Source organism: Nocardia sp. NPDC087230, from assembly GCF_044744725.1.
Taxonomy (GTDB): Bacteria; Actinomycetota; Actinomycetes; order Mycobacteriales; family Mycobacteriaceae; genus Nocardia; species Nocardia canadensis.
Map to the genome: position 1 here is coordinate 1 of NZ_JBIUYV010000010.1, position 56,467 is coordinate 56,467.

The following is a 56,467-nucleotide window of genomic DNA, read 5'->3' on the forward strand; positions in this document are numbered from 1 at the left end:
GGCCCCCCCCCGGGGGCCGCGGCAAAACGCGAGGATCGCCCCTAACTGGGGGGCCCCGCGGGGGGGGGGGCGGGGGGGGGCGCGCCCCCCGCCCCGCAGCGAACCATGGCCGCCGACGGTGATCGCCGCGGCCGGTGCCAGCGCGACCAGCAGGCTGTCCGGGAAGAAGGGCGGAATCCGTTCGGGCCGTGGCCCGGCACCGGCCGGGGCGCTCGCACTCGCGCCGAGGACCTCGGCGCCGAGGAGCCGGTCACCGTCGCCGATACGGGCGATCAGCCGTGGCCCGTCGGGCAGCTGCACCTCCACGCCGTCGGCGGTGTCGCGCACGGGCAGGCGATGGCGATGGGCGTAACCGGCCACGACCGCTCGCGCGCCGGTGCCCGGCAGCATCCGGGCGGCGGCGCCCACCAGCTCGGCCACCCGTCCCGGGTCCGGTGTCGCGGACGGCACCTGCTCGTCGTCGACGATCAGGTAGGCGTACGCGCGCCCGCCGTGGTTGAACTTGGTCATCCCGCGAGCGCCGAGCGCTCCCAGCGCGATGATCGACAGATGATCGGCGGCCAGCATCGGATCGGGGAAGCCCGAGAGATCCACGACTCCCTCGGCGAATTCGGGAATCCCGTGCCGTAGTCCGAGCTCGCGCACCCGCGTCGACGCCGCGACGCCCGGCAAGCCCTCGAGGGTGGGCTTGGCCCACGCCCACATGAAGGTCAGGTCCTCGGCGTAGGTCCCGATCTCGCCGGACCCGGCGAACTCCCGCTCGCCGATCCAGACCCGACCGGACCGATGGTCCACCCGGGTCGGCCCCGGCCTGATCTGCTCCTGAAATACCGAATACTGCTCGATCGCCCCGCCGAGATAATCCCGCGCCAGCCGCAACAGCGAATCGCTGAACGTGTCCACGCGCTCGAAACTATCAGTCCCGGGCCTGTCCCCTCATGTCGAGCGGTGACCGGTCAATTCTTGTGGCGCAGCGGCTTTCGCCGACCCGGTCGCGTGCCGCGCACACGACCGGGGTCCGGCGAACTCAGCCGCGGATCTTCGCGGTGACCGCGGCGACGGCGTCCTCGGCCGCGATCTCCTCGGCCTCGCCGGTGAACCGGTTGCGCAGCTCGACCTTGCCGTCGGCCCAGCCACGGCCGATCACCAGGATCCAGGGCATGCCGAGCAGTTCGGCGTCCTTGAACTTGACGCCGGGCGAGGCGGTGCGGTCGTCGAAGAGGACCTCGAGGCCCTGCTTGTCCAGCCCGGCCACGACCTGCTCGGCGCCCTCGCGGGCGGCGGCGTCCTTGTTGGCGATCACCACGTGCACGTCGAACGGGGCGACCTCGGCGGGCCAGCGCAGGCCCTTGTCGTCGTGCTGCTGCTCGGCGATCACCGCGACCAGGCGGGACACACCGATGCCGTAGGAGCCCATGGTCAGTCGGACCGGCTTGCCGTTCTCGCCCAGCACGTCGACGTCGAAGGCATCGGTGTACTTGCGGCCGAGCTGGAAGATGTGGCCGATCTCGATGCCGCGGGCCGACACCAGCGGACCGGCGCCGTCGGGCGAGGGATCGCCGTCGCGGACCTCGGCGGCCTCGATGGTGCCGTCAGGGGTGAAGTCACGACCGACGACCAGCCCGACGACGTGCTTGCCCTGCGTGTCGGCGCCGGTGATCCAGGCGGTGCCCTCGACGACGCGCGGGTCGACGAGGTAGCGAACACCGTTGGCCTGCAGCGCCTTCGGGCCGATGTAGCCCTTCACCAGGAAGGGGTTCGCGGCGAAGTCGGCTTCGGTGAGCAACTCCACCTCGGCCGGCTCGACGGAGGCTTCGAGGCGCTTGTCGTCGACCTCGCGGTCACCGGGGACACCGATGCCGAGGATCTCGGTCTTGCCGTCCGGGTGGCGCAGCTTGACCATGACGTTCTTGAGCGTGTCGGCGGCGGTGACGGTGCGGTCGAGCACCTTCGCCTCGTTGGCCCAGTCGACCAGCGTCGCGATGGTGGGGGTGTTCGGGGTGTCGTATTCGACGGCGGCGGGCTGTCCCTCGAGCGGCAGCGGCGCGGGCGCGGGCGTGACCACGGCTTCCACGTTGGCCGCGTAGCCGGACTCGACGCAGCGCACGTAGGTGTCCTCACCGACGGGGCTCGCGGCGAGGAACTCCTCGGAGGCGCTGCCGCCCATCGCGCCGGAGGTGGCGGCCACGATGACGTACTCGACGCCGAGCCGCTCGAAGATGCGCTGGTAGGCCGCGCGGTGGGTGGCGTAGCTGGTGGCCAGGCCCGCGTCGTCGAGATCGAAGGAGTAGGAGTCCTTCATGGTGAACTCGCGACCGCGCAGGATGCCGGCGCGGGGACGTTCCTCGTCGCGGTACTTGTCCTGGATCTGGTACAGCGTGACCGGCAGATCCTTGTAGGAGTTGTACTCACCCTTGACGGTGAGCGCGAACAGTTCCTCGTGGGTGGGGCCGAGCAGGTAGTCGCCGCCCTTGCGGTCCTGCAGGCGGAACAGCGCGTCACCGTATTCGGTCCACCGGTTGGTGGTCTCGTAGGGCTCGCGCGGCAGCAGCGCGGGCAGGGAGATCTCCTGGGCGCCGGTGGCGTCCATCTCCTGGCGCACCACGTCCTCGATGCGGCGCAGCGTGCGCAGACCCAGCGGCAGCCACGAGTACACGCCGGGGGCGATCCGGCGGACATAGCCGGCGCGGACGAGCAGTTTGTGGCTGGGCACCTCGGCGTCGGCGGGATCGTCTCGCAGGGTGCGCAGGAACAGGCGGGAGAGGCGGGTGATCACGGATGCACAGGGTAGTCCCTGGTCCGGGACGCCGTGCAAGCCGATCGCGGTTGCGGGGCCACCACCGGCCGGGCCGGGCGCGGGCGCCGGTACCGTAGGCGATCGTGCTGGTGCTGCTGCCTCCCTCCGAAACCAAGTCCGACGGTGGGTCGGGCGCGCCCCTCGACCTGGCCGATCTGGCGATGCCGCAGCTCACGGCGGTGCGCGACAAGCTGATCACCGAGGTGGTGCAGCTCGCGGCCGACCCGGCCGCCGCCACCGCGGTGCTCGGCCTCGGCAAGTCCGCCGACGCCGAGATCGCCCGCAACGCGAGCCTGCGCACCTCGGCGACCCGGCCCGCGCTCGAGCGCTACACCGGCGTGCTCTACGACGCGCTGGACGCGGCGTCGTTCACCAAGGCGCAGCGCGCGAAGGCCTATGCGCGCCTCGGCATCGGCTCCGCACTGTTCGGCGCGGTCCGCGCGGCCGACCCGATTCCGGCCTACCGTCTCTCCGGCGGCACCAAACTGCCCGGCCTGCCGACCTTGTCGGCGGTGTGGCGCGATGTCCTGCCGGACGCCCTGTTCGCCGAGGCGGGCGGCGAACTCGTCATCGATCTGCGCTCGGGCACCTACCAGCAGCTGGGCCGGGTCCCCGACGCGATCACCGCCAACGTGCTCACCGAGCACCCCGACGGCTCCCGCACCGTGGTCAGCCACTTCAACAAGCATCACAAGGGCCTGCTGGCCCGCGCCCTGGTCCTGACCCGCGCGGAGCCGACCGACATCCGCGCGGTGGCGAAGGTGGCGACCAAGGCCGGCCTGCGCGCCGAGATCGCCTCCCCCACCGAACTTCTCATCATCACGCGGTAGCGGGTTCCATCAGCTGGATGAGGTTGCCGCAGGTGTCGTCGAAGACGGCGGTGGTGACCGCGCCCATCGGCTGGGGTGGCTGGGTGAACAGCACGCCGCGGTCGAGCAGGCGGCGGTATTCGGCGTCGAGGTCGTCGACGGTGAAGATCATGCAGGGGATGCCGTCGGCGGTGAGCGCGCTCTTGTAGTTCTGGGCGATCGGGTTCTGGTCGGGCTCGAGCAGCAACTGGATGCCGTCGACGTCGGCGGGCGAGACCAGGGTCAGCCAGTCGTACTCACCGATCGGCACCCGGTCCTTGACCTGGAAGCCGAGCACGTCGGTGTAGAACTTCTCGGCCTTGTCCTGGTCGTCGACGAAGATGCTGGTCACACCGATGCGGATCATGTGTCCTCCTGGGGAATCGGCCATCGCTCCGAGACCGCGCGCAGCGGCGTGAAATCGGCGTGATGGAACTTGTAGCGGCCTTGCCGACGGGTGGTCACCAGCCCCGCGGCCTCGAGCATGCCCAGGTGCTGGGTGATCGCCTGCCGCGACGAACTGATCCCGTGGCGGGTGGCGAGCTTGGCGCACAATTCGAACAGCGTCTGCCCGTCCCGCTCGGCCAGTTCGTCGAGCAGCGCGCGCCGTGTCGAATCCGCCAGGGCGGTGAAGATATCTGTCACGGCGTGCGCTCCTCCCGTCGTCTCCCCTCGAACCATAGGCAAGCGGTGGCTTGCATGTCAAGCATCGGCGCAGGTGGGAGGCTCTCGTCTCACACCGTGGCGGCTGCCAAGGCGGCCCGGATCGCCGCGATGTCGCCGGTGGTGGCGGCCGCGGGCGGCCAGGAATCGCCCGGGACGGCGTAGGGATGGACATAGACCGGGGTGTCGCGCTGGGAACGGCGGCTCTCGGCGAGCGTGCCGCCGTCGACCACGTCGTAGCCGAGCGCGTCGATCAGGTGGGCCGCGGCGATCTTCGCGGCCGGATCGTCGCCGAAGACCGGCAGCGCGGAGCGGTCGGCCGCGCCCGCGGGACGAGCGAGCGTGGCCAGGTGCTCGAAGTAGATGTTGTTGAACGCCTTGACCACCTGGGACTCGGGCAGGTGCCGCTGCAGCAGTTCGCTGGTGGTGACGGTGTCGGCGTCGAGTTCGGCGATCGCGCCGTCGCGCTCGGGGTAGTAGTTGTTGGTGTCGAGCACGACCTTGCCCGCCAGCGGCGCGACCGGTACCTGCTGATAGGCCTTCAGCGGCACGGTCACCACGACGAGGTCACCGGCGGCCGCCGCCTCCGCGGGCGTCGCCGCCCTGGCCCGCGGGCCGAGTTCGGCGACGAGGTCGGCCAGCGTCTCGGGTCCGCGAGAGTTGCTGAGCACCACGTCGATTCCGGCCGCCACCGCCAGCCGTGCCACCGTCGATCCGATATTGCCGCTGCCGATCAATCCGAGTGTCGTCATGTGCTCGGTCAACCACCGATCCGGTGCGACTGTTCCCCCGGCGCGGCAGCGAGAGATCCCCCACGGCTCGATCCGGGCGGGAATACCGGCTCACTCCGCGCGCCACGCGACCGCGGCGGCGAGCAGCCGGGCCCGGACCCGCTCGACGTGCGGGCGGGGCGCCCCACCGACCCGGCGGGCCAGGAACGCGGTGTTGATCGGCGGATCCGCCGGATCGAGCAGGGGCACCAGGGTGCCGTCGGCGAGCTCGTCCGTACACAGATAGCGCGGCAGCACGCTGATTCCCGCCCCGGCGAGCACCGCGGCCAGCACCGCCCGCAGATCGGGGACGATCAGGGCCGGGGTCGCCTCCAGCCGGGTCTCGAACACGTGCCGCCAGTAGCGGCGCAGGATCGGCAGGTCGGCCGCGTAACTGAGCAGCGGGAGGCCGTCGAGCGCGCCCGGTCCGGTGCGCCGCAGGCGCGCGGTGTCGACCCGGGCCGCCACCACCGGCGCCGCGACGAGCAGGAATTCCTCGTCGACGAGCGGCTCGGCGAGCACGGTCCGACCGCGCGGGCGCGCCGTCGAGATCACCAGATCGAGTGTCCCCGATCGCAGTTCGGCCAGCAGATCGTCGGTGAGGCCGGCCCGGACCGTCAGCCGCACCCCCTCGGCGAGCAGCGGCGCGAGGGCGGGCAGCACCTGCGCGGCCAACATCTCGGCGGGCCCGCCCAGCAGCACCGGCGGCTCGGGCGGCGCCGGTGTGTCGGCGACGGGGCCACCCACGACCGACGCGAGCGCGTCCAGCGGGGCGCTCACCCGTGCCGCCAGCTCGTGACCGGCGGCCGTCGGCGCCACCCCGCGCGGCAGCCGCTCGAACAGCGGCGTGCCCAGGTACCGTTCCAGCGCCTGGACCTGCGTGGTCACCGTGGGCTGGGACAGCCCCACCTGGGCGGCGCCCGCGGTGAGCGATCCGGTCCGATAGACCGCCAGGAAGGTCCGCAACTGCACCAGATCCATCGAGCCATCGGCTGGCCTATGTCTCATATAGGCCATCCTATTGGTCAGGAAATGCCCGAGTACCTAGCGTCGAGAGTGCGACCCGACGACGCTGCCGGCCGATCGCCCCGAAACCCGTTGAATGGAGAAGGAATCCGATGGCACACATCCTGTTCGTCCTCACCGGCGCCGATCACTGGACCCTGGCGGACGGCACGAAGCACCCCACCGGGTACTGGGCCGAGGAATTCGCCGCGCCGTACGCGGCGTTCACCGGCGCGGGCCATACCGTCACCGTCGCGACGCCGGGCGGGGTGACCCCGCCGGTCGACCAGGGCAGTCTGGCACCCGAGGCCAACGGCGGGGCCGAGCGCGCGCGGGAGATCGCCGAGATCCTGGCCGGGGCGCAGGCCCTGCGGCAGCCGATCCCGCTCGCCGAGGTCGATCTCGCCGACTACGACGCCGTGTTCTATCCCGGCGGGCACGGCCCGATGGAGGATCTCGCGGTCGATCCCGTCTCGGGTGCGCTCCTGGTCGACGCGCTGGCCTCGGGCAAGCCGCTCGGTGTGGTCTGCCACGCGCCCGCCGCCCTGCTCGCGACCGCCGACGCCGACGGCAAGTCACCCTTCGCCGGGTATCGAGTCGCCGCGTTCAGCAATGCCGAGGAGACCCAGGCAGGCTTGGCCGACAAGGCGAAGTGGCTGCTCGAGGACCGTCTCGTCGCGCTCGGCGTCGACTATCGCGAGGGTGCGCCGTGGGCCCCGCACATCGAGGTCGACCGCACGCTCTACACCGGCCAGAACCCGGCGTCGTCGGCGCCGCTCGCGGCACGGATGCTCGACGCCCTCTGACCCACCGCCCGGCGGACCGCCACCGGCCCGCCGGGCGTTCGTGTCGGGTCGCACTTGTGGCGTGGCCCACATGCTCCTACTCTTCGCGCTGTGGATCCCCGTCGTTCGCTGAAGAACTGTCTGCGCGTGCTCGCCGCGGTCGTCTGTCTCGCCGCACTGCCGTCGGCCCCCGCCCAGGCCGAGCCCTCGACCCCGGACGGCGCGACCTATGTCGCGCTCGGTGATTCCGGGGCCGCGACCACCGGCGCCGCGAACCTCGACCTCGGCGCGCCCCTGCGCTGCGTGCGGTCAACGACCAACGCGCCCAAGCTGGTCGCCGAGCGCCTGCGGCTCACACTCGACGACCGCACGTGCAGCTCGGCGAAGATCCCCGACCTCTACACCGCCCAGACCGGCGGCGTCGCACCACAACTCGACGCGCTCGGGCCCGCGACGAAGATCGTCACCGTGCACATCGGCGCCAACGACGCCGAGATGACGAAGTACATCCTCGGCGACTGCCACGCGGGCGCGGCGTCGGGCGGGTGCGCCGCGGCCGCCGATCCCGCGTGGGACGCCGGCATCGACGCCATCGCCCCGGCCTACGCCGCCGCTCTCACCGAGATCACCCGCCGCGCGCCCGGCGCCACGATCTTCGTCGACGGCTGGCCCACCTACCTGGCCGACACCAGCTGCCCGGCGATGCTCGGCCTGCTGCCCGCCGACGCCGCCTACATCCAGTCGAAGTTCGCCCGTCTCAACACCGTCGTGGCCCGCGAGGCCGCCGCGCAGGGCGCGATCTACGTCGACACCATCGCCGCCTCGCCCGCCCTCGGCATGTGCGCCGATCCGGCCGTACGCTGGTTCGACCCGCTGGTGGCCGATCAGACCCTGCTCCCCTATCACCCCACCCTGGCCGGGCAGCGCGGCGTGGCCGAACTGCTCACCGCCGCCATCGAATCCAGCGGCGCCCTGCACCGCTGAGCCGAGTTCACTCGGTGAGCTGGGCCAGCTCCGCCGCCAGATTCGCGCGCGCCCGCTCCTCGTAGCGGGCGCGGGCCGCCGGAGTCCGGTACAGCACAGGCTGATTCGCGATCGAGCGCAGCACCGCGGCGCGACCGGCGCGGAACAGGTCGTCGGGGACGTGCGCGTACTCGGTGCGCACGGCGGTCGCGTAGGCGGCGTAACTCGCCGGATCGCCCCCGAGGACGACCAGGTCGGCATCGCAGAGCACCGCGCCGTTGGTGTCGCCCGCCTCGGCGTCGTGACCGCGGGTGAGCAGGACCAGCCGGACCACCTCGTCCACCAACGGCCGTGCGGCGCCCAGGGATTCGAGGACATCGCGGGCCAGGTCGGCGCTGCGTTCCTCGTTGTCGGCGCGGTCGACGGCGTAGATCGCGTCGTGGAAGAACGCGGCGTAGCGCACCGCGTCGATATCGGCTGCGCTGTCGGCCCATTCGTCGATCGCGCGCAGCATCGCGCGCAGATGCTCGGCGGTGTGATAGTGGCGATGGGGTTCGCTGTAGCGGGCGATGATCCCGGCTCCGAGAGGAACGGAGTCCGGTCCGGCCAGAGCGGTCCAGCGGTCGAGAAGATCCAGCGACGACAACGTCATGGGCTCCAGTGTCGGCGGACTCCCGCTCGCCGACAACCCCGATTTCCTGTGAGATCGGCACGATGGCCTACCGCGGGTCGCCGCCGCCGGTGAGTTCGCGGACCAGTAGCGCGGTGTGCAGCGAGGTCCGGGACTCGCCGTCGTCGAGATCGACGGCGAGGATGCGCTCGATCCGGGCGAGCCGGTCGTAGAGCGTCGGCCTGCTGATGGCGAGCGCCTTGGCGAGCTCGGTCTTGTTGCCCGCCAGGTCGAGAAAGCGGCGCAGGGTGGCGGTCAGATCGCTGCCGTGCCGGATGTCGTGGCGCAGCAGGGCGCTCAGTTCGGTCTCGGCGAAACTCTGCACCCGGGGGTCGTCGCGGATCAGCGAGAGCAGGCCGCGCAGCCGAATATCCGCGCTGCGGAAGAACATCCGGGTGGGCGCGGCGCGCATCGAGGCCGCGACGGTGGCGACCTCCGTGGCGTCGGCGAGTCCGCTCGCGGTGTCGAGCAGGGAGTCGGAGTCGGCGCCGACGCCGATCACCGCGCGCCGGACACCGTCGACCCGGCGCACCTCGGTGAGCACAGCCGCGCACACCGTGGCGAGCCGCTCGTCGACGACAGCGCCCCGGGCGAGGGCCAGGATCATCGCGACCCGTTCCCCGTCGATCGCGAGTGATCGCGCGCCCGCACCACGCGGCCCGGGCCGGTGCTCGGTGGCACTGAGCGCCGAGGCGCCGACGAGGCCGAGCCCGTGGGTCACCGCCTCGACCACCGCCGCGCTGCGCCGTTGCGCCGCCACCGGATCCGGGTCGGCGACGGCGTCGATCTCGATGGACAGGGGCACGTAGCGGGCATGCCGGTGCAGCCCGAGCGCGGCCGCCCGCGCCTGCGCGTCGCGCTCGTCGCCGACCCTGCCCTCGACGAGGTCGGCGATCAGGCCGGTCTGGGCCCGGCGGTGCAGACCGAACCGGTCCTTGTCGATCATCCGGTGCAGGGTCAGGGTCTGTGCCGCGCGCTCGAGCACCATCCGCGCGCGCGGTGTCGGTCCGTGGTCCGCGCGCAGGATCAGCCTGCCCCAGCGCTGCATCTGCGGGCCGACGTCGACCACGCCCTCGCCGCCGGGCAGCAGTCGCGAGGTCGCCTCCCAGTTCTCCAGCAGCGCCGAGGAGGTGGTGTGCCGGGCGGTCGCGGCCAGTACCCGGTGGGCCAGGTCCTCCAGCACGACCGACGCGTCGAGCATGGTCGCCGCGGTGCGCACGATCTCGGCGAGCGCGGCCCGGCGCACACTGAGTTCGGTGAAGGTCTCGTGCACGGTCCTGGCGAACTCGAGCTCGGCGTACTGGTCGGCGACGATCGCGCGATGGACGGCCTCGGTGATCTCGACGAAGCGGGTCACCCGGTGCAGCACGATCACCGGCAGCCCGAGGTCGGCGGCCGTGGCCGCGACGACCGGGCCCAGCTCGCTCACATAGCTGCCCAGTTCCACCACCAGGCCCGCGACCCCGGCCGCGGCCAACGAGCGCAGGTAGGCCACGCGCGCCGGCTCCGGCGCGGCCAGCGCCTGCCCGGTGGTCAGGATCAATTCCGCGCCGACCAGCACGTCGGCGACCTCGGCCAGGTCGCTGACGTGCACCCAGCGCACCGGCCGGTCCAGGTGGGCCCCGCAGATCACCTCGGGCTGACCTGCCTGGACCACCGGCGTGGCGAGCACATCGGCCACGGTCAACAACACCGACGAATCGTAATACGAATGCCGCGACTCCGTACAGATCGTCGGCCCTCGCGCGGGTGGGGATGGACCAGGGTGGAAGCACCACCGTTCCCGGCGAAACGAGGTCTCCATGCAGTCCATCGGCCACTGGATCGACGGCAAGTCCGTCACCGGCACCAGCGAGGCGATCGCCCCGGTCACCGATCCGGCGACGGGCGCGGTCACCGGCGAGGTGGCCCTGGCGAACGTGGCCGACACCCGCGCGGCGATCGACGCCGCGACCGTGGCCTTCGCGACCTGGCGCGACACCTCGCTGACCCGCCGCACCCAGGTGCTGTTCCGGTTCCGCGAGCTGCTCGCCGAGCGCAAGGAGGAGCTGGCGGCGATCATCACCGCCGAGCACGGCAAGGTGGCCGCCGACGCGCTCGGCGAGGTCACCCGCGGCCTGGAAGTCGTCGAATTCGCCTGTGGCATCCCGCATCTGCTCAAGGGCTCGTTCACCGAGAACGCCTCGACCGAGGTCGACATCCATTCCGTGCGCCAGCCACTGGGCCCGGTCGCGATCATCTCGCCGTTCAATTTCCCGGCCATGGTGCCGATGTGGTTCTTCCCGCTGGCCATCGGCGCGGGCAACACCGTGGTGCTCAAGCCCAGCGAGAAGGACCCGTCGGCGGCACTGTGGCTGGCGCGGCTGTGGCAGGAGGCCGGGCTGCCCGACGGTGTGTTCAATGTCGTGCAGGGCGACAAGGTGGCCGTGGACGAACTGCTCGACAACCCCGGCATCAAGGCGGTCTCGTTCGTCGGCTCCACCCCGATCGCCAAGTACGTCTTCCAGCGCGGCACCGCGGCGGGCAAGCGGGTGCAGGCCCTCGGCGGGGCGAAGAACCACATGGTGGTGCTGCCCGACGCCGATCTGGACCTGGCCGCCGATGCCGCGGTCAACGCGGGCTTCGGCTCGGCGGGTGAGCGGTGCATGGCGATCAGCGTGGTGGTCGCGGTCGGCGGGGTCGCCGACGAGCTGGTCACCAAGATCGCCGAGCGCGCGTCGACCATCGTCACCGGGGCCGGGACCTCCGGCGCCGACATGGGTCCGCTGATCACCCGGGCCCACCGCGATCGCGTCGCGGAGTACATCGACGCCGGCGAGAACGCGGGCGCCCGGGTGGTGCTCGACGGCCGTCCGCTGATCGTCGAAGGCGCGCCGGACGGATTCTGGCTCGGGCCTACCGTTCTCGACGGGGTCACGCCGTCGATGAGCGTGTACACCGACGAGATCTTCGGACCGGTGCTCTCGGTCGTGCGGGTCGGCACCTACGAGGAGGCGGTGGCGTTGATCAACGCCAACCGCTACGGCAACGGCACCGCCGTGTTCACCAACGACGGCGGCGCGGCGCGGCGGTTCCACCACGAGGTGGAGGTGGGCATGGTCGGGGTCAACGTCCCGATCCCGGTTCCCCTCGCCTACTACAGTTTCGGCGGCTGGAAGAACTCGCTGTTCGGCGACTCGCACGCGCACGGCACCGACGGCGTGCACTTCTTCACCCGCACCAAGGCGATCACCACCCGCTGGCTCGACCCCAGCCACGGCGGGCTGGAACTCGGCTTCCCGCAGAACAAGTGACCGGACAGGAGCATTGTCGATGACGCTTTCCGACGAGGCCGCCCGCGCCTACGAACTCGATCGCCGCCACGTCTTCCATTCCTGGTCGGCGCAGGCCCAGGTGTCGCCGATCGTCCTCACCGCCGCCGAGGGCTGCTACGTGTGGGACGGCGAGGGCAACCGGCTGCTCGACTTCTCCTCGATGATGGTGAACACCAATATCGGGCACCAGCATCCGAAGGTGGTCGCCGCGATCGCCGCGCAGGCGGCCGAACTGTGCACGGTCGGCCCGGCCTTCGCCAATGCCGCCCGGTCCGAGGCGGCCCGGCTGATCAGCGAGCTCACGCCGGGGGACCTGGACAAGATCTTCTTCACCAACGGCGGCGCCGACGCGGTCGAGCACGCCATCCGGATGGCGCGCCTGCACACCGGACGGCCGAAAGTGCTCGCGCGGTACCGCTCCTATCACGGCGGCACCGAGACGGCGGTCAATGTCACCGGTGACCCGCGGCGCTGGCCCAACGACCACGGCACCAGCGGGGTGGTGCACTTCTTCGGCCCGTTCCTGTACCGCTCGGAGTTCCACGCGAGCGACGAAGCACAGGAGACCCAGCGCGCCCTCGAGCATCTCGAGCGCACCATCGCGATGGAGGGTCCGGCCACGATCGCGGCGATCGTGCTGGAATCGGTGCCGGGCACCGCGGGCATCATGGTGCCGACCACCGAGTACATGCGCGGCGTGCGGGAGCTGTGCGACCGGCACGGCATCGTGTTCATCGCCGACGAGGTGATGGCGGGCTTCGGCCGCACCGGAAAATGGTTCGCCATCGACAATTTCGAGGTCGTGCCGGATCTGATCACCTTCGCCAAAGGCGTGAACTCCGGCTACGTGCCGCTGGGCGGCGTCGCGATCAGCGCCGCCATCGCGGCGACCTTCGCCGACCGGCCGTACCCGGGCGGGCTCACCTATTCGGGTCATCCGCTGGCGACCGCGGCGGCGGTGGCCACGATCACCGCGATGCGCGAGGAGCGGATCGTGGAGAACGCGGCCGAGATCGGCGCGCGGGTCATCGGGCCGGGGCTGCGGGAACTCGCGCAGCGGCATCCGAGCATCGGTGAGGTACGCGGGCTCGGGGTGTTCTGGGCGCTCGAGCTGGTGCGCGACCGTGCCACCAGGGAACCGCTGGCCCCCTACGGCGGCACCAGTCCCGCGATGACCGAACTCGTCGCCGCCTGTCGGCGCGGCGGACTGCTGACATTCGTGAACTTCAACCGGCTGCACGTGGTGCCGCCGTGCGTGATCACCGAGTCCGAGGTCAAAGAGGGGCTGGCGATTCTCGACCAGGCGCTCACCGTCGCCGACGCGCACACCGTCGACGCGCCGTAGGACCGGCCGTTTCGCGGCGGGCGGAATGCGCCCGCCGCGGGACGCGTTGTCCCGGAGCGTGACTGATACCGCAGTGCTTTCCGACGAACTGAAGTCGTATCTGGACGAGGAGAAGGTCTACGCGACCGTCGCCACGGTCGGCGCGAACGGGCACCCGCATCTGACCGTCGTCTGGATCAAGCGCGAGGGCGACGAGCTGCTGTTCTCCACCACCGTCGCGCGCCAGCAGGCCAAGAACCTGGTGCGCGACCCGCGGATCACGGTGATGGTGAACCCGCCGGAGCGGCCGTTCCTCTACGCCGAGATCCGGGGCACGGCCACCACCATCCCGGATCCGGAGCGCGCGCTGCCCGACGAGATGTCGCTCAAGTACACCGGCAAGCCCTACCGCGAGTTCAACCCGGCCTCCGTCGACGACGCGGGGCGGGTGATCGTGCGGATCACCCCGCACCGGGTCGCCGGTCGCCTCTGAGCGGACCGGGGCCCGGCGGTCTCAGGCGCGCTGGGCCTCGTCCTGGGCGTGCTGGGCCTGGACCAGCTGCTGCGGGGTGAACCGCAACGTCAGCGCGACCAGTGCGGCGAGCACCGCCAGACCGGCGCAGCACAGCAGCACCAGGGTGTAACCGCTGTTGAGCGCGTCGATCTCGGCCGTGGTCATGTCCGCGGCCCGGCCGTCGCGCCCGCCCAGGGACAGGGTGCGCGAGGCGGCGATCGGGCTGAGCAGGCCGATCGCGATCGGGGTCGCCAGGTTCATGAACATCTGCCCGACCGCCGAGAGCGGGCCGATGTTCGACGACGGCACCCCGACCAGCACGCACAGCGGCGCCAGCACCATGGCGACGCCGACGCCGAAGCCGATCACCAGCAGCAGCGCCAGCAGGGTCGGCAGGTACTGCACGTGCCGGTCCAGCGTCGACCCGAACAGCAACCCGCAGGCCAGCACGACCGCCGCCGCCGACAGCAGCCAGCGCGGCGCGATCACCAGCGCCGCCTTCGACGCCACCGCGCCGCCGACACCGATGCCGATGGTGAACGGGATCGAGGCGACACCGGCCTGCAACGGGCTGTAGCCGAGCACGTTCTGCAACAGCTGGGCCACGAAGAACGTCATCGCGCCGAGCACCGCGCCCGCCAGGAAGATCAGCGCGAAGGTGGCGACCCGGTCGCGGCTGTCGAACAGCGACCACGGCAGCAGCGGATCGGCCTCGCGGCGCTCGGTGAGCACGAAGACCACCAGCAGCGCGAAACCGCCGATCAGCGAGCCGAGGATGAGCGGACTGGTCCAGCCCATCGCCGGGCCCTCGGTCGCGCCGAACACGATCGTCGCGCAGGCGAGTGTGCCCAGGATGGCGCCCTTGATGTCGAGCGGGGTGCGGTGGTGGGCGGTGTCGGTGAGCTTGTAGACAGCGCCGAGCACGATCAGCGCGCCGATCGGCACATTGATCAGGAAGATCCAGCGCCAGGAGAACTCGGTGAGCGCACCGCCGACGACCAGGCCGCCGACCGAGCCGATACCCGCCATCGAGCCGACGATCGCGATCGCCTGGTTGCGGGCGGGCCCCGGCGCGAAGGTGGTGGCCACCAGCGCGAACGCGGTCGGTGCCGCGATCGCGGCACCGGCGCCCTGGAAGGCGCGCGAGATCAGCAGCATCGCCTCGCCGGTGGCCAGGCCGCAGGCGAGCGAGGCCGCGGTGAACAGGCCGACGCCGTAGATCAGCATGCGCTTGCGGCCGAACGCGTCACCGAGCCTGCCGCCGAGCAGCATCAGCCCGGCGAAGGTCAGGCCGTAGGAGGTCACCGTCCACGCGCTGCCCGAGCTGGACAGCCCCATCTCCTCCTGCAGGCGCGGCAGGGCGAAGATCACGACGGTGCCGTCGAGCACGACCATGAGCTGCAGGCCGCTCAGTACGAGGATGGCGAGGCCGAAGGCCCGCTTCGTCACCGGATACTGCATCGTCGCAGCGGGTTTATCGAGCACAACGAGGCAGTGTAATTGGCGCGGCGGCAACGCACGGGTGCGCGGCCCGCGAAGCTAGTCCAGCCCGAAACCCGCGGTCGGGCCGATGACGATGATCGCCGGCGGCCGGATGCCCTCGGACTTGACCTTCTCGGCGACCGTGCCCAGATCAGCCCGTACCACCCGCTGGGTGCGCAGCGTGCCCTCCTGGATGACCGCGGCGGGCGTCTCGGCCGGGCGGCCACCGGCCAGCAGCGCGTCGGCGAACTTGTCGATCCGCTCCACGGCCATCATCAGCACGAGGGTGCCGCGCAGCTTGGCCAGCGCCGCCCAGTCGACCAGCGAATCGGGGTGATCGGGGGCGACGTGCCCGCTGACCACGACGAACTCGTGGGTCACGCCCCGGTGGGTCACCGGGATGCCCGCGGCGCCGGGCACCGAGATCGGGCTGGTGATGCCGGGCACCACGGTCACCGGGATCCCGGCCTCGGCACAGGCTTCGAGCTCCTCGTACCCGCGGCCGAACACGTACGGGTCGCCGCCCTTGAGCCGGACGACGAACTTGCCCGCCTTGGCCCCTTCGACCAGGGCCAGATTGATCGCCTCCTGCGCCATCGAGCGGCCGTAGGGGATCTTCGCCGCGTCGATCACCTCGACGTGCGGTCCCAGCTCGGCCAGCAGTTCCGGCGGCGCGAGCCGATCGGCGACGACCAGATCGGCGCGGGCGAGCAGCCTGCGGCCGCGCACGGTGATCAGGTCCGGGTCGCCCGGTCCGCCGCCGACCAGGGCGACGCCGGGGGTCACCGGCTCCGAATCGTCGGTCACCACACCGGATTGCAGCGCCTCGAGCAGGCCGTTGCGCACGGCGGCCGAGCGCCGGTGCGCGCCACCGGCCAGCACGCCGAGGGTCAGCCCGTCGTAGCGGGCGGTGGCGGGGGTGACGGCGGTGCCGTCACGGGCGACATCGGCGCGCACGCAGAAGATCCGCTTCGCGGTCGCCTCGGCGACCACCGCGGCATTGGTCTCGGGTTCGTCGGTGCAGGCCATCGCGTACCAGGCCGCGTCGAGGTCGCCGTCGGCGTAGGCACGCAGTTCGACGGTGATCTGACCGGCGGTCGCCATGCCCTCGACGGCCGGCGTGACCGCCTTGCTGATCACGTGGACGTCGGCGCCCGCGGCCACCAGCAGGCCGAGGCGGCGCTGGGCGACGGTGCCGCCGCCGACCACGACTACTCTGCGGCCGCGCAGATCGAGCCCGACCAGGTAGTTCGGGTCGCCTGCGGGCGGGGTCGATGCGGTGTCAGACGTGTTCGGCACAGTGTCCCAGCCTAGTTCCTGGCTCGCCGCCCGCCGAACGGGCCCGCCGACACCGCCGCCGCGATCGCCCGCCGTCGGCGCGCCCGCGTTGCCGTGGGGTCCCCGTGGCGCGACAGTGGAGACCATGACCGAGCCGGACGCATTTCTCGCCGTGGCCTACGACGAAGCCCTGCGCGGGCGGGCCGAGGGCGGTGTCCCCATCGGCGCCGCGCTGTTCGACGCCAACGGCACGCTGCTCGGACGCGGCCACAATCGCCGGGTCCAGAACGACGACCCGAGCGCGCACGCCGAGACCGACGCCTTCCGCGCCGCGGGGCGTCGCCGCGACTACCGCTCCACGATCATGGTGACCACCCTGTCGCCGTGCTGGTATTGCAGCGGCCTGGTCCGCCAGTTCGGCATCGGCACCGTGATCATCGGCGAGGCGCGCACCTTCCACGGCGGCCACGACTGGCTCGCCGACCACGGGGTACGGGTGCTCGTCCTCGACGATCCGCGGTGTGTGGCGCTGATGACCGAGTTCATCGCCGACCGCCCCGACCTGTGGTTCGAGGACATCGGCGGCGCCGACGCACCGACCAGGGAGACGCCGGCATGAGCGGCGCCATCGCCTCGGTCGATCTGGCCCGCTGGCGCACCGGCGGTGCCGCGGCCGCCGCGGTGCGGCGCGAGGTGGACGAGAGTCTGCGCCGGGCCGACTTCCTGCGCGTGCGCCTGGACGCCATCACACTGACCTGACCGGTGCGCCCCGTACACTCGCGACCCATGCCCGCCTGGTCCCGCCTCGTCCCGATCATCGCCGCCCTTCTGCTGGCAGGGCCGGGGCCCGCCGTCGCCGCCCCGACCTACGAGCCCGCGGCCGGTGTCGAAGCGCACTACGCCGCGCCGGGCCCGTTCGCCGTGACCGAGCGGATCGGCGAACTGTGTTGCGACACCACCGGTGCCGCGTTCGACCTGTGGTATCCGAGCGAGCTCGGCACCGGCCATCCGATCGTGCTGTTCGGTGACGGCACGCAGGCGGTGCCCACCCAGTACCGGCATCTGCTGCGGCACTTCGCGTCGTGGGGATTCGTGGTGATCGCCACGCAGAACCAGTACACCGGTTCCGGTATCGACATCCTCGCCTCACTCGACCGCCTGATCGCCGAATCCGCCGATCCGACCAGCGTTTTCGCCGGGCGGCTCGACCACACGGCGGTGGGCGTGGTGGGTCATTCCCAGGGCGCGTCCGGTGCCCTCAACGCGATGCGGCGCGCCGGTGGGGCGATCCGCACCGCGATCACCGTCGAACTGCCCCGCACCGGCCTGTGCTCGGATGCCCTCAGCTGCACCGATCCGGCCGCGATCGATACCGGCTCGGTGTTCCTGATCAACGGCTCGGCCGACACCCTGATCTCCCCGTCGGAGCAGTCGCTGCCGGTCGAGGTCGTCGGCGTCCAGTCCCACCGCGCCTACTACGACGCGCTCACCGTGCCGAAGGTGTGGGCGACGCTCGAGGGCGCCGACCACAACGATATCCAGGGCGATCCCGGCTGCGCGGACAACCAGCTCGCCTGTGGCACCGGCGTGTACGGCTTCCTCGGCTATCCGACGGCGTGGCTGGCCGCGCGGCTGCGCGGCGATGCCCGCGCCGCGGCGGCCTTCGTCTCCGGCTCCGGCGCGCTGTTCGCGCCGTCACCGCACTGGCGCAATCAGACCGGCACTTTCACCGGCTGATCTCAGCCGCCGACATACGGGTTGTTCTGCACCCAGCGGAAGTCGGTGCCGCGCAACGGGAAGCTGTCGAGATCCAGCCGGGTGAGGGTGACCGTCACCGGCTTGCCGTCGAGCTCGCCGCGCAGCGTCAGCCGGTCGTCGGCGGGCCGGTCGACCGTGAAGGTGGTGACCGCCGTGGGCGTTTCGCCCGGTGCCGACGGCGCGGCGGTGAGGGTCATCGTGTGCGCCTCGGGGTCGAAAGCGGCGACCACCGGCACGATCGAGTCGTCCATCCGCTGATAGCCCGCCGAGCCCGCGTCGACGATCAAGCGCTGCCAGCGCACCGGATCGGCGGTCAGCGGCGGCACCGGGGTCGCCTCGGCGGTGAACTCGGTGACGTCCCAGATCCCGTAGAGCTCGGGTTTCGGTGCGCCACCGCCGTATTCGTCCCAGGACTTCTCCCCGAGGTAGAGGCAGCCGGCGACGATCCACAGGCCCGTCGCGATCTGCACGACGCTCGCCCACCGGTTCGCCCGCGCCGAGCCGAACAGCGGCGGCTGTCCGAGAGGTCCCGAATCACGTTCCAGCACGAGCACATTCGCCAGTCGCCGGGCCTGCGGCGCCAGCAGCACCAGGCTCATCAGCAGCAGATGCCCGGACAGCATCTTCACCGGCACGTCGAAGGTGAGGTTCAGCAGGAACACCTGCGCCATGCTGATCACGCTGAGCATCGCGCCGAGGGTGGCCGTGCGCGGCCAGAACAGCAGCAACCCGGCGAGCACCTCGGCCGCACCCAGCGATATCTCGTAGGCCGGGGACGAGCCGACCTGGGTCCACAGCATCGACATCGGGCTCAGGTCACCGACGCGGGTGAGCAAGGTGGTGAGCGCGGGCTCGGGCATCTGGGTCGGGATGAGCTTGGCGAACCCGTAGAACAGCATCTGCCCGCCGACGCACAGCCGCAGCAGGGTGAGGAACCAGCTCGCCATCCGCGGATAGGCGCGCCTGCGCCGGTCGAGCACCGACCAGACCACCGTGACCAGGATCGCGGCCACCAGCACCAGCCCGCACTGGATCCAGATCGCGGCCTGGTCGCCGCTGCCGTTCATGACCAGCTCCGCCTCGACCCCGAACACGTGCTCGCCGATCCAGCGGCTCACCGGGGCCAGTGAGAGCATCTGCCAGGCGACGGCGTCCTCGGGCAGGTGCAGCGCGAACACCCCGAGGAAGACGAAGGTGATCTGCGCCATCCACAGGCAGAACAGACCCAGATAGGCGACGCTGAACCGGAAGGCGAGCCGCGTCACCGGATGCCAGATCGGCGGCGGTGGCGGCGGGCTCGCGATCGCGTCGTGGGCGCACTGCGTGGTCACGGCGGTCACCGTTGCCTCCTCGTCGAGTTCGATTGCTACCGAAGCTAACTGGTGTCGTGGACGAGCGCGTCCGGGAAAACCCCCATCTTTACCGTGTCAACCCTGAATCTCACTCACCGACTGACGGCTTACATTCCCGTCGGCCGTCCGGTACGCCGGTATCGAACGTGTTCCATCTCGCCGACAGGGGTACTCATAGATGTCCGACGATCCGGATCCCACCGCGCAACAGTCGCTCACGGTCACCGAGCGCGACCTCGACGAGCTCGCCGAGCAGTTGTCGCAGTGGCTGGCCGGCAAGGTCGGCTCCGACGTACCGCCGAAGGTCGGCAATCCGAGTAAGCCCGCCACCGGCGGCATGTCGAGCACGACCATCCTGTTCGACGCCGAATGGTCGGTCGGCGGGGTCGTCGAGAGCGGCTCGTTCGTGCTGCGGATGGCTCCCGAGGACGGCTCCTTCCCGGTCTTCGATTCCTATGACCTGCCGATGCAGTACGAGGTGATGGCGGGCGTCGGCGCGGCCTCGGACGTCGCCGTGCCGGTGCTGCGCTGGCTCGAACTCGACGAATCGGTGTTCGGTTCGCCGTTCCTGGTGATGGAGAAGGTCGACGGACGCGCGCCCGCGGACAACCCGCCGTACGTCTTCTTCGGCTGGGTGTTCGACGCGACTGTGGAGGAACGCGCGCGGATCGCCGACGCGACCGTCGACGTGATCGCCCGCATCCACGCCATCGACGACATCGCCCGTCGCTTCCCGCGCCTCGACGGCGAGGGTCCGGCGCTGCGCAGGCACTTCGAGGCCCAGCGCGCCTGGTACCGGTGGGCGCTGACCGACGACGGCGTCGAGATCCCGCTGATCGAGCGGACCTTCGAGTGGCTCGAGGCCAACTGGCCCGCCGAGACCGGCCCCGAGGTGCTGAACTGGGGCGACGCCCGCCCCGGCAACATCCTGTTCGACGGGTTCACCCCCGCCGCGGTGCTGGACTGGGAGATGGCCACGTTCGGCCCGCGCGAACTCGACCTGGGCTGGGTGATCTTCATCCACCGCTTCTTCCAGGACATCGCCACCCGCTTCGATCAGCCCGGCCTGCCCGATTTCCTGCGCAAGGACGCGGTGGTCGCGAAATACGAAGAGCTGACCGGACATACGGTCCGCGATCTGGACTTCTACATCATCTACGCCGCGCTGCGGCACGCGATCGTGATGGCCCGGATCAAGCGGCGGATGATCCACTTCGGTGAGGACACCGTGCCCGCCGAGCTCGACGACTACGTGATGCACCGGCTCAGCCTCGAGGCTCTGCTCGACGGCACCTACGAGTGGGACTGAGAAGGAGACACGACCATGAACGCGATCATGCCCGTCCCCCTGGACGAATACCCGGTCCACCAGACCCCGCTGTCGCTGGCCAGGGTGGCCACCAGCGACCGCAACTTCTACGACCGCTACTACTTCAACGCCTTCGACCCCGCCGGCGACGCGATGCTGATCACCGGGTTCGGCGTCTACCCGAACCTCGGTGTGGTCGACGCGTTCGCGACGGTGCGCCACGGTGACACCCAGCGCAGCGTGCGCTTCTCCGACGCGCTCACCTCGCGCGATCTGACCACGGCGGTGGGCGGCTACCGGATCGAGGTGATCGAGCCGCTGCGGCAGTTGCGGGTGGTGTGCGAGCACGAGGACCTCGGCTTCGACCTCACCTGGACCGGCGCGCACCCGGCCGTGCAGGAGCAGCCGCACCTGATCCTGTCCGGCACCCGGCCGATCATCGAGGCCTCCCGGTTCGCCCAGCTGGGTTCCTGGGCGGGCACGCTCGCCGTCGACGGGCGCGACATCACCGTCGACCCGGCGGCGTGGACCGGCAGTCGCGACCGCTCCTGGGGCATCCGGCCCTCGGGCGAGCCGGAGCCGCCAGGGCGCGCCGCGGCCGAGGGCGCGGGCGGGTTCTGGTGGTTGTACGCGCCGCTGCGCTTCGACGAGTTCGCCATCGTGGTGATCGTGCAGGAAGAGCCCGACGGCACCCGCACGCTCAACAACGCGGTCCGGATCTGGCACGACGGCCGCAAGGAACAGCTGGGCTGGCCGCGGATGCACTGGACCTACGAGCCGGGCACCCGGCACCCGAAGTCGGTGCGCCTGGACATGACCACCCCCGACGGCAAGCCGCTCGAGGTCGAGATCGAGTCCCGGCCCGGTATTGCCCTGCACGTCGGCTGCGGTTACGGCCCCGACCCCGACTGGACCCACGGCCGCTGGATGGGCCGGGACTGGTCGCTGTCGAGTTCCTACGACCTCACCGACCCGGCGATCATCGCCCGCACCCCCTACGGCGTGATCGACCACATCGGCTACGCCCGCTGCGGCGACGCCGAGGGCTGGGGCCTGTTCGAGCACGCCTCGATGGGCCGCCACGACCCCACCGGTTTCGCGGATTGGTCCTCGGTCGCCCCCTGACGACCCGACCTCGCGAGAGGAAAGCCGCCGCCGCGACAACGAGGTCGCGGCGGCCGGCGATTTCCTAGGCGGCCGTGGCGAAGTCGGCCAGCAGCGACGGCACGGCGGCGTCGAAGCCCGCGACGTCGAGCATGCCCGCGTCGTCGGGATCGGCGATGCTGAACCTCGTCGCGGTCATGCCGACCACCACGAGCTTGGCCCGCGGGTTCACCTCGCGGCGGTAGCGGGCCAGCGCCTGGTGCGGGTGCACCGAGCCCGCCCACGTCTCGTTGTCGGTGTACACCGAGAACACGTCCACCTCGATGCCCTGCTCCAGCGCGTGCAGGATCGGCATCGAGCAGTCGGTCCCGCCGAAGGGCAGACCCGACACCGCGCGCACGGCGTCGTCGAGGCGCTGCCGCGGCGAGATGGCCAGCGGGGACAGGTTGCGTGCCCCCTGCCAGCGGGTGCCCGTCGCGGTGAACCCGACGATCTGGTGCCGCTCCTCGGTCCGGGCCGTGACCAGGGCGAGCGCGGCCGAGGCCTCGCGCGCCGAGAGCGGTAGCCCGGCGATCGGCGACGTCATCGACCCGGACACGTCCAGCGCCAGCAGGTGCCGCAGACCGGTCGGGCGCACCGTCTCGAACGCCGCGTAGAAGGCCGCGTCGAGCGCGTCCACCACCGGTGCCGACGGCGTCCAGGTACCGGCGCCACGTGCCGAACGCCCGGACGCGTAGGTGCGCAGCGCGATCAGCACCGCGACCGGGTGCACGCGTGCCTTGCGCAGCCGCTCCGGGTCGCCGAGCTGCGCGCAGATCGCCGCGGTGCGCGGACCGAGCGGAGCCAGCAGGCCGAGCCGGGTCAGGCGCGGCAGCTGACGCAGCAGCGCCGTCTGCGGAATGCCGTTGTCCAGCAACGCCTCCCACACCTCGGGTGTGTTCAGCGCGGCGTCGGGCAGCATCTCCCAGCTCAGCCGGTACGCACGGACCAGCTCGGGTACCTGCTCGACCGGTGCGGACTGCGCGCGCTGGAAACCGTCGACCAGGTCGAGGCCGTCGAGGTCCGGGGTGCGGCCACAGATCCAGTCGAACAGCCTGCGCCGCTCGTCCTCGGTGGTCGCCGGGTGCGACAGGCGCAGCAGGTCGCGGTGCGACCAGCCTTCACGCTGCCGGTACTTCACGACCTGAAACGCCAGGTCACCGACCGGCTTGTCCAGGTACCAGTTCGCGACCGCGCGGGACAGGCCGCGACCCCAGCCGCGGAACTGCTCGGCGTAGCCGGCGAACAGGAACAGATGGGTGCCGGTGCGCGCGACCAGCGGCAGCGCCGCGAGCGCGGCCCGGCGACCGTCGACATCACCGAGCGCGGCGGCGGCCGCCAACGCGAACAGGGCCGGGTTCGGTCGCGGGGCACGCCCGCCGGTGGAGATCTCGACGATCTCACGCACCAGGTCGGCGGTGTGCTCGGCGGCGTACGCGGCGATGAACTCGGCATTGTCGGCGGTCAGCGCGGCGGCGCTGACGTAGTAGGTTCCGGATTCCGTTCCGAGGGTGAGGAATCGGCGCACCCGGGCCTGCGGGGTGATCTCGAAGACGTAGCCGCCCGCGGCGTTGACGACCTGCCGGGCATCGGCAGGACTGGTCTGCGGCGTGCTGCGACGCGAAAATCGCGACAGAATGTTCATCGTTCCCCCTCCGATACAGCGACCGGCGTTGCGGTTTCGGCCCCGGGACCCACCGGGGCGTGTGACGATGCGCGGAGCGGACGGACATGGGTGTCTCGGCCGGGAAACGGAAATCGCTTTCCGCCGCAGGGCTCGAACCTGCTGGACTGTGAGTCCTCGCCAGATAACCGACCGAATCCGGTCCGTCCTGCTCCTGTGCACCGCAGCCGCACAGCGGACGTGTGTGTCCCGACCGGAAGGCGCTCTACCGAACTGAGCTACCACCACCGCGCGGTGGTGGACGGGATTCGAACCCGCGACATCCCCATCTGAAGGTAACCGACCGGATCCGGTCCGCCGTGCTGCTGCTGGAGATGACGGTACGGGGCGGAGGTGATCTTGCCCAGCGAATTAATCCGAGTCGCTCGCCCCCACCGTCGCGACGGCGACTACGACGCCGTCCACAACGGTTCGCCCGCACAACAGTTCGCCCCTGCCCGCGAGCAATGCCGCCGCCTCCGCGACCGAGGCCGTGCCGACGGCCCGCGCCGTCCGAGTGGAGCGAGTCGGCGTCTCGACCTCGGCCAGCTGCTCGGCGCCGAACGCGACCACCGGCACACCGAGCGCCGCCGCGGCCGCGCGGACCCCGGGATCGGCCGCGCGACGGTCGATCGTCGCCAGGCAGGTCACGGCGGCGGACCCCGCGACGACCGATTCGACCGCACGAGTGATCTTTTCCGCGTCGGTACCAGGTCGGACGCCGAGCCCGACGATCACCGCGCCCCTGCCCGCCGTCCGCTCGATCATCGCGTCGGCGCTGTCCATCGCTTCGCCGTCATCGATCGAATCGACGTGCGGCAGCGACGAATCGGGTGATGGCGGCCGGGTTTCCGGCGGGGTGGGTGTGCAGGTACGAGGCGTGGACCTGCCGGATCACCGCGCCCTCGGTGACCGAAGCCGTGGTGCGCCAGCCCCAGGCGGCGTTCTCCGGGCCGACCCGGGTGAGACGAGTGCGGTGGAATTCGTGGCCACGGACGCGGGTGCCTGCCTGCCAGAGAGTGGAGTCGTGCAGGGCGACGGCGTCGCGGTAGCCGAGGGTCAGGCGGGGGCCGAATTCGGCGTCGGCGTCGATGACGCCGGCCATCGGATGGCCGTCGAGGGAGCGGGTGAGGTAGAGCAGGCCCGCGCATTCGGCGTGGATCGGCAGGTCGCGGGCAGCGCCTTCGGCGATCGCCGCACGTAACTTCTCGTTGGCCGACAGGGCGCCCGCATGCTCCTCGGGAAAACCCCCGGGCAGCACCAATCCCGCTGTACCGGAGGGGAGTTCGTCGGTCAGCGGATCGAAGACGACCACCTGGGCGCCTGCCGCGAGCAGCAGCTCGCGATGTTCGGCGTAGCCGAAGGTGAACGCCGGTCCCCCGGCCATCGCGATCAGCGGACCGCTGCCGGTGGTGCCGACGATCGCGTCGGTCGGTCCTGTCCGCGCTTCGCTGCCCGCGGTCAGTTCCCTCGCGGGGTCCCAAGCCGGACCTCGGACCGACCCGCCCGCGAGGTCGACGATCGCCGCGAGATCGATGTGGGCCGCGACGAGTTCGGTCATCGCGTCGACCGCTGCGGTGGCGGCGGTGCCGTGCTCGACGGCGGGAATCAGCCCCAGATGCCGTGAGGGAACTTCCAATTCGGCCATGCGCGGCAGCGCGCCGAGGACCGGGACGCCGACGCGATCGCACGCCGCGCGCAGCACCTGCTCATGGCGTTCGCTGCCGACCCGGTTGAGGATCACCCCGCCCAGCCGGACCGAAGAGTCGTAGGTGGCGAAGCCGTGCAGCAGCGCGGCCAGGCTCTGGGAGTGTCCGCGCGCGTCGACGACCAGCACCACCGGCGCCCCGAGCAGGCTCGCGACCTGCGCGGTGGAGCCTTCGGCGACCGCCTCGGTCCGGTTCTCGTCGATGCGACCGTCGAACAGGCCCATCACGCCTTCGACGACGGCGATATCGCAGCCGTGCGCGCCGTGCCGATACAGCGGCACCACCCGATCCTCGCCCACCAGAACAGGATCCAGATTGCGGCCGGGCCGCCCGGCCGCGAGACCGTGATAGCCGGGGTCGATGTAATCGGGGCCGACCTTGAACGGCGCCACCCGATGACCCGCCCGGCGCAGCGCGCCGATCAGGCCGGTGGCCAGAGTCGTCTTGCCGCTGCCGGATGCCGGGGCGGCGATCACCACGGCCGGCGCGCTCATCGCCGCACCTCGCCCGTGCCGTCACCGCACCGAGGACCGCAACCGAACCAGCTCACCGCGACGCCGCGCGGGCCGGAACCCGTGCTCGGCATCGTCGCGTCGCCGGTCCGGGCGGGGGCGACGGACAGGGGCGCGTCCGTCACGGTGACGGTCACCATTCGATCCCGCGCTGGCCTTTGCGGCCCGCGTCCATCGGGTGCTTCACCTTGGTCATCTCGGTGACCAGATCGGCGGCGTCGATCAAGGCCTGCGGCGCGTCGCGGCCGGTGATGACGACGTGCTGGTTACCGGGGCGGCTGGTCAGCGTCTCGACGACCTCGTCGACATCGACCCACCCCCACTTGAGCGGGTAGGTGAACTCGTCGAGTACGTAGAAGCGGTGCTGTTCGGCGGCGAGCCGTCGCGAGATCTCCTGCCAGCCCGACAGCGCGGCGGCGGCGTGATCTTCCTCGGTGCCGTGCTTGCGGGTCCACGACCAGCCCTCGCCCATCTTGTGCCACTCGACCGCGCCACCGGCACCGGTCCGCTCGTGCACCTCGCCGAGCGTGCGGAACGCGGCTTCCTCGCCGACCTTCCACTTGGCGCTCTTGACGAACTGGAACACGGCCACGTCGAAGCCCTGGTTCCAGGCCCGCAACGCCATCCCGAAGGCGGCGGTGGACTTGCCCTTGCCCGGGCCCGTGTGGACGGCCAGCACCGGCTGGTTGCGCCGCTGCCGTGTCGTGAGGCCGTCCTCCGGCACGACTTCCGGAACACCCTTGGGCACGAAGACTCCTCCTTCTCGGCACCGACGCGCCGGTCCGCGGCCCGGGTGGACCGCACTGTCGATGGACGACCGCGCCAGTGCCTCGAGCACCCGACGGCGCACCGGTCGACCGGTCGCGCGACTGTCGCTCACCATTTCTATCAGGGCGTCCTCCGGCCGCCTGACCCTCCCACTACCGTCGGGGAACGTCCTCGGCGGCGACGCGCGACAGGCCGATGCCGCCCCGTCGATCGCCCAGGTCGCCGGGTGCGGGCGCTCGGGTCAGGCGGCGCGAGCGCCGGTCGCCCGGACGACATCGGCGACACTGTCGCCGGTGAGTTCGTCCAGGCGCAGGTAGCGGGCCCGCAGGTCACGGGCCAGCTCGGCGGCGAGGCCGAGCCGGATCATGCCGCGCTCACAGTCGATGACCATCGCGGTGTGTCCCTCCCCGGCCAGCAGACGCGCGGTGGCGCGGGCGCGGGGCAGCGGATCGACACCACCGGTGGCGCGGCCGTCGGTCAGCAGTACCAGCATCGGGCGGCGGCGCGGGTCGCGGACGTGTTCGCGGGCGATCACCTCGCGCGCCTTCAGCAGGCCCGCCGCGAGCGGGGTCTTGCCACCGGTGCGCAGACCGGCCAGGCGGCGCACGGCGATGTCGACCGAGGAGGTCGGCGGGAGGACCAGTTCGGCCGCGCTGCCGCGCACGCTGATCACGGCCACCTTGTCGCGGCGCTGGTAGGCGTCGCGCAGCAGGGTGACGATGGCGCCGGTGACGGCGGTGAGCCGGTCGCGCGCCGCCATCGACCCGGACGCGTCGACGACGAACACCACCAGATTCCCTTCGCGCCCTTCGCGATACGCGCCACGCAGGTCCTCGGCGGCCAGCGCCAGCGGACCGCTGAACCGGCCGCGCTCGAATTGCCGAGGCGCGGCCGCGAAGACGGTGCCCAGCAGGTGCAGCCCGGTCGAGGTGTCGGTGCTGGGGCGCACCATGCGGCCGGTGCGGGTCCGGGCGCGGGACCGGCGGCCCGGCGCGCCTTCGCCGATGCCGGGAACCTCCCAGCGCGGTGCGGGCTTCGAGACGGAACCCGGTGTGCCGGAGACGCTGTCGGCCGCGGGCCGGGATCCGCCGCCGTGGGGGCCGCCGCCCGGGTTGTCGTCGGGGCCGTCGGGACCACCGTCGTCGGGACCCTGATCGTCGGGTCCGCCGTCGTCGGGACCCGGGTCGGCCGGTCCCCCGTCCTCGGGGCCCTGGGGCCCCTCGTCGGCAGGGCCTCGGTCGGCACCGTCGTCGACCGCGCGCGGTCCCGAGCTGCCGGACGCGTCGCCGTCGCGATCGTCGCCGGGCGTCTCGCCTCGCGGATCGTCGTCGAATTCCTCGGTGGCCGAGGCCTTGTCGACCTCGTCGGCGGCCGACCGCATCGCCTCGTCCAGCTGCTCCTCGCTGATCCCCGGCTCGTCGAACGGATCGCGCCTGCGCCGGTGCGGCAGGGCCAGCTCGGCGGCGATCCGCACATCGTCTGCGGTGACCCGGTCGCGGCCGCACCATGCGGCGTGCGCGGTGGCGGTCCGGGCGACGACCAGATCGGCGCGCATCCCGTCGACGTCGAACGCCGCGCACAGCGCCGCGATCCGCCGCAGTTCGGCGTTGTCGAGGGTCACGCCGGGCAGCCGGTCGCGCGCGGTCAGAATCCGTTCGGCGACAACGGCATCGGCGTCGGCGTAGCGGGCGGCGAAGCCGGCGGGGTCGGCCTCGTAGTCCAGGCGCCTGCGCACCACCGCCATCCGGGTGTCCACCACGCGGGAGGCGGCCACGTCGACGGTGAGGCCGAACCGGTCCAGCAGCTGGGGCCGGAGTTCGCCCTCCTCGGGGTTCATGGTGCCCACCAGCACGAATCGCGCCGGATGCGAATGCGAGACACCGTCGCGCTCGACGTGGACCCGGCCCATGGCCGCCGCGTCGAGCAGCACGTCGACCAGGTGATCGTGCAGCAGGTTCACCTCGTCGACGTAGAGCACGCCGTGGTGGGCCGCGGCCAGCAGACCGGGCCGGAACGCCTGCTCACCGTCGCGCAGGACCCGTTCGAGGTCGATCGACCCGACGACACGGTCCTCGGTGGCGCCCACCGGCAGTTCCACGAGCCGGGCGGGCCGCGCGCCGCTCTCGTCGACGACCGGCGGCAGCAACTCGGCCAGCGCGCGCACCACCGTCGACTTCGCGGTGCCCTTCTCGCCCCGCACCAGCACGCCGCCGATCCCGGGGTGCACCGCCGACAAGATCAATGCCAGCTGCAGGCGCTCCTGGCCGACGACCGCCGAGAACGGGAAGCCCGCCTCACCCGCCGAGCGAGCGGCGGTGTGCGGACCAGCGGCGACATCAGCAAAACCAGGCACGCCCCCACTGTATTCGCGCCATGATCACGACCGGACCCCGGGCGTCGGCGCCGGAAAGACGCGAGGTCCCCGGCACCGTGCCGGGGACCTCGCGAGTGGACTGTCAGCCCCGACGCATCGGGACGTGCGGGATGCCGTCGTCGAGGAATTCCTCGCCGTCGGGAACGAAGCCGTACTTGGCGTACATGTCGACCAGGTAGGACTGCGCGTTCAGACGGACGGTGGCCGAACCGGTCTCGGCCAGCGCCGCCTGCAGCAACCGGGTGGTGTAGCCGTGCCCACGGGCGGGCACGGCCGTGCACAGCCGACCGAGCCGGAAGCTGGTCACCCCGTCCTCGTGCTCTTCGAGCAGCCGCAGCGTGGCGATGACCTCGCCCTCGTCGTCGAGCCACAGGTGCCGGGTCTCCGGCAGCAGGTCACGCCCGTCCAGCTCGGGATAGGCGCAGGCCTGCTCGACGACGAATACCTCGACGCGCAGTTTCAACAACCGGTACAGGGTGGCGGGGTCCAGATCCGCCGCCCACGCCCGTCTCAATGCGACCGTTGACATCATCGCGTCTTGCTATCACACCTGCGCGTAGGTGGCCGCCTCCGGCTGCGCGGGCGTGTTGTTGGCGTCCAGCTTCAGCGACTTGTTGGTCCAGTCCCAGACTTCCTGGAACAGGGCCTGGTTCTCCGACAGCTTCTGGCCCAGCGAGGGGATCATCTGCTTCAGCTGCGGGGTCCAGTCGGCGTACTCGCGCGGGAAGCAGCGCTGCATGACGTCGAGCATCGCGGTGACACAGGTCGAGGCGCCCGGCGAGGCACCGAGCAGGCCGGCGATGGTGCCGTCCTCGGCGGAGATGACCGCGGTGCCGAACTCGAGCACACCGCCCGCACCCTTCTTCCGGATGACCTGCACGCGCTGACCGGCGGTGATCAGCTCCCAGTCGCGGCCCTCGGCACGCGGCAGGAACTCCTCGAGCACACCGATCTTGCCGTTCTGCGACTTGAGCAGCTCGCTGATCAGGTACTTGGTCAGGCCCATCTCGGTGAGACCGACGCCGACGAGCGAACCGATGTTGTTCGGCTTGATCGACTTGAACAGGTCGGTGTTGGAGCCGTCCTTGAGGAACTTCGGGGTCCAGCCGGCATAGGGGCCGAACAGCAGGCCCTTGCGGCCGTTGATGACGCGGGTGTCCAGGTGCGGCACCGACATCGGCGGCGCGCCGACGGCGGCCTTGCCGTAGACCTTGGCCTCGTGCGCGGCGATCAGCTCCGGGTTGGTCGAGCGCAGGAACTGACCGCTGATCGGGAAGCCGCCGAAGCCCTTGGCCTCCTTGATGCCGGACTTCTGCAGCAGCGGCAGCGCGCCACCACCGGCGCCGACGAAGACGAACTTCGCGTTGACGGTGCGGCTGCGGAAGGTGCGCAGGTTGCGGACGGTGACGTTCCAGCTGCCGTCGGACTGCTTGGCGAGGTCGCGGACCTCGGTGCCGAAGGCGATCTCGCCGCCGGACTTGCCGATGTAGGCCAGCAGCTGCTTGGTGAGCGCGCCGAAGTCGATGTCGGTGCCGCCGTCGGTCCAGTTCAGCGCGATCGGGTCGGCGAAGTCACGGCCCTTGGCCATCAGCGGCAGGCGCGCGGCGAACTCGTCGGGGCTGTCGATGTACTCCATGCCGCGGAACAGCGGGTGCGGCGCCAGCGCCTCGTAGCGCTTGCGCAGGTAGTCGACGTTGTCGGCGCCGTGCACGAAGCTGACGTGCGGAATAGGGTTGATGAACCCGGACGGGTCGTCGAGGACGCCGGTGTCGACGGCCGAGGCCCAGAACTGCCGGGAGACCTGGAAGCGCTCGTTGATGTCGACGGCCTTGCCGATGTCGACCGAGCCGTCGGCGTTCTGCGGGCTGTAGTTGAGCTCGCACAGCGCCGAGTGCCCGGTGCCCGCGTTGTTCCACGGATCGCTGCTCTCCGCGGCGGCGGCGTCGAGCCGCTCGAACACCGAGATGGTCCACTCCGGCTGCAGCTGCCGCAGCAGCGCGCCCAGCGTGGCACTCATGATGCCTGCGCCGATGAGAACTACATCGGTCTTTTCAGTCTTCGCAGCGTTCGACACGGGTACTTCGACTTCCTTGTCCTTCTCAGCTACCCACCGGGGTGAGTTCGCTTGGGCGCGGGCGCTTCGTGGTTTGGTGCGACTCGCGGTGAATCGCCGGGGAGTAGGTTACCCGTCGTTCACCTGAAGCCAATTGTGCACCTCAGCCGTTCGTAGTACCGCAACCGACCTACCGAATGTGATCTAAACCAACACTGCACGTCGCGCTGACCGCGCGATAGATTGAGCGGTGTGACGAACGAAACCTCACTCGATCCCGCCGGCACCGCCGATCGGACCGATGAGCAGTGGCAATCCGATGTCCTCGGCACCGGCTACCAGCAGCGCACCCTGCCGCTGGGCCCCGATCCCGACGGTGAGGGCGAGGTGGTGGCCACGCTCGTGCGCTATCTGCCCGACGCCGCCGCACCGGCCACCGAGCCGACCGTGCTCTATCTGCACGGGTTCACCGACTACTTCTTCCAGGAGCACGTGGCCGAGCACTTCGCGGCCCGCGGGCACCGGTTCTACGCCCTCGACCTGCGTAAATGCGGTCGTTCGCGGCGGGCCGGACAGAGCGCGCACTTCGTCAGCGACCTGGCGCTCTACGACGCCGAGCTGAACGAGGCGCTGCGGATCGCGCGCGCGGAGACCGGCAACGACGTCCTGATCGTCGCGCACTCCACCGGCGGACTGGTGGCACCGCTGTGGCTGGACCGGCTCGAGGCCGCCGGCGGCAGCGCCGCGGCAGGCGTGGTCGGCGTCGTGCTCAACAGCCCGTGGTTCGACCTGCAGGGGCCCGCGTACTACCGCACCGTCGGCACGCCGATCATCAACGCCGTCGGCAAGGTCAGGGCGTTCGCGCAGCTGCCCGCCGTGGGCGTCAGCACCGCCTACGGCGACAGCCTGCACCACAGCCGCAAGGGCGAGTGGGACTACAACCTGGACTGGAAGCCGCTCAGCGGCGAGCCGGTGCGGCTGGGCTGGCTGCGCGCCATCCGGCGCGGACAGGCCCGCCTGCACCAGGGACTGGCGATCGGGGTGCCCGCGCTCATCCTGCGCTCGCGGCTGACCAGATTCGCGCGGGCCCACAGCCCCGCCGTCGATGTCGCCGACGCCGTGCTCGACGTCAAGCAGATCCAGCGCTGGGCGGGCTGCCTGGGCGAGCGCACCACGATCGTGCCGATCGACGGCGCCCGCCACGATGTGTTCCTGTCCTCGGAAGCGGTGCGCGCCAACGCTTTCGCCGAGACTGACAGCTGGCTGGACTGGCTGGCGGCCTACCGCAAGAACTGAGCCGGGTGGCGTGCCGGGACCGCGAGGTCCCGGCCGCCGCTCACCAGAGGCTGGTCCGCAGGACGATCTCGGTGGCCAGTTCGTGGGCGCCCTCGGTGGCGATGTTGTCGACCTCGACCGGGACCACCCGGAACTCGCCGTAGACGTAGCGGCCGGAGGCATCGGCCACGGCACGCGGCAGGCTCTTGGTGACCAGCATGGTCACCGGCAGCTCCAGCGGCGGACAGGACGCGTCGGGAGCCGTGCCGTCGGCGTCGGGCACCGCCGGATGGCCGTGATCGGCGACCACCAGGCTCATGAACCGCCCGAACCGGCCCGCGCACAGCCGCCAGGCCAGCGCCGCGCCCGCACCGCGTCCCGCGACGTTCACATACGGCAGCTCGAGTTCGTCGAGAATCGCGTGGACGGCCGGGGGCTCGAGCCCCTCGACGGACTCCAGCACGACGGTCTGCAGATCGGATTCGTGCAGCCGCGCGCACACGGTGTCGAACACGTCGGCCGGATCGTCCGCATCGGGAAGCAACAGCACATTGTGCCGCGATTGTGGGCCGTCGACCCGCACTGTCCAGGCCCGGTCACCGACCGTGATCCGCCGAGATTTCATGCCGGTGTACGGTACACGGCCCGGTTGAACACGGCAGCGTGTTGCGCTCCGCCCGGCCGGTCTGTTTTTGCCCGTGTCCTGGGCTTTCCCAATCCGGAGGGCCCGAATTGCCAGACCTGTCACAGCGGGCCGGTCGCGGCTGTGAGGAGAGCGGCCGCACAGCGGGCGACGGGTGCGGTACGAGCCACGTACCGGAGCGAGGAGGTGTGCGGAGTTCCCCTCCCGGCGGCGCCGGGCACGCCGTACGATGACGGCCGAACCGATCGATCGGCGTTCACGGGGGGCTTGTGAAGCGAATCATCCAGCGTGTGCTGTGCGCTGTCGGCGCCCTCTTCTTCGGCGCGGGCGCACTGTTCGGGATCACCCAGCCGATCAACGCCACCGCCTACCTGTTGGGGTTCGGTCGCGAGGTCACCGTCCACGTCGACGAGAGCTCGCGCGGGCTGATGGGCGGCCGCAGTCGGGCCGGCATCGGCACGAACGTCGAGGACGGCAGCGCCGTGCGCCTGTTCGATGTGCGATCAGGTGACACCGTCAGCGCCCGGATGGTCCTCATCGATATCGGCGTGGACAGCTTCGCCTATCGCTCGGCCAGGGCCGCGGCCACCGATTTCATCTGGCTGCTCGGCGTCCTCGTCCTCGGCGGGCCCGCCCTGGTGTTCGGCCTCGCGGCCTCCGCGCCGGCGCGGGCGAGACCTGCTGTCACCGCGGCGGCCGACGGAGCCGATTCCCCTGCCGGTGCCGATGTTTCGAAGCCGAACACCCCCGGCGAGAGCTGAGCGTTCAGCCGACGGTGGGGCGGTCGAGTTCGCTGTGGACGACCGGTAGCTCCCGTGGTGCGCCGCGGCTGATCAGGGCGTCGAGGGCGGCCAGGTCGACGTGCCGCTCGACCAGGTCGGCCAGCAGGTCGAGCTGCGCGGTGCGGGTGGCCGCCACCGAGGTGTCCGGGGCGACGCGGAATCCGGTGCGCCCCGCGTGCCGGGCGACCTCGGTCAGCCAGGCGCGGCGGAACTCGTCGGATTCGAGGAGGCCGTGCACGTGGGTGCCCCAGATCGATGCCCGCACACTGCCTTCGGGAGCTCCGTCGATGGTGAGCCAGGGCGCGTCGGCGCTGTGCCGGACGCGGCCGTGGTGGATCTCGTAGCCGTGCACCGGCAGCGCGCCCGCCTCGCCGACGACCTGGCGGGCGATCTTGGGCTCCGCGAATTCGATGGCGAGGTCGAACAATCCGAGCCCGTCCACCACGCAGGGCCGCGCCGCGTCCCCGTCCTCAGCCGACGCGGCGACGGCACCCTGATCCCCCGCGGACCCGACGTGTTCGACGCCGTCGACGATGCGACGCCCCAGCATCTGGTAGCCGCCGCAGATCCCGAGGATCGGGCGCCCCGCGGCGGCCCGGGCGTGCAGCGCCGCGTCGATCCCCTTGGCGCGCAACCACGCCAGGTCGGAAACCGTCGACTTGGACCCGGGCACGACGACGAGATCGGCGGTGGCGATCTGATCGGGTCCGTCGGCCCAGCGGACGGCGACGCCGGGCTCGCAGGCGAGGGCTTCGATGTCGGTGGAGTTGGAGATGCGGGGCAGCCGGACGGCGGCGACGGTGAGCCAGTCGGTGCCGTGGGGTGGGCCGGGGCGACCGACCGGGGTACCCGCGACGGTGCCGAGGGAGTCCTCGGCGTCGAGCCAGAGGTCGTCGGCGAACGGCAGCACGCCCAGGGTGGGGCGGCCGGTCAGGACGGTCAGCTGGTCGAGGCCCGGTTGGAGCAGGGCGACGTCACCACGGAACTTGTTGACGAGGAAGCCCGAGATGAGCTGCTGGTCTTCGGGTTCCAGCACCGCGACGGTGCCGAACAGGTGTGCCAGCACTCCCCCTCGGTCGATATCACCGACCACGAGCACGGGCAGCTCGGCGGCGCGCGCCAGACCCATATTGGCCAGATCCGTGGCCCGCAGATTGATCTCGGCGGGTGATCCGGCGCCCTCGCAGATCACCACGTCGAATTCCGCACGCAGGGAAGCGAGTTCGTCCGCCACCACCTCACGCAGCTGCTGCCTGCGCGTGAAATAGTCACGCGCGCCGACGGTCCCGACGGCCTTGCCGCGCACGACGAGCTGCGAGCGCCGATCGCTGCCGGGCTTGAGCAGCACCGGATTGAACCGCACGCTCGGCTCCAACCCACACGCCCGCGCCTGCAACGCCTGCGCCCGCCCGATCTCCCCGCCGTCGAGGGTGACGACGGAGTTGTTGGACATGTTCTGCGCCTTGAACGGCGCCACCCGCACGCCACGCCGCGCGAGCATTCGGCAGATCCCCGCGACCACCACGCTTTTCCCGGCGTCGGAGGTCGTGCCCGCGATCAGCAGCGCCCCGCGCAGATCGCCGCTCATGCCACGGACCGACTCACGGCAGCGTGAGGATTTCCGCGCCCGTCTCCGTGACCACCAGGGTGTGCTCGAACTGGGCGGTCCACTTGCGATCCTTGGTGACCACGGTCCAGCCGTCGTCCCAGATGTCGTAGTCGATACCGCCGAGGTTGATCATCGGCTCGATGGTGAAGGTCATGCCGGGCTCGATGACCGACTCGATGCTGGGCTGGTCGTAGTGCAGGATGACCAGGCCGCTGTGGAAGGTGGGACCGACGCCGTGGCCGGTGAAGTCGCGGACGACGCCGTAGCCGAAACGATTGGCGTAGGCCTCGATGACGCGCCCGATCACATTGAGCGCACGGCCTGGCTTGACCGCCTTGATGGCCCGGTTGGTGGCCTCTTCGGTGCGCTCGACCAGCAGGCGCACCTCCTCGTCCACGTCGCCGGCGAGGAAGGTCTTGTTGGTGTCACCGTGCACGCCGTGGATGAAGGCGGTGACATCGATATTGACGATGTCACCGTCCTCGATGACGGTCGAGTCGGGGATGCCGTGGCAGATGACCTCGTTGAGCGAGGTGCAGCAGGACTTGGGGAAGCCCTTGTAGCCCAGGGTCGAGGGGTAGGCGCCGTGATCGCACATGTACTCGTGGGCGATCCGGTCCAGCTCGTCGGTGGTGACGCCGGGCGCGACCGCCTTGCCCGCCTCCTCGAGGGCCTGCGCGGCGATCTTGCCCGCGATCCGCATCTTCTCGATGGTCTCGGTGGTCTGCACCCAGGGCTCGCGCCCTTCGTTGGCGGTCTTCTTCCACACGTACTCGGGACGCTCGATGGAACGCGGGACGTCCCGGATCGGCGACTGGGTGCCGGGAACGAGTGGCTGACGGGTGCGCACGGACATAGCTGCGAGTGTAGCCAGCACCCCTACCCGGCGCTGTGGCGCGGTTCGAGCCGGACCACGATGCCCTTCGAGGTAGGGGTGTTGCTGATGTCGGCCACGCTGTCGAGCGGGACCAGCACGTTCGTCTCCGGATAGTAGGCCGCCGCCGAGCCACGGCTGGCCGGGTAGGCGACCACGACGAAGTTCTCCGCGCGCCGCTCGACCCCGTCCGTCCAGACGCTGACCAGATCGACCACGTCGCGGTCGGCCAGGCCGAGCTCGGCCAGATCGTCCGGGTTGACCATCACCACCCGGCGCGCGTTGTGGATGCCCCGGTAGCGGTCGTTGTTCGCGTACGGGATGGTGTTCCACTGGTCGTGCGAGCGCAGCGACTGCAACAGCAGGTGACCGGGCGGCACGTCGAGGAAGGTGAACTCGTTGCGGGTGAATTCCGCTTTGCCGCTGGCCGTGCGGTAGATGCCCCGGTTGACCGGGTTGATCAGCCGCAGTCCACCCGGCCGCTCGACGCGCTCGGTGAAGTTCTCGAAGCCGGGCACCACCCGCGAGATCCGGTCGCGCACGGTGTTGTAGTCGGCTTCGAACTCCGCCCACGGGATCGCCGGGGTCGCGCCGAGGGTGCGCTGGGCGAGCCGGGAGATGATGGCGACCTCGCTGAGCAGGTGCGGCGAGGCCGGGTCGAGGCGACCTCGCGAGGCGTGCACCTCGCTCATCGAGTCCTCCACCGTGACGAACTGCTCGCCGGTGGCCTGGATGTCGCGATCGCTGCGGCCCAGGGTCGGCAGGATCAGCGCGGTCTCACCGCACACCGTGTGCGAGCGATTGAGTTTGGTGGAGATCTGCACGGTGAGCGCGCACTGCCGCAGGGCGGCCTCGGTCACCGCGCTGTCCGGTGTCGCCCGTGCGAAATTGCCCGCGACGCCGACGAAGACCTTCGCCTGACCGTCGCGCATCGCGCGGATCGCGGCGACGGAGTCCAGGCCGTGCGCGGTCGGCGGGGTGAAGCCGAACTCGGCGCCGAGGGCGTCGAGGAAGGTCTGCGGTACGCGTTCCCAGATGCCCATCGTGCGGTCGCCCTGCACATTGCTGTGTCCGCGGACCGGGCACACGCCCGCTCCGGTGCGGCCGAGATTGCCACGCAGCAGCAGGAAGTCGACGATCTCGCGGATCGTGGGCACCCCGTGCTTGTGCTGGGTCAGGCCCATCGCCCAGCACACGATGATCCGTCGCGAGCCGAGCACAGCCGCATGCACGTCCTCGATGGCCGCGCGGGTCAGGCCGGTCGCTTCGAGGGCGGCGTCCCAGCCGATCCCCCTGGCGTGCGCGGCGAACTCGGCGAAGCCGTGGGTGTGTTCGCGGATGAACTCGTGGTCCAGGACGGTGCCGGGGGCGGCGTCCTCGGCCTCGAGCAGCAGCCGGTTCAGGGTCTGGAACAGCGCGAGGTCACCGCCCGGTCGGATCTGCAAGAAGTAATCGGCGATCGCGGTGCCGCGCCCGATCACCCCGCGCGGGACCTGCGGGTTCTTGAACCGGATCAGCCCGGCCTCGGGCAGCGGGTTGACCGCGACGACCTTCGCGCCGTTGTGCTTGGCCCGCTCCAGCGCCGAGAGCATCCGGGGATGGTTGGTGCCGGGGTTCTGCCCGACGACGAAGATCAGGTCGGCGGCGTAGATGTCCTCCAGCGACACGCTGCCCTTGCCGACGCCCAGGGTCTGGTTCAGCGCAGAACCGCTGGACTCGTGGCACATGTTGGAGCAGTCGGGCAGATTGTTGGTGCCGTAGGCGCGGGCGAACAGTTGCAGCAGGAACGCGGCCTCGTTGTTGAGCCTGCCCGAGGTGTAGAACAGCGCCTCGTTCGGCGAGGCGAGGCCGCGCAGCGTCTCGGCGATCAGGTCGAGGGCGGCGTCCCAGCCGATGGGCTCGTAGTGGGCGGCGCCGGGGCGCTTGACCATCGGTTCGGTCAGTCTGCCCTGCTGGTTGAGCCAGTAGTCGGAGGTGGCGTCGAGTTCGTCGACGGTGTGGGTGGCGAAGAACTCGCGGGTGACCCGGCGGGTGGTCGCCTCGTCGCTGACGTGCTTGGCGCCGTTCTCGCAGTACTCGTTCTTGTGCCGGTGCTCGGGCTCCGGCCAGGCGCAGCCCGGACAGTCGAAGCCCTCGGTCTGGTTGACGTTGAGCAGGGTGAGCGCGGTGCGCGTGGCCGAGGTCTGCGCCAGCGAGTACTCGAGTGCGTGGACCACCCCGGGAACGCCGGCCGCCCAGGTCTTGGGCGGGGTGACCGACAGGTCGTCGGTGGGGTCGTCGATCGAGGTCATCACCGGCTTCTTCCCGTGCCGCGGCACTGCGATCGGACTGGATGACCTCAGGCTTCCCAGTTTCGGGGCGGTTGTCAACGCGACGGTTCACACCCGGTTTCGCCCGCAGGGGTGAGGACGGACGAGCGCCGCGCTCGCACGCTGTCTGCATGACGACACTTCCCGCCCCGACCCTCGCCGCCGTCGCCCAGCAGCTGACCGGCGGCGGCCGCGGCATTCTCGCCGCCGACGAGTCGATCAAGACCATGTCCGCGCGTCTCGAGCAGGAGGGCATCCCGGCGAGCGCGACCGCCCGGCGCGACTATCGCGCCCTGCTGCTGACCACCGACGGACTGGCGGATCGGGTCAGCGGAATCATCCTGTGCGACGAGACCTTCGGCCAGGAACTCGCCGACGGCCGTGCCTTCCCCGCCGCCGCGCGCGATCTGGACATCCTGCCCGGCATCAAGGTCGACACCGGCACCACCGCCCTGCCAGGGCAAGCGGGCGCGCTGGTCACCGAGGGACTCGACGGTCTCGGCGCCCGGCTGGCGTCCTATGCCGAGCGCGGGGCCGCCTTCGCCAAGTGGCGGGCGGTGTTCGACGTGCGGACGATCACGCCCTACGCCGCGCACGCCAACGGGCACGCGCTGGCGCGCTATGCCGCGCTGTGCCAGGAGCACGGCATCGTGCCGATCGTCGAGCCGGAGGTGCTGTGCACCGGCGAGCACGACCTGGCCGCGTCCGCCCAGGCGACCCGGCTCGCCCTGCGGTCGGTGTTCGCCGCGCTCGACGCCGCCGGCGTCGACCTGACCGGCATCGTGCTCAAGCCGAACTTCGTGACCCCGGGCCTGGCCGCCGCGCCCGCGTCCACCGCGGCGGTGGTGGCCACGACCTTCGAGGTCCTGCGCGACACCGTGCCCGCCCCGGTCCCCGGCATCGCGTTCCTGTCCGGCGGCCAGCCGACCGAGCGGGTCTGCGAGTACCTGCGCGCGCTGCACGCCCACGGCGACCGGCCGTGGGCGGTCACGTTCTCGTTCGGGCGCGCGCTGGTCAGCGCCGCGTTACGGACCTGGGCCGGCGCGCCCGCCGCGGTGCTCGACGCGCAGCGGGTGCTGCTGGCGAACTGCCGCAGTGCCGCCGACGCGACCCGCTGACTACCGCAGCGGCAGCTCGACCAGCACGATCGTGCCGCGCCCCAGCAGCGACTCGACGCGCAGCGAAGCCTCGATGACGGCGCAGCGTTCGGCCAGGGAGCTCAGGCCGAAGTGCTGGCCGTCGGCGGCGGCCCGCTCGGCCCGGCGCGCGGCGGGGTCGAAACCCGCGCCGTCGTCGGAACAGCCGAGCACCACCGAGTCGCCGACCCGGCGCAGCGACAGCACGATCCGGCTCGCGCCCGCGTGCTTGACCGCGTTCACCAGCGCTTCCTGCGCGATCCGGTACAGCGCGGCGGCCGCGTGGTCGGCGATGTCGCCGACCGCGGCGGCCGGGTCGACGAGCAATTCGATCGCCGGGCCGCCGCCGGTGCCCGCGGTGCGGACCAGCGATTCGAGCGCGGCGACCAGGCCGAGGTCGTCGAGAACCAGGCTGTGCAGGCCCGAGATCGCCGCCCTGGTCTCGTTGTAGGCGAAATCGGCCAGCGTCCGGGCACTGACCAGTTCGGCGCGGGCCCGCTCCAGCGCGCGCACGCCGGACTCGTCGCCCGTGGCGACGTGGGCGGCGAGTTCGGAGACGGTCAGGTCGGCCGCGGACAGGTGGAACGACATCGACGCGAGCGCGGTGGTCACCCCGTCGTGCAGGTCGAACGCGATGCGCCGACGCTCGGCCTCCTGCGCGGAGATCGCCTGTTCGACCAGGCGATCCCGCTCGGTGCGGTGCCGGTTGACGGTGCGCCACAACCGGTGCGCGTGCACCGACAGGCCGAGGACACCCGCGTAGCCCGCCGCGCGGTCGAGGTCGGCCGGGCCGAACGGTTCGGCCGGATCCCGGTGCGCGGCAAGGACTCCCACCACGGAATCGTCGACACCGCGCAGCGGCAGGCACATCCGCGCGATCGTCTGCCCCGGCTCGAGGCGTAACAGGCTGCGGTGCAGGGCGTTCCGTGGCGAATCCCGATCCAGCAGGACCGGGGTTCCGGTCCGGGCGACCAGCCCCGTCACCCCGAACCCGACCGGCAGGGTCAGCGAGCCGGCCGACGGGTGCGCCGGCCACAGGTCGACCACGCCGAGATCGGATCCGTCGACGGCGTAGAGCTGCACACCGTCGGCCGCGAGCAGCGGGGCCAGCTGCGCCGCCGTCGGCGCGGCACCGGTCACCGGAACAGCCCTTCCCGCAACGCGACCGCGATCGCCCCGCTCCGATCGGACACGCCCAGTTTGCGATACAGCCCGCGGATGTGGGTCTTCACCGTGTCCTCGCTGACCACGAGCTTGCCCGCCACCGCCCGGTTGGAGTGCCCGGAGACCAGCAGTCCCAGCACTTCCGACTCGCGCTGGGTCAGGCCCAGGTGCGCGCCCGACCAGAACTGCCCCGCGTCGAGCCGGGCCGCGGCCAGTGCCACCCGACCGGCCAGGGCGGGATCGATGACGGTCTCGCCCTCGGCGGCGCGGCGCAGGTGGGCGACGAGTTCACGCCCGTCCACGCGCTTGAGCACATACCCGGCCGCGCCCGCGCGCAGCGCCTGATAGAGGTAGTGCTCGTCGTCGTACACGGTGAGCACCACGACCTTGGTGCCCGGATACCGCTCGGTGATCTGGCGGCACAGATCCAGACCGCTGGCCTTGCCGATGCGGATGTCGCACAGGACGATGTCGGGCCGGTGCTCGTCGATCAGGCGCAGTGCCGCGGTGTCGGTGCTCGACTGGCCCACGATCACGACCTCGTCGGGGAAGTGGCCGAGCATCGCGTCGAGCCCGTGCAGGACCATCTCGTGGTCGTCGACGAGCACCAACCGTAACGGGGTCGGCGGCTCCGGCATACCGCCACAGTACGGCGGAAAAGCACTGGGGTTCGGGGCAATCGGCGAGAAATCACCCGTGCGGCCACCCGCGCGGGGGAAGGCCGCGCTGCCCCGGGTGCGGTCGGATGGACGGACCCGATCGAAAGGCGCCACCCATGCCGGAATCCACTGTTCATCGGCCGCTCGTCGTGTCCGCCGTCGACACCGACCGGCTCGCCGTCGACACCCTGCGCTTCCTCGCCGCCGACATGGTCGAGGCCGCGAACTCCGGGCATCCCGGGATGCCGATGGGGGCGGCGCCGATGGCGTGGACGCTGTGGAGCAGGCATCTGCGCCACGATCCGGCCGACCCCGGCTGGGCCGACCGCGATCGGTTCGTGCTGTCCGCCGGGCACGGTTCGGCACTGCTGTACGGGCTACTGCACCTGTTCGGCTACGACCTGCCCATCGCGGAGCTGCGCCGGTTCCGCCAGCTCGGGTCGCGCACGCCGGGCCATCCCGAGTACGGCGAGACGCCGGGGGTGGAGTGCACGACCGGCCCGCTCGGCCAGGGGCTGGCGATGGCGGTCGGTATGGCGTTGGCGGAGCGCATGACCCACGCCCGCTACCCCGAGTTCACCGACCACCGCACCTACGCGATCGTCGGCGACGGCTGCCTGATGGAGGGCGTCAGCCACGAGGCGGCCTCGCTCGCCGGGCAGCTGCGGCTGGGCCGGTTGATCGTGCTGTGGGACGACAACGCCATCACCATCGACGGCGCGGTGGACCGGGCCTGCGGCGACGACCAGCTCGCCCGCTTCGCCGCCTACGGCTGGCACACCGAGGCGGTGCCCGACGGCACCGATATCGCCGCGATCGACGCGGCGCTGACCCGGGCGAAGGACGATCCCCGGCCGAGCTTCCTCGCTGTCCGGACGGTGATCGGGCACGGTGCGCCCGACGTGGCCGGCACGGCGAAGGCGCACGGATCACCGTTGGGCGCCGATCAGCTGGCGCGGGCCAAAGAGCTCGCGGGATGGACGTTTCCGCCGTTCACGGTGCCCGAGCAGGTCGCCGCGACGTGCGCGGTGCTCGCCGGGCTCGGCGCCGAGGACCGGGCCGACTGGCTCGGCCGGTTTACCGAATTCGCCGCTGCCGCACCGCGACGCGCCGACGAGTTCGCCAGGGCCGGTGCGCGGACACTGCCCGACGGTCTGGCCGACGCGCTGTCCGGGATCGTCGGCGACGCGCCACGGGCGACCCGGCAGTCCTCGCAGGCGTGCCTGGACGCCCTGCGCCCGATCCTGCCGGAGCTGGTGGGCGGCTCGGCCGACCTGGCGGGCTCGACCGGCACCGCGTTCGGCCCGGTCGTGCGCGGGGACGACTACGCACCCACCGCGATCGCGTTCGGCATCCGCGAGTTCGGCATGGCCGCCGTCCTCAACGGAATCAGCCTGCACGGCGGGTTCCGCGTGTTCGGCAGTACGTTCCTGGTGTTCGCCGACTACCTGCGGCCCGCGCTGCGATTGTCGGCGCTGATGGGTCAGCCCGTGATCTACGTGCTCACCCACGATTCCATCGCCGTCGGCGAGGACGGGCCGACCCACCAGCCCGTCGAACACCTCGAATCGCTGCGCGTCATCCCCGGTCTCCAGGTGCTGCGCCCGGCCGACGATGCCGAGACCGCGCTCGCCTGGGAACTCGCGCTGACCCGCACCGACGGGCCGACCGCGCTGATCCTGTCCCGACAGTCGCTGCCGCAGCACGACACCCACCGCCGAGCACCCCAACCCACTGTCACGCCCCGGCCCGCCGCGGCCGACGGTCCCGGCGCCGCGGACCTCGTGCCCGCCCCGCGAGTGACAGCCACCGGCAAGCCTTCGGACGCCGCCGTCGTCGGCTCCCCGCCCACCGCCGACGATGGCGCGGTCGCTGTCGCCGAGCCGCTGATCGGCGAGGAACATCGCACCGTCGAGCTCGTCGCCACCGGTTCGGAAGTCGCACTGGCGGCGGCGGTCGCCGAGAAACTCCGCGCTGACGGCCATCTCGTGCGGGTGGTGTCGGTGCTGGATCGCACGCGCTACTCCCCCGATCCCTCGGCGTGCACCGTCAGCATCGAGGCGGGCACGACCACGGCCTGGGCTGGCGTGGTCGACCTGGCGATCGGCATCGACGAGTTCGGGCACAGCGGTCCCGGCGCCGAGGTCATGGCCCACCACGGCTTCACCGTGTCGTCGGCGCTCGCCCGCATCCGCGACCATCTGGGCAGCGCGCGATGACCCGCCTGGAGGCGGTGATCTTCGATGTCGACGGCACCCTGGTCGACAGCGAACGCGACGGCCACCGGGTGGCGTTCAACGCGGCCTTCGCCGAAGCCGGACTCCCCGACCGCTGGGATGTCGACCGCTACGGGGAACTGCTGCGGATCGCCGGTGGCGCCCAGCGGATGACCCACTGGTTCGAGAGCACCGGGCGCTCAGCCGACCAGGCCAGAGAACTCGCGCAACGACTACACCCCGCCAAGACCCGGATCATGCGGAGCCTGGTCGAGGACGGGCAGATCCAGCCGAGGCCGGGCGCCCGGGAGCTCATCGAACGGCTCGCCGCCCGCGGTGTCGCGCTGCATGTGGCCACCACGGGCACCCGCGCGTGGGTGGAACCGTTGCTGCGCAACGCCTTCGGCGAGGTGTTCGACACCGTGGTCACCGGGACGGAGGTGCCCGACCTCAAACCGAGTCCGGCGGTGTATCTCGAGGTTCTGGCCCGCACCGGGTCCGCTCCCGAGCACGTTGTCGCCGTGGAGGATTCCGCCAATGGCGTGCTCGCCGCGACAGCGGCCCGGGTGCCGTGCGTCGCGGCGCAGAACGCCTATACCCGCTCGCACGATCTGTCCGCGGCGCTGCTGGTCGCGGACGGTCTGGACGACCCGGAACTGGTCAGCTGGTTCGACGGCCAGCCGGCCACGGCACCGCCGCGTTCCCGGTAACCACCGCGTGCGGGGTCGGCGCGAGCAGTCGCCGTGCGGCGAATCCCGGCGGGCGACGCTCCTCGATCGCCCGGCGGTCGGCCGGTCAGAACGCGGGGACCGCGTCCGCCGCCGGGGTGACTTCGGTGGCGGGCCGCGTGCGGCGCAGCACCGTCACGCTGACGAGCAGCGCCGCTGCGAGCAGCCCGGCCGCGACGGTGAACGCGAGCCGGTAGCCGCTGGTCAACGCGACGGCTTCGGTAGCACCCGAGGCGAGTTGGGCGCCGGTCCTGGTAGCGGCGAGGGTGGACAGGACCGCGATTCCGATCGCCATCCCGACCTGCTGAGTGGTGTTGAACAGGCCAGAGGCGAGCCCGGCGTCATCGGCCGAGGCACCCGACATGCCCAGTGCGGTGAGCGCGGGCAGCACCAGGCCGCCACCGGCGATCAACACCATCATGGGCAGCAGATCGGTGACATAGTCGGCGTCGACGGGCAGCCGCATCAGCCACGACATGCCGACCAGCAGCAGCACCAGGCCGGCGATCAGCACGGCCCGTTCGCCGAAGCGTGTCATCAGCCGGGCCGAGGCGAACAGCGATACCCCGCCGATGGCGACCGCGGCGGGCAGCATGGCCAGACCGGTCTGCAAGGCGTTGTAGCCCAGTACCTTCTGCAGGTACAGCGCGACGATGATCTGGAAGGCGAACATCGCCGACAGCGTCAGCATCTGCACCACATTGGCGCCGGAGACGGCGCGCGAGCGGAAGATCCGCAACGGCAGGAGCGGCTTGCGCGCGGTGGCCTGCCGGACGACGAACGCGACGAGCAGCGCGACGGCCGACGCCGCGAGCCCCAGGGTGCGTGGCGACACCCAGCCGTACCGCTCGACCTCGACGATGGTGTAGATCCCGAGCATCAGACCGGCGGTGACCAGGACGGCCCCGAACACGTCGGCGCCCGCCGCCCACCCCAGACCGCGATCGGCCGGCAGCGCCCTAACGGCGACGAGCATCGTCACCAGCCCGATCGGCACATTGATCAGGAAGATCCAGTGCCAGTTCAGCGCATCGGTGAGCACGCCGCCGAGCACCTGCCCGATCGAGGCCCCCGCCGCGCCGGTGAAGCTGAAAATGCCGATGGCCGTGGCCCGTTCACGCGGTCCGGGAAAGATCGTGACCAGGATGCCGAGCACCACCGACGCGGCGATGGCGCTGCCGACGCCCTGCAGGAAGCGGGCCGCCACCAGCATCGCCGGGGTGGTCGCCGCGCCCGCCAGCAGCGAGGCCGCGGTGAAAACGACGGTGCCGGTGAGGAACATCGTCTTGCGGCCGATCAGGTCGCCCAGCCGTCCGGCCAGCAGGAGCAGTCCACCGAAGGCGATCAGGTAGGCGTTGACGGTCCAGCTCAGGCCGGCGGGCGAGAAGCCGAGATCCGCCTGGATGGCGGGCAGCGCGACGGTGACGATGCTGCCGTCGAGGATGGTCATCAGCGTCGCCGCCGACAGCACCGCCAAGGCGATGCGCTGAGAAGAGGTCATGAAATGACCGTACTAGATAGTTTCGTTGCAGACAATCTATAACGGACTATTGCCGGGCGCGCCGCGCGGGAGCCGCCTCCACCGCGGTGGACAGATGCCCCTCCACCAGCAGATTCAGCGCGCGAACCAAGGTCTCCCGCTCGCCTTTCGGCAACGATTCGAGCGCCGCCCGATGCACGCCGTCCACGATGTCGGCACTGCGCGCGGCCAGCTTCGCCCCCGCGGGCGTCACCGCGATGATGCGCGCGCGACGGTCGGCACTCGACGGCTTGCGCTCGGCCAGACCCGCCTTCTCCAGCGCGTCGACGGTGACGACCATGGTCGTCTTGTCCATGTCGCCGAGCTCGGCGAGCTGCGCCTGGGTCCGCTCGGCCTCGAGCGCGTGCACCAGCACGCAGTGCATGCGGGCCGTCAGCCCGATCTCGGCCAGCGCGGCCGCCATCTGGGTGCGCAGGACATGACTCGTGCGGTCGAGCAGGAAGGACAGGTCGGGTTCGGTGCGCGTCGTCGCGAGGGCGGTCATACCGTCACTATAGTTTTGTAATAGATAATCTGCATCCCTCCGTATCCGCGGGAATTTTGCCGGACCGCGGTCCGTTTAAGCGGTGACCGGAGCAGACCACATCCCGAGACGAGGTTCACATGGAACTGGGGCTGACCACCTTCGCCGAGCTGTACCCCACCGGCGATCGGCCCGCGCCGACCGCCGCCGAGCGGCTGCGCCAGGTCGTCGACGAGGCCGTCGCCACCGAGGCGGCGGGCCTGGACGTCTACGGCGTCGGCGAGCACCACCGCAAGGACTTCGCGGCGTCCTCGCCCGCCGTCGTCCTGGCGGCCGCGGCGGCGCGGACCGAGCGCATCCAGCTGACCAGCGCGGTCACCGTCCTCAGCTCCGACGACCCGGTCCGGGTGTATCAGGACTTCGCGACATTGGACGGGCTGTCGAACGGCCGGGCCGAGCTGATGGCCGGGCGCGGCTCGTTCACCGAGTCGTTCCCGCTGTTCGGCTACGACCTCGCCGACTACGACGACCTGTTCGAGGAGAAGCTGGCGCTGCTACTGCGGCTGCGCGAGGAAGAGCCGGTGACGTGGTCGGGCCGGTTCCGCGCGCCGCTGCGGGACGCGACCGTCTACCCGCGCACCGACGACCGGCCGCTGCCGGTCTGGATCGCGGTCGGCGGTAGTCCGGAGTCGGTGATCCGCGCCGGCCTGCTCGGCCTGCCGCTGGCGATCGCGATCATCGGCGGTCAGCCGGCCAGGTTCACACCGCTGGTCGAGCTGTATCACCGCGCGCTCGCCGAGGGTGGCCACGAGAAGCAGCCGGTGGCGGTGCACGCGCACGGCTATGTGGCCGATACCGACGAGCAGGCGGTGGCCGATTTCTACGCGCCGTACGCGCTGGCCATGTCCACCATCGGTCGCGAACGCGGCTGGGGCCCGATGACCCGCGAGCAGTTCGACGCCTTGCGTTCGCAGAGCGGTTCACTGTTCGTCGGCACGCCGGACTACGTGGCGGGCAAGATCGCCGAGGTCCGCGACACCCTCGGCCTCGACCGGTTCATGCTGCACACCAGCGTCGGCACGCTCCCGCCGGAGCAGGTCCTGCACAGCATCGAGCTGCTCGGCACGAAGGTCGCCCCGCAGGTGCGCTGACCTCCCCGAGCGCCTACTCGAGCGCCGCGTCCAGCTCGCCCCGGCGGGCGGCGCGGCGTTCGCGACGACGGCGCAGGTAGCGGCGGATGCGGCTGGCACAGGCGTAGACCACCCACAATCCGATCGCCAGCGAGACGGCGGCGATCACCGCGGCCAGCACGGGAAAGAACACCGCGAGGGTGATGACGCCGCCGACGCCCAGATCCTCGGCGGTACTCACCGCGATATTGGTGACCGGTTCCGGCGAAGTGTTGATCGCCATCCGGGTACCGGCTTTGACGATGTGGCTGGCCAGGGCCGTCGTGCCGCCGACCGCCCCGGCGAACAGCGTGGGCAGCGAGTCGTCCTGCCCGGCGATCAAGGCCGCCACCACCGCCCCGGACGCGGGCCGCACGACGGTGTGCACGGCGTCCCAGAACGAATCCAGATACGGGATCTTGTCGGCCACGGCCTCGATCACGAAGAGGATGGCGGCGGCGACGAGCACATCGGTGCGTTCGAGTCCGGGCGGCACGTCCTCGGCCCAGCCGATCCGCCCGAAGAACCCGAGCAGGAACACCACCGCGTACGCGTTGATCCCGCTGGCCCAGCCCGCGGTGAAAATCAGAGGTAGCACCGACACCTGCTCAGCGTAGGCCCGTCCACCGACTCCGCGCGGCCGCCGAGCAGGGCTGCCACAGCGCTCCGAAATCTAGCATCGCTAGACACGCTAGCGCTCGAATGCTACCGTTGCTCCAGCTTCTAGCGACGCTAGAGTTCACGAAGAGGGAGCCCGCCATGCTCGTTGTCACCGGCCAGATCATCGCCACCGTCGCCGTCCTCGCCAATGCCGTCGTCTACGGCACCGATGTCTGCGGTGCCGTGATCATGCGGTCCGTCTACCGCAAGCTCGATGACGCGACCGTGACCGTGAGCGCGGGGTGGGGTCACTACTACGGCGACAAGCGCATGCCGATCGCCGGGGTGGGCGGGGTGGTCACCGCGGTACTCACGCTGGTGATCGCGCTGTCGGCCGGCCAGCTCGGCGCCGCTGTCGCGGCCGGGATCTCGGTGGCCGCGCTGCTGACCTGGCTCGCCTTCTATGTCCGCGTCGCCAAGCCGATCAATTCCCAGCAGACCGCCGCCGCGCTCAGCGGCGTCATTCCGGCCGATGCCCGTGCGCTGCAGGACAAGTGGGACAGCATCCTGAAGTACCGGGTCACCTTGCAGTTCATCGCCATCGCCGGCCTGTGCGCCGCGCTGATCCTGTTCTGACCGCACCGACATCGCAGACACCGAGGAGTACCGAGATGACCTTCACCATCAATGAACAGCAGTTCCTCGCCGAGGCGGGAATCGGCAGGCTGGCCACGGTGTCGCCCGACGGCGTCGTCCAGAACAACCCCACCAACTATCGCGTGAACGCCGACGGCACCATCGACATCGGCGGCATGCGGATGCGAACCAGTCGCAAGTACCGCAATGTCGAAGCGGGCAGCCGGGTCTCGTTCGTCGTCGACCAACAGGTCTCGGCCGAGCCCTACGTGATCCGCGGCATCGAGGTGCGCGGCAAGGCGGTGGCACTCGAGGACGAGGAGCCACCGTTCCCGCACCAGGAACGCGTGGTCCTACGAATCCACCCCGACCGGGTCATCTCCTGGGGCATCGACGGTGGATCCTTCGACTTCACCAGCCGCCGCCCGGAATAGCCTGGCTCCTCCGCGGCGCCTCGCCGAGACCGGGGCGGCGCGGTTAGCGTGGTGGGATGGCCAGTGCAGCATCCACCCACCGTCGCGAGCAGCTCCGCGACTTCCTGCGGTCGCGACGGGAACGGGTCCGGCCGACGGACGTCGGACTACCGGCGGCGGGTCGGCGCCGCACCCCGGGATTGCGGCGCGAAGAGGTCGCGATGCTGGCCGGGGTGGGGGTGTCTTGGTACACGTGGCTCGAGCAGGGGCGCGACATCACGGTCTCGGGGGAAGTCCTCGATGCGGTGGCGGGCGTGCTCCGGTTGAGTGTGCCGGAGCGGGCGCATCTGTACCTGCTCGCCGGGCTCAACCCTCCGCCCCCGAGCGCCACGCCGGGGACCGAGGTGACGGTCGAGATCCGGCAGCTGATCGACGGCTGGGAACGTGGGCCCGCCGTGGTGCGGGACCGGTACTGGAACATCCTGGCGTTCAACGCCCTCGCCGGGCGGGTATTCGGCTGCGACGACGGCGAACCGCACAACTGCCTGATCACCTTCTTCACCAGCCGGCGGTATCGCGGACTGCCCGAGCTGTGGGACGCCGCGGCGCCGGGGGTCGTCGCGGCCTATCGCGCCGACGCCGCCCTCGCCCCACACGATGACGAATTCCACCGGGTGGCACGCGAACTCGCCGCCGCCGAGCCCGACTTCGCGCGACTGTGGGAACGGCACGAGGTCGGCGTGCCCGCCCAAGCCGTCAATGCCCTGCACCATCCCGAAGTCGGCGAGTTGTTCTTCGACGCGACCACGCTGACCGTCGCCGACCACCCGAATTGGTCTGTCGTGCTCTACAACCCGAAGCCGGGCACCGACACCGCCGAACGGCTCGCCCGCCTGCCGCGTCTGCGCCTGACCGAATCCGCCTGACCCACGACGCCCTTCCCGCCGGCACGCTCGCGGCGGAACCCGTGGCACCACGGAACGCCGTCCGGCATCGCGCAGTCGGCGGGTGGCCGAACCGACAGCGAGCACGCCGCGGCCACACACGATCCGTGCCGCCGGGGGCGCCGAGCCTGGTGGTTGCACACCCCGGATAACTGCGCACTGTCTGCGCGGCGCGTCGACGGCCACGCTGAATCCATGACGCACAACAGTTCTCGATTCGACGGCAAGACCGCGCTGATCACCGGCGGCACCAGTGGCATGGGTCTGGCGACCGCGCGCCGGCTGCTCGCCGAAGGGGCCGAGGTCGTGGTGACCGGGCGCGACAAGGGCAGGCTGGACGCGGCGGTGGCCGAGCTCGGGGCGCGGGCGCACGGCATCGCGGGCGATGTCACCGATCTCGACGACCTGGACACTCTGGTGGCCGCCCTCGCCGCTCGCTACGGCCGCCTCGACGTGGTCTTCGCCAATGCGGGCATCGGCTCGTTCCAGCCGATCGACCAGGTCACCGGCGCGTTGTTCGACGAGGTGATCGCCGCCAACGTCAAGGCCGCGTTCTTCACCCTCCAGAAGACGTCGCCGCTGCTGCCCGAGCACGCCGCGATCGTCATCAACGCCTCCTTCGGCCTGCACCGCGGCGTCCCCGGCGCCGCGCTGTACTCGGCGAGCAAGGCCGCTGTCCACAACCTGACCCGCACGCTCGCCGCCGAATGGGCGCCGCGTCGGATCCGCGTGAACTCGGTCAGCCCCGGCTATATCGACACCCCGGCCTTGCGCGCCGAACTCTCCGACGCCGCCCAGGCAGGTGTCGCGGGCCTGTCCCCCGCCGGTCGAGTGGGCACCGCCGATGATGTCGCCGCCGCCGTCGCCTTCCTGGCTTCCGCCGACGCCGCCTACGTCAACGGCCACGACCTGCGCGTCGACGGCGGCCTCACCGCCGTCGACGCCGCCGCCCTCCTGTGAACGGCGCCTGGTCGGACGCCGGCACGAGGCCACCGTCTCCCGCGGAGGTCCCGGGGTCGGTTCCCGGTGGCGGTGACGGCTGGCGCCCGCCTCGTACCGGAACGAATCAGCGCAGCGCGGCCCGTCCCCGCACCCGACCGAGGACGACCAGGACCACCAATGTCACGACGACGAGGACCGTGGTCCCGGCCGCGGCGTCGAACACTTCGCCGCGGTCGGTCTGGGCGAAGATGCTGACGGGCAACGTCTTCCAGGTGGCCGGGTAGACCATGATCGTCGCGCCCAGCTCACCCATGGACAGCGCGACGGCCAGACCGGCCGCCGCCCCGAGGGCGGGCAGCAGCAACGGCAGGGTGATCTGGCACAGCACACGTACCGGCCCGGCGCCGAGGGATTCGGCGGCCTGCCGGTACGCCGGGTCGAGCCGGTCCAGCGCGGCGGACACCGCGCTGAACGCGTACGCCAGCACCAGCACCGCGTGCGCCACGATCACGATCCACTTGGTGCCGCCGAGCAGCAGCGGGCGCTCGTTGAACGCGATGAGCACACCGAGGCCGACCGCGACCGAGGGCACCGCGACCGGCAGGTGGAACACCGCGTCGGTCAGCCGGCGCAGCCAGGCCGGCGCTTCCCGCGAGGCGAGCGCGGCCCAGGTGCCGAGGACCAGCGAGATCGCCCCGGCCAGCAGGGCGGTCTGCAGGCTCACCGACAGACTGGCGGCCTGCTCGCCGCTGAGCGCGTTGCCGATCGTGGTGAAGCCGAGGTCCGAGGGCAGCGGGCCGGTCCAGCTACCGGCCAAGGCGGCGGCGACCACCGTGGCGATCGGGGCGACGAACACCACCGCGACCACCAGCCCGAACACGCCGAGCACCAGGGCCTTTCCCCGGGGAGTCCACACGAGCACGATCAATCCCCCTTCGGGCGAGCGGTGAACCGGGCGAAGACGAGCCGGTAGGTCAGGTACAGGGAGAGCGAGAGCAGCACCTGCACCGAGGCCAGCACCGCGGCGCCGGGCAGATCGAAGGTGACGATGCCGCGGGTGTAGATCAGCGCGGGCAGCGTGATCACCCCCTTCGCCCCGGTGAACAGCACGATGCCGAACTCGTTGAGCGTCAGCAACAGGACCAGGCTGCCGCCCGCCGCGAGCGCGGGCCACGCCTCGGGCAGCACCACCTGCCGCAGCACCCGCCACGGCGAGGCGCCCAGACTGGCGGCCACGTCGAGCTGTTCGCGCGGCAGCTGCGCGAACGCGGCCAGCACCGGCCGCACCACGAACGGCGTGAAATAGGTGATCTCGGCCAGGATCACCCCGAGCGGGGTGGTGAGGAAATCGACGACCGGCTGGGTCGCGCCGGTCAGCTCGGCCAGCAGGGCGTTCACCGCGCCCGCCGTGCCGTAGAGGAAGGTGAACGCGAGGGTGATCAGGAACGAGGGCAGCGTCAGAATGGTGTCGATGAGCCTGCCGACCAGGCCCGCACCGGGAAACGGGACGAACGCGAGCACGATCGCCAGGAACGTCCCGAGCACCAGGCAGCCCGCGGTCGCGCAGACGGCGATGGACACGGTGCGCCACAACGCGTCCCGGAACGACTCCGAGCCCAGCACCGAGGTCCACACCTCGGTGCCACGCCCGGCCGGGGTCCGCGTCGACTCGGTGAGCACCCGCAGAATCGGGTAGCCGGCGACGCCGAGCACGACCAGCACCGGGGGCAGGGTCCACAGGATCGGCAGCCAGGAGCGCGGCGAGCCGGCCGCTGTCGGTGCCGCGGCGGGGACGGGCGGATCGAGGACGGGAGTGCTCACCGCGCCGCCTCCATCGCACCGCGCCGCGTCGCCACGCGCCGCTCCCCGGGGTCGACCGTCGTCGCGCTCATGACGCGTCCGCCGGACCGGCGGCGACGGAACCGGGTGTCCCCCGGACACTCTCGCCGACGCTGTTCGGGATCAGGACCCCCGCCGGGTCGGGCAGGCGCACGCCGACCGCCGCGCCGACCTCGGTGGTGAAGTGCCCCGGGACATCGACGGCCAGCGCCCCCGGCAGCCCGTCGACCGCCAGCTCGACCCGGGTCGACGCACCGCGCCACACCGAGGTCAGCACGGTGGCCCGCAGGGCGTCCCGGTCGCCGGTCGCGCCGAGGGTGATGGTGTGCGGCCGAAGACACAGCAGCGCCTCGTCGTCCGGCGCCCAGTCGGCTCGCCCGACACCGGGCTGCGGGGCCTGCGCGCGCAGTGTGGCGGTGCCCGCGGTGACCAGCGCCGCCGTGCCGGAGACGTGGTTGACGGTGCACGGCACCAGGTTCGCGCCACCCAGGAAGGCGGCGGTGAAATCGGTGGGCGGTCGCTGCCACAGGTTCTCGGCGGTATCGACGTCGACCAGCCGGGCATCGCGCATCACCGCGATCCGGTCGGCCAGCGCCAGCGCCTCGGCCTGATCGTGGGTGACGTAGAGCATCGCGGTGTCGGGCAGGGCCCTGCGCAGTCGCTGCAGTTCACCGAGCATCGAGTGGCGTAGCTGCGCGTCGAGCGCGGCCAATGGCTCGTCCAGCAACAGCACCGCGGGCCGGATGGCCAGCGCACGGGCGATCGCCACCCGCTGCTGCTGCCCACCGGACAGTTCCCGCGGCAGCCGCCGGGCGTAGCCGGCCATCCCGACCATCTCGAGCGCCTCGGTGACCCGCGCGCCGATCTCGGCTCGCGGCACCCGCTGCGACTTCAGCCCGAAGGCGACATTGCCGTGCACGCTCAGGTGCGGGAACAGCGCGTAGGACTGGACGACGACCCCGATCCCGCGCTTGGCGGGCGACAGATCGGTGACCTCGCGCCCGGCCAGCCGGACCGCGCCCGAGGTGGGCCGGACGAAACCGGCCAGCGCCTTGAGCGCGGTCGACTTGCCCGACCCACTCGGGCCAAGCAGCGCGACGGTCTCGCCGACGGCGACGCGCAGGGTGAAATCGGTCAGCGCGACCGCGGCCTTGCGGCCCCGGCCGTAGCTGACTCCGACCCGGTCGAACACGATCGCCGGTTCGTTCGTGGCCGACCCGGTGCGGGCGGCGGTAGCGGACTTCGTGCGGAGATCACCGTCGGACATCGTCTACTCCCTTACAGCACAGCCGGATTCAGCTGCCGGTTGCCTTCTGGTACGCCGCGACATCGGCGTCCAGCTCGGTGAGGACCTTGTTCCAGTCGACCGCGACCACCTCGACGCCGGTCAGTGTGGCGGCCGGACCGCCCTCGGCGGGGGCCTTCACGTCGGTGCGCGGGGACACCGCGAAGGCCTCCGGGCCGAGCTTGCTCTGCGCGTCGGTGGCGAGCAGGAAGCTCATCAGTTTCGTGGCGTCGTCCTTGTGCGGCGCGCCCTTGGCCAGGCCCATCACGTACGGCACCGACACGGTGGAGCGCTTGCCAGCGGTCGCCGGGAAGAAGACGTTGAACTTGGAGCCCTTCTCCTGCACCGTGGTCAGGTTCATCTGCACGTCACCGTTGGCGATCAGCAGCTCACCCTTGTCGACCTTGGCCTGCAGCTTGCCGGTCGAGGAGGACGGGCCGACGTTGTTGGCCTGCAACGCGGCCAGGTAGTCCAGTGCGGCCTGCTTGCCGCGCAGCTGCTGCAGCAGCACCAGCACGGCGGTACCGTCGCCGGCCTGGCCGGGGGTGGAGTACTGCAGCTTGCCCTTGAACTCCGGCTTCAGCAGGTCCTCCCAGGTCAGCGCGGAGGCGTCGACCGAGGGGTTGGCGATGAAGCACAGGTAGTTGTTGGCCAGGGTCACGTAGGTGCCCTCGGCGTCCTTGTCGGTGGCCGGGATCGCGGCGGTGTCGATGCCGCTGGGCTGCAGCAGTCCGGACTGCTTGGCCTTCTGGATGAACGGCGGCAGGGTGACAACCACGTCGGCCTGCGGGTTGGACTGTTCCTTGTCGACGCGGTTCACGACCTCGCCGGAACCCGCCTCGACGAGGTTGACCGCGATGCCGGTCTGCGCGGTGAACTCGGCGAACCGGTTCTTGTACCAGCCACCGACACCGTCGGCGGAGTAGACGGTGACGGTCTTGCCGTCCGCGGATTCGGTGCCGGTGCCGCCGCAGGCCGCGGTGAACGCGACGGCGGTGACGCCGGCCAGCAGCAGCGCGACCTTGGACAGGCGGCGCGCGGTGAGGGAAGTACGCACGATTACAGCAACTTTCGTCTCGTTGTCGAGGGGGAATCGCAGGGACGGTGGATCTTCGAGACACCGCGACGGGTTGCCGCGGCGGAGTCAGGGCGCCAGTACCAGCGCGGGGAAATCGGCGACCGAGGCGACGACATGGGTCGCGCCGGCGGCGCGCAACTGGTCGGCGGTGTGCGCGCCGGTGAGGGTGCCCGCGACGATGCCCGCGCCCGCCGCGAGGCCGGTCGCGATGTCGCTGGTGGTGTCACCGAGCACGGCGATCCGGTCGACCGCGTCGACGCCGAGGCGCAGGGCCGCGGTGAGGACCATGTCGGGGTACGGGCGGCCACGCCCGGCGTCCGAGGGGGCCAGCGTGAGGTCGGCCAGGTCGGCCCACCCGAGAACGGCCAGCAGCTTGTCCTGGGTGCCGCGGCTGAAGCCGGTGGTCAGCGCCACCCGCACACCCGCCGCGCGCACCGCGGTGATCGCCTCGACCGCACCGGGAATCGGCGCGATGTCGGCCTCGTCGATCAGCGCGTCGTAGGCGGACTCGAACGCGAGGTTGGCGGCCTGGGCGGCGTCCTCGTCACCGAGCAGGGCGCGGAAGACCTCGATCTTGGACTGCCCCATGGTGTCGAGGACATAGCGGCGAGCCTGCTCACGACGCGGGCCGTCGGGCTCGATCCCGGCGGCGGTGGCGGCAGCCTCGAAGGCGCGCAGGACCAGGCCGCCATCGGCGACGGTGGTGCCCGCCATGTCGAGTACGGCGAGCTGAATCATGGTGTCCGGCATTGCTTCCTCACAGTCCGATCTGGTCGGCGGTCTGCTCGCCGATGGCGGGGCCCAGGGTCATGCCGCGGCCACCGGGGCCGGTGACGACCCACACGTTGGTGTCGGCCCGCACCCGGGTGACGATGGCGTCGGGATCGACGCTCTGGCTGTAGACACCCGCCCAGCGGCGCACGACGCGCGGCAGCCTGCGGCCGAGCAGTTCCTCGGTCACCTCGGTGAGGTGGTCGTAGGGCGCCTCGTCGACGTCGAAGGCGAACGGCTCGGTGTACTCGTGGGTGTCGCCGATGGTCAGGCCGCCGTGCAGCCGCTGCACACACAGCAGCTGCATCTTGTGCTCGGCGGCCGTGGCGGTCTGCGAC

54 protein-coding genes (1 of these 54 cut by a window edge) are annotated in these 56,467 nt (G+C 71.2%); 21 read left to right on the forward strand and 33 right to left on the reverse strand.

Translation table 11 applies throughout. From position 1 onward, the window contains the following. Together ACIO52_RS26675 and ACIO52_RS26680 are read right to left on the reverse strand one after the other, a co-directional pair. The coding region (locus ACIO52_RS26675) for a DUF6882 domain-containing protein (RefSeq protein WP_402647717.1) at positions 1–903 on the reverse strand (903 nt) is incomplete at its 3' end. Between the two features lie 124 nt (positions 904–1,027). After that, entirely contained in the window at positions 1,028–2,776 is a 1,749-nt protein-coding gene (locus ACIO52_RS26680) for a proline--tRNA ligase (RefSeq protein ID WP_316575528.1), read from the reverse strand. A gap of 104 nt (positions 2,777–2,880) precedes the next feature. Here ACIO52_RS26680 and yaaA point away from each other — a divergent pair, with 104 nt between their 5' ends. Continuing rightward, on the forward strand, positions 2,881–3,627 hold the full coding sequence (gene yaaA / locus ACIO52_RS26685) for a peroxide stress protein YaaA (protein ID WP_316575529.1): 747 nt from the start codon (positions 2,881–2,883) through the stop codon (positions 3,625–3,627). Here yaaA and ACIO52_RS26690 read toward each other — a convergent pair. From ACIO52_RS26690 to ACIO52_RS26705, 4 genes are all read right to left on the reverse strand, one after another. Next, a complete protein-coding gene (locus ACIO52_RS26690) occupies positions 3,617–4,009 on the reverse strand; it encodes a VOC family protein (RefSeq protein ID WP_218718499.1) in 393 nt (130 codons plus the stop codon). The genes yaaA and ACIO52_RS26690 overlap by 11 nt on opposite strands. Then, positions 4,009–4,290 (reverse strand): metalloregulator ArsR/SmtB family transcription factor, encoded by a 282-nt coding sequence (locus ACIO52_RS26695; protein WP_308248476.1) that lies wholly within the window; start codon positions 4,288–4,290, stop codon positions 4,009–4,011. The genes ACIO52_RS26690 and ACIO52_RS26695 overlap by 1 nt, the downstream gene beginning before the upstream one ends. 89 nt (positions 4,291–4,379) lie before the next feature. Beyond that, positions 4,380–5,060, reverse strand: a complete 681-nt coding sequence (locus ACIO52_RS26700) for an NADPH-dependent F420 reductase (protein WP_218718433.1) — start codon at positions 5,058–5,060, stop codon at positions 4,380–4,382. 90 nt (positions 5,061–5,150) lie between these two features. After that, complete coding sequence (locus ACIO52_RS26705; protein ID WP_305082656.1) at positions 5,151–6,086, reverse strand: LysR family transcriptional regulator; 936 nt, start codon at positions 6,084–6,086, stop codon at positions 5,151–5,153. 110 nt (positions 6,087–6,196) lie between these two features. Between ACIO52_RS26705 and ACIO52_RS26710 the strand changes: the two genes are divergently transcribed. Beyond that, entirely contained in the window at positions 6,197–6,889 is a 693-nt protein-coding gene (locus ACIO52_RS26710) for a type 1 glutamine amidotransferase domain-containing protein (protein ID WP_218718434.1), read from the forward strand. Positions 6,890–6,979: 90 nt separating this feature from the next. Beyond that, positions 6,980–7,852, forward strand: a complete 873-nt coding sequence (locus ACIO52_RS26715; RefSeq protein WP_316575531.1) for an SGNH/GDSL hydrolase family protein — start codon at positions 6,980–6,982, stop codon at positions 7,850–7,852. A gap of 7 nt (positions 7,853–7,859) precedes the next feature. Here ACIO52_RS26715 and ACIO52_RS26720 read toward each other — a convergent pair whose 3' ends face one another. Next, on the reverse strand, positions 7,860–8,483 hold the full coding sequence (locus ACIO52_RS26720; protein WP_218718436.1) for a metal-dependent phosphohydrolase: 624 nt from the start codon (positions 8,481–8,483) through the stop codon (positions 7,860–7,862). A gap of 67 nt (positions 8,484–8,550) precedes the next feature. Next, on the reverse strand, positions 8,551–10,194 hold the full coding sequence (locus ACIO52_RS26725; protein ID WP_218718437.1) for a PucR family transcriptional regulator: 1,644 nt from the start codon (positions 10,192–10,194) through the stop codon (positions 8,551–8,553). A 109-nt stretch (positions 10,195–10,303) separates the two neighbouring features. Here ACIO52_RS26725 and ACIO52_RS26730 point away from each other — a divergent pair, with 109 nt between their 5' ends. The 3 genes from ACIO52_RS26730 to ACIO52_RS26740 all read left to right on the forward strand — a co-directional run bounded on the left by ACIO52_RS26730 (position 10,304) and on the right by ACIO52_RS26740 (position 13,632). After that, positions 10,304–11,794 (forward strand): CoA-acylating methylmalonate-semialdehyde dehydrogenase, encoded by a 1,491-nt coding sequence (locus ACIO52_RS26730; protein WP_218718438.1) that lies wholly within the window; start codon positions 10,304–10,306, stop codon positions 11,792–11,794. Between the two features lie 19 nt (positions 11,795–11,813). Then, on the forward strand, positions 11,814–13,160 hold the full coding sequence (locus ACIO52_RS26735) for an aspartate aminotransferase family protein (protein WP_316575532.1): 1,347 nt from the start codon (positions 11,814–11,816) through the stop codon (positions 13,158–13,160). A gap of 73 nt (positions 13,161–13,233) precedes the next feature. Further along, positions 13,234–13,632 (forward strand): PPOX class F420-dependent oxidoreductase, encoded by a 399-nt coding sequence (locus tag ACIO52_RS26740; protein WP_402647727.1) that lies wholly within the window; start codon positions 13,234–13,236, stop codon positions 13,630–13,632. Between the two features lie 21 nt (positions 13,633–13,653). Here ACIO52_RS26740 and ACIO52_RS26745 read toward each other — a convergent pair whose 3' ends face one another. Together ACIO52_RS26745 and cobA are read right to left on the reverse strand one after the other, a co-directional pair. Continuing rightward, a complete protein-coding gene (locus tag ACIO52_RS26745; RefSeq protein ID WP_218718501.1) occupies positions 13,654–15,114 on the reverse strand; it encodes an MFS transporter in 1,461 nt (486 codons plus the stop codon). A 78-nt stretch (positions 15,115–15,192) separates the two neighbouring features. Next, entirely contained in the window at positions 15,193–16,434 is a 1,242-nt protein-coding gene (cobA, locus tag ACIO52_RS26750) for a uroporphyrinogen-III C-methyltransferase (RefSeq protein ID WP_218718441.1), read from the reverse strand. A 124-nt stretch (positions 16,435–16,558) separates the two neighbouring features. On the opposite strand from cobA, the gene ACIO52_RS26755 reads away from it, so the two are divergent. The 3 genes from ACIO52_RS26755 to ACIO52_RS26765 are packed head-to-tail and all read left to right on the forward strand — an operon-like array spanning position 16,559 to position 18,150. Next, positions 16,559–17,032 carry a nucleoside deaminase gene (locus ACIO52_RS26755; protein WP_402647729.1) on the forward strand — a complete coding sequence of 158 codons (474 nt, stop codon included), beginning with the start codon at positions 16,559–16,561 and terminating at the stop codon, positions 17,030–17,032. Continuing rightward, entirely contained in the window at positions 17,029–17,172 is a 144-nt protein-coding gene (locus ACIO52_RS26760) for a hypothetical protein (RefSeq protein ID WP_316575536.1), read from the forward strand. The genes ACIO52_RS26755 and ACIO52_RS26760 overlap by 4 nt, the downstream gene beginning before the upstream one ends. A 27-nt stretch (positions 17,173–17,199) precedes the next feature. Next, positions 17,200–18,150, forward strand: coding sequence for a chlorophyllase/cutinase-like alpha/beta fold protein (locus tag ACIO52_RS26765; RefSeq protein WP_218718444.1), 951 nt, complete (start codon positions 17,200–17,202; stop codon positions 18,148–18,150). A gap of 2 nt (positions 18,151–18,152) precedes the next feature. Here ACIO52_RS26765 and ACIO52_RS26770 read toward each other — a convergent pair whose 3' ends face one another. Continuing rightward, positions 18,153–19,511 carry a DoxX family protein gene (locus ACIO52_RS26770; protein WP_402647734.1) on the reverse strand — a complete coding sequence of 453 codons (1,359 nt, stop codon included), beginning with the start codon at positions 19,509–19,511 and terminating at the stop codon, positions 18,153–18,155. A 190-nt stretch (positions 19,512–19,701) separates the two neighbouring features. Here ACIO52_RS26770 and ACIO52_RS26775 point away from each other — a divergent pair, with 190 nt between their 5' ends. Next, positions 19,702–20,832, forward strand: a complete 1,131-nt coding sequence (locus ACIO52_RS26775) for a phosphotransferase family protein (protein ID WP_402647737.1) — start codon at positions 19,702–19,704, stop codon at positions 20,830–20,832. Positions 20,833–20,847: 15 nt separating this feature from the next. Continuing rightward, on the forward strand, positions 20,848–21,957 hold the full coding sequence (locus ACIO52_RS26780; RefSeq protein WP_255587725.1) for a hypothetical protein: 1,110 nt from the start codon (positions 20,848–20,850) through the stop codon (positions 21,955–21,957). A gap of 64 nt (positions 21,958–22,021) precedes the next feature. Here ACIO52_RS26780 and ACIO52_RS26785 read toward each other — a convergent pair whose 3' ends face one another. The 7 genes from ACIO52_RS26785 to mqo form a co-directional block, all read right to left on the reverse strand. Further along, positions 22,022–23,620 carry a TROVE domain-containing protein gene (locus tag ACIO52_RS26785; RefSeq protein WP_316575538.1) on the reverse strand — a complete coding sequence of 533 codons (1,599 nt, stop codon included), beginning with the start codon at positions 23,618–23,620 and terminating at the stop codon, positions 22,022–22,024. A gap of 390 nt (positions 23,621–24,010) precedes the next feature. Continuing rightward, positions 24,011–24,424 carry a cobalamin biosynthesis protein gene (locus tag ACIO52_RS26790; RefSeq protein WP_316575539.1) on the reverse strand — a complete coding sequence of 138 codons (414 nt, stop codon included), beginning with the start codon at positions 24,422–24,424 and terminating at the stop codon, positions 24,011–24,013. A gap of 10 nt (positions 24,425–24,434) precedes the next feature. Next, positions 24,435–25,841: a cobyrinate a,c-diamide synthase gene (locus tag ACIO52_RS26795; protein WP_402647741.1), complete on the reverse strand. Its 1,407-nt coding sequence runs from the start codon at positions 25,839–25,841 to the stop codon at positions 24,435–24,437. Positions 25,842–25,992: 151 nt separating this feature from the next. Further along, on the reverse strand, positions 25,993–26,607 hold the full coding sequence (gene cobO / locus ACIO52_RS26800) for a cob(I)yrinic acid a,c-diamide adenosyltransferase (protein WP_218718449.1): 615 nt from the start codon (positions 26,605–26,607) through the stop codon (positions 25,993–25,995). A 261-nt stretch (positions 26,608–26,868) separates the two neighbouring features. Continuing rightward, the gene (locus ACIO52_RS26805) at positions 26,869–28,980 is read right to left on the reverse strand and encodes a magnesium chelatase subunit D family protein (protein WP_218718450.1); all 2,112 of its coding nucleotides are present in this window, start codon (positions 28,978–28,980) and stop codon (positions 26,869–26,871) included. A 103-nt stretch (positions 28,981–29,083) separates the two neighbouring features. Then, positions 29,084–29,533, reverse strand: coding sequence for a GNAT family N-acetyltransferase (locus tag ACIO52_RS26810; protein ID WP_218718451.1), 450 nt, complete (start codon positions 29,531–29,533; stop codon positions 29,084–29,086). A 12-nt stretch (positions 29,534–29,545) separates the two neighbouring features. Then, positions 29,546–31,018, reverse strand: a complete 1,473-nt coding sequence (gene mqo / locus ACIO52_RS26815; RefSeq protein ID WP_255587727.1) for a malate dehydrogenase (quinone) — start codon at positions 31,016–31,018, stop codon at positions 29,546–29,548. A gap of 288 nt (positions 31,019–31,306) precedes the next feature. Here mqo and ACIO52_RS26820 point away from each other — a divergent pair, with 288 nt between their 5' ends. Beyond that, on the forward strand, positions 31,307–32,350 hold the full coding sequence (locus tag ACIO52_RS26820; protein ID WP_316575542.1) for an alpha/beta hydrolase: 1,044 nt from the start codon (positions 31,307–31,309) through the stop codon (positions 32,348–32,350). A gap of 40 nt (positions 32,351–32,390) precedes the next feature. On the opposite strand, the gene ACIO52_RS26825 is transcribed toward ACIO52_RS26820, so the two are convergent. Beyond that, complete coding sequence (locus ACIO52_RS26825) at positions 32,391–32,954, reverse strand: alpha/beta hydrolase (protein ID WP_218718454.1); 564 nt, start codon at positions 32,952–32,954, stop codon at positions 32,391–32,393. A gap of 287 nt (positions 32,955–33,241) precedes the next feature. Here ACIO52_RS26825 and ACIO52_RS26830 point away from each other — a divergent pair, with 287 nt between their 5' ends. Continuing rightward, the gene (locus ACIO52_RS26830; protein ID WP_218718455.1) at positions 33,242–33,733 is read left to right on the forward strand and encodes a hypothetical protein; all 492 of its coding nucleotides are present in this window, start codon (positions 33,242–33,244) and stop codon (positions 33,731–33,733) included. 4 nt (positions 33,734–33,737) lie between these two features. Here the strand turns inward: ACIO52_RS26830 and ACIO52_RS26835 are convergent, their stop codons facing one another. From ACIO52_RS26835 to ACIO52_RS26845, 3 genes are read right to left on the reverse strand one after another with little or no spacing between them, the layout of a single operon-like run. Next, positions 33,738–35,342, reverse strand: a complete 1,605-nt coding sequence (locus ACIO52_RS26835) for a cobyric acid synthase (RefSeq protein WP_402647748.1) — start codon at positions 35,340–35,342, stop codon at positions 33,738–33,740. A gap of 13 nt (positions 35,343–35,355) precedes the next feature. Then, positions 35,356–36,219, reverse strand: a complete 864-nt coding sequence (gene map, locus ACIO52_RS26840) for a type I methionyl aminopeptidase (protein ID WP_402647751.1) — start codon at positions 36,217–36,219, stop codon at positions 35,356–35,358. A gap of 23 nt (positions 36,220–36,242) precedes the next feature. Beyond that, a complete protein-coding gene (locus ACIO52_RS26845; protein WP_402647753.1) occupies positions 36,243–38,528 on the reverse strand; it encodes an FdhF/YdeP family oxidoreductase in 2,286 nt (761 codons plus the stop codon). A 149-nt stretch (positions 38,529–38,677) separates the two neighbouring features. Here ACIO52_RS26845 and ACIO52_RS26850 point away from each other — a divergent pair, with 149 nt between their 5' ends. Then, positions 38,678–39,664 carry a class I fructose-bisphosphate aldolase gene (locus tag ACIO52_RS26850; protein ID WP_402647756.1) on the forward strand — a complete coding sequence of 329 codons (987 nt, stop codon included), beginning with the start codon at positions 38,678–38,680 and terminating at the stop codon, positions 39,662–39,664. Here the strand turns inward: ACIO52_RS26850 and ACIO52_RS26855 are convergent, their stop codons facing one another. Both ACIO52_RS26855 and ACIO52_RS26860 read right to left on the reverse strand, forming a co-directional pair. Next, positions 39,665–40,822, reverse strand: a complete 1,158-nt coding sequence (locus ACIO52_RS26855; protein WP_218718460.1) for a GAF domain-containing sensor histidine kinase — start codon at positions 40,820–40,822, stop codon at positions 39,665–39,667. It abuts the gene before it with no gap. Beyond that, positions 40,819–41,484: a response regulator transcription factor gene (locus ACIO52_RS26860; protein ID WP_218718461.1), complete on the reverse strand. Its 666-nt coding sequence runs from the start codon at positions 41,482–41,484 to the stop codon at positions 40,819–40,821. Before ACIO52_RS26860 ends, ACIO52_RS26855 begins: the two co-directional genes overlap by 4 nt. A 137-nt stretch (positions 41,485–41,621) precedes the next feature. On the opposite strand from ACIO52_RS26860, the gene ACIO52_RS26865 reads away from it, so the two are divergent. After that, on the forward strand, positions 41,622–43,724 hold the full coding sequence (locus ACIO52_RS26865; RefSeq protein ID WP_402647760.1) for a transketolase family protein: 2,103 nt from the start codon (positions 41,622–41,624) through the stop codon (positions 43,722–43,724). Then, complete coding sequence (locus ACIO52_RS26870) at positions 43,721–44,431, forward strand: HAD-IA family hydrolase (protein WP_218718463.1); 711 nt, start codon at positions 43,721–43,723, stop codon at positions 44,429–44,431. Before ACIO52_RS26865 ends, ACIO52_RS26870 begins: the two co-directional genes overlap by 4 nt. 85 nt (positions 44,432–44,516) lie before the next feature. On the opposite strand, the gene ACIO52_RS26875 is transcribed toward ACIO52_RS26870, so the two are convergent. After that, the gene (locus ACIO52_RS26875; protein ID WP_342800416.1) at positions 44,517–45,950 is read right to left on the reverse strand and encodes a DHA2 family efflux MFS transporter permease subunit; all 1,434 of its coding nucleotides are present in this window, start codon (positions 45,948–45,950) and stop codon (positions 44,517–44,519) included. Between the two features lie 46 nt (positions 45,951–45,996). Then, positions 45,997–46,473, reverse strand: a complete 477-nt coding sequence (locus ACIO52_RS26880) for a MarR family winged helix-turn-helix transcriptional regulator (protein ID WP_402647764.1) — start codon at positions 46,471–46,473, stop codon at positions 45,997–45,999. A 119-nt stretch (positions 46,474–46,592) separates the two neighbouring features. Between ACIO52_RS26880 and ACIO52_RS26885 the strand changes: the two genes are divergently transcribed. Continuing rightward, positions 46,593–47,603 (forward strand): LLM class flavin-dependent oxidoreductase, encoded by a 1,011-nt coding sequence (locus tag ACIO52_RS26885; protein ID WP_342800415.1) that lies wholly within the window; start codon positions 46,593–46,595, stop codon positions 47,601–47,603. A 13-nt stretch (positions 47,604–47,616) separates the two neighbouring features. Here ACIO52_RS26885 and ACIO52_RS26890 read toward each other — a convergent pair whose 3' ends face one another. Continuing rightward, complete coding sequence (locus tag ACIO52_RS26890; protein ID WP_402647767.1) at positions 47,617–48,225, reverse strand: DUF4126 domain-containing protein; 609 nt, start codon at positions 48,223–48,225, stop codon at positions 47,617–47,619. A 155-nt stretch (positions 48,226–48,380) separates the two neighbouring features. Here ACIO52_RS26890 and ACIO52_RS26895 point away from each other — a divergent pair, with 155 nt between their 5' ends. The 4 genes from ACIO52_RS26895 to ACIO52_RS26910 all read left to right on the forward strand — a co-directional run bounded on the left by ACIO52_RS26895 (position 48,381) and on the right by ACIO52_RS26910 (position 51,174). Next, positions 48,381–48,857, forward strand: coding sequence for a DUF1772 domain-containing protein (locus ACIO52_RS26895; RefSeq protein WP_218718468.1), 477 nt, complete (start codon positions 48,381–48,383; stop codon positions 48,855–48,857). Positions 48,858–48,892: 35 nt separating this feature from the next. After that, on the forward strand, positions 48,893–49,291 hold the full coding sequence (locus tag ACIO52_RS26900; protein WP_342800413.1) for a PPOX class F420-dependent oxidoreductase: 399 nt from the start codon (positions 48,893–48,895) through the stop codon (positions 49,289–49,291). A 56-nt stretch (positions 49,292–49,347) separates the two neighbouring features. Further along, the gene (locus ACIO52_RS26905) at positions 49,348–50,196 is read left to right on the forward strand and encodes a helix-turn-helix transcriptional regulator (protein WP_402647772.1); all 849 of its coding nucleotides are present in this window, start codon (positions 49,348–49,350) and stop codon (positions 50,194–50,196) included. Positions 50,197–50,409: 213 nt separating this feature from the next. Continuing rightward, on the forward strand, positions 50,410–51,174 hold the full coding sequence (locus ACIO52_RS26910; protein ID WP_218718471.1) for a glucose 1-dehydrogenase: 765 nt from the start codon (positions 50,410–50,412) through the stop codon (positions 51,172–51,174). A gap of 106 nt (positions 51,175–51,280) precedes the next feature. On the opposite strand, the gene ACIO52_RS26915 is transcribed toward ACIO52_RS26910, so the two are convergent. The 6 genes from ACIO52_RS26915 to ACIO52_RS26940 all read right to left on the reverse strand — a co-directional run. After that, on the reverse strand, positions 51,281–52,078 hold the full coding sequence (locus ACIO52_RS26915; RefSeq protein ID WP_402647775.1) for an ABC transporter permease: 798 nt from the start codon (positions 52,076–52,078) through the stop codon (positions 51,281–51,283). 2 nt (positions 52,079–52,080) lie between these two features. Next, a complete protein-coding gene (locus ACIO52_RS26920; protein ID WP_402647778.1) occupies positions 52,081–52,977 on the reverse strand; it encodes a 2-aminoethylphosphonate ABC transporter permease subunit in 897 nt (298 codons plus the stop codon). Between the two features lie 67 nt (positions 52,978–53,044). Further along, positions 53,045–54,262: an ABC transporter ATP-binding protein gene (locus tag ACIO52_RS26925; RefSeq protein WP_402647781.1), complete on the reverse strand. Its 1,218-nt coding sequence runs from the start codon at positions 54,260–54,262 to the stop codon at positions 53,045–53,047. Between the two features lie 28 nt (positions 54,263–54,290). Next, complete coding sequence (locus tag ACIO52_RS26930; protein WP_218718475.1) at positions 54,291–55,337, reverse strand: 2-aminoethylphosphonate ABC transporter substrate-binding protein; 1,047 nt, start codon at positions 55,335–55,337, stop codon at positions 54,291–54,293. An 87-nt stretch (positions 55,338–55,424) separates the two neighbouring features. Continuing rightward, complete coding sequence (locus ACIO52_RS26935) at positions 55,425–56,108, reverse strand: phosphonatase-like hydrolase (RefSeq protein ID WP_316575554.1); 684 nt, start codon at positions 56,106–56,108, stop codon at positions 55,425–55,427. A 7-nt stretch (positions 56,109–56,115) separates the two neighbouring features. Then, positions 56,116–56,467: the final stretch of a TIGR03364 family FAD-dependent oxidoreductase gene (locus ACIO52_RS26940; RefSeq protein WP_342800412.1), read on the reverse strand. It continues 776 nt past the right edge of the window; the window shows 352 of its 1,128 coding nt (coding positions 777–1,128); its start codon lies beyond the right edge, outside the window — the gene reads right to left on this strand; it ends in the stop codon at positions 56,116–56,118.

Excerpts from the sequence above, each read along its gene's own strand:
- ACIO52_RS26700 (WP_218718433.1), bottom strand. The coding sequence starts at position 5,060 with ATGACGACACTCGGATTGATCGGCAGCGGCAATATCGGATCGACGGTG.
- ACIO52_RS26705 (WP_305082656.1), bottom strand. The coding sequence starts at position 6,086 with ATGAGACATAGGCCAGCCGATGGCTCGATGGATCTGGTGCAGTTGCGG.
- ACIO52_RS26710 (WP_218718434.1), top strand. The coding sequence starts at position 6,197 with ATGGCACACATCCTGTTCGTCCTCACCGGCGCCGATCACTGGACCCTG.
- ACIO52_RS26720 (WP_218718436.1), bottom strand. The coding sequence starts at position 8,483 with ATGACGTTGTCGTCGCTGGATCTTCTCGACCGCTGGACCGCTCTGGCC.
- ACIO52_RS26730 (WP_218718438.1), top strand. The coding sequence starts at position 10,304 with ATGCAGTCCATCGGCCACTGGATCGACGGCAAGTCCGTCACCGGCACC.
- ACIO52_RS26735 (WP_316575532.1), top strand. The coding sequence starts at position 11,814 with ATGACGCTTTCCGACGAGGCCGCCCGCGCCTACGAACTCGATCGCCGC.
- ACIO52_RS26745 (WP_218718501.1), bottom strand. The coding sequence starts at position 15,114 with ATGCAGTATCCGGTGACGAAGCGGGCCTTCGGCCTCGCCATCCTCGTA.
- ACIO52_RS26755 (WP_402647729.1), top strand. The coding sequence starts at position 16,559 with ATGACCGAGCCGGACGCATTTCTCGCCGTGGCCTACGACGAAGCCCTG.
- ACIO52_RS26760 (WP_316575536.1), top strand. The coding sequence starts at position 17,029 with ATGAGCGGCGCCATCGCCTCGGTCGATCTGGCCCGCTGGCGCACCGGC.
- ACIO52_RS26765 (WP_218718444.1), top strand. The coding sequence starts at position 17,200 with ATGCCCGCCTGGTCCCGCCTCGTCCCGATCATCGCCGCCCTTCTGCTG.
- ACIO52_RS26775 (WP_402647737.1), top strand. The coding sequence starts at position 19,702 with ATGTCCGACGATCCGGATCCCACCGCGCAACAGTCGCTCACGGTCACC.
- ACIO52_RS26780 (WP_255587725.1), top strand. The coding sequence starts at position 20,848 with ATGAACGCGATCATGCCCGTCCCCCTGGACGAATACCCGGTCCACCAG.
- ACIO52_RS26785 (WP_316575538.1), bottom strand. The coding sequence starts at position 23,620 with ATGAACATTCTGTCGCGATTTTCGCGTCGCAGCACGCCGCAGACCAGT.
- ACIO52_RS26790 (WP_316575539.1), bottom strand. The coding sequence starts at position 24,424 with ATGGACAGCGCCGACGCGATGATCGAGCGGACGGCGGGCAGGGGCGCG.
- ACIO52_RS26795 (WP_402647741.1), bottom strand. The coding sequence starts at position 25,841 with ATGAGCGCGCCGGCCGTGGTGATCGCCGCCCCGGCATCCGGCAGCGGC.
- ACIO52_RS26810 (WP_218718451.1), bottom strand. The coding sequence starts at position 29,533 with ATGATGTCAACGGTCGCATTGAGACGGGCGTGGGCGGCGGATCTGGAC.
- mqo (WP_255587727.1), bottom strand. The coding sequence starts at position 31,018 with ATGAGTGCCACGCTGGGCGCGCTGCTGCGGCAGCTGCAGCCGGAGTGG.
- ACIO52_RS26825 (WP_218718454.1), bottom strand. The coding sequence starts at position 32,954 with ATGAAATCTCGGCGGATCACGGTCGGTGACCGGGCCTGGACAGTGCGG.
- ACIO52_RS26835 (WP_402647748.1), bottom strand. The coding sequence starts at position 35,342 with ATGAGCGGCGATCTGCGCGGGGCGCTGCTGATCGCGGGCACGACCTCC.
- map (WP_402647751.1), bottom strand. The coding sequence starts at position 36,219 with ATGTCCGTGCGCACCCGTCAGCCACTCGTTCCCGGCACCCAGTCGCCG.
- ACIO52_RS26845 (WP_402647753.1), bottom strand. The coding sequence starts at position 38,528 with ATGACCTCGATCGACGACCCCACCGACGACCTGTCGGTCACCCCGCCC.
- ACIO52_RS26850 (WP_402647756.1), top strand. The coding sequence starts at position 38,678 with ATGACGACACTTCCCGCCCCGACCCTCGCCGCCGTCGCCCAGCAGCTG.
- ACIO52_RS26860 (WP_218718461.1), bottom strand. The coding sequence starts at position 41,484 with ATGCCGGAGCCGCCGACCCCGTTACGGTTGGTGCTCGTCGACGACCAC.
- ACIO52_RS26865 (WP_402647760.1), top strand. The coding sequence starts at position 41,622 with ATGCCGGAATCCACTGTTCATCGGCCGCTCGTCGTGTCCGCCGTCGAC.
- ACIO52_RS26870 (WP_218718463.1), top strand. The coding sequence starts at position 43,721 with ATGACCCGCCTGGAGGCGGTGATCTTCGATGTCGACGGCACCCTGGTC.
- ACIO52_RS26875 (WP_342800416.1), bottom strand. The coding sequence starts at position 45,950 with ATGACCTCTTCTCAGCGCATCGCCTTGGCGGTGCTGTCGGCGGCGACG.
- ACIO52_RS26880 (WP_402647764.1), bottom strand. The coding sequence starts at position 46,473 with ATGACCGCCCTCGCGACGACGCGCACCGAACCCGACCTGTCCTTCCTG.
- ACIO52_RS26885 (WP_342800415.1), top strand. The coding sequence starts at position 46,593 with ATGGAACTGGGGCTGACCACCTTCGCCGAGCTGTACCCCACCGGCGAT.
- ACIO52_RS26895 (WP_218718468.1), top strand. The coding sequence starts at position 48,381 with ATGCTCGTTGTCACCGGCCAGATCATCGCCACCGTCGCCGTCCTCGCC.
- ACIO52_RS26900 (WP_342800413.1), top strand. The coding sequence starts at position 48,893 with ATGACCTTCACCATCAATGAACAGCAGTTCCTCGCCGAGGCGGGAATC.
- ACIO52_RS26905 (WP_402647772.1), top strand. The coding sequence starts at position 49,348 with ATGGCCAGTGCAGCATCCACCCACCGTCGCGAGCAGCTCCGCGACTTC.
- ACIO52_RS26910 (WP_218718471.1), top strand. The coding sequence starts at position 50,410 with ATGACGCACAACAGTTCTCGATTCGACGGCAAGACCGCGCTGATCACC.
- ACIO52_RS26925 (WP_402647781.1), bottom strand. The coding sequence starts at position 54,262 with ATGTCCGACGGTGATCTCCGCACGAAGTCCGCTACCGCCGCCCGCACC.
- ACIO52_RS26935 (WP_316575554.1), bottom strand. The coding sequence starts at position 56,108 with ATGCCGGACACCATGATTCAGCTCGCCGTACTCGACATGGCGGGCACC.